This window comes from Actinomycetospora termitidis, from assembly GCF_030286555.1.
Taxonomy (GTDB): domain Bacteria; phylum Actinomycetota; class Actinomycetes; order Mycobacteriales; family Pseudonocardiaceae; genus Actinomycetospora; species Actinomycetospora termitidis.
This window is the reverse complement of the sequence record NZ_JASVWF010000005.1, coordinates 393,333-450,368: the sequence shown is the minus strand read 5'-3', so window position 1 is coordinate 450,368 and position 57,036 is coordinate 393,333. Positions and strand designations below refer to the sequence as shown.

Here is a 57,036-nt window from a genome sequence, read left to right as displayed (position 1 = left end):
AGGGCCGTCTGCAGCTCGCGCAGGTGCGCGACCACGGCCTCCCGGTGCTCGAGGAGCATCGCCAGGCGTCGGTCGGACGTGTGCGGACCCTCGAGGGCGAGCTCGACGTACCGGCCGACCGACGCGATCGGCATCCCGGAGAGGCGCAACCACGTCACGAACATGACGCGGCCGAGGGCGGCGCGGTCGTAGGCGCGCCGCCCGGCGGCGTCCCGGTCGACCGTGACGAGCCCGATCCGCTCGTAGTAGCGCAGCGTGTGGGCCGTGATGCCCGTCAGCTCGGCGACCTCGGCGATCCCGAGCGTCTCCGGGAGGTCGTCGGGCAGGGCCATCGCGCGGAGGAGCTCGCCGTCGAGCGGGGGCAGCGTGCCGTCGTCGGTCGCGGCGGACTCCATCACCGCTCGCAGACGCGCCGCCGGGTGGTGGTCCTCGAGGGTGCTCGTCATGCGTCGAACCTAGGACTTCGAGCGCACTCGAAGCCACCCCGACGGCGGGCGGGTCAGCGGCGCTCGATCACCAGCGTCGTGAACGCCCCGACGTGCACCCGGTCGCCCGCGCGCAGCGGGACCACGGTGTCCAGGGCGATCGGGTCGTCGGAGTAGTTGATCGTGGTGCCGTTGGTCGAGCCCGGGTCCAGGACCGACCAGCCGTCCCCGCCCCGGTCGTCGGCCACCGGGAGCAGCACCGCGTGCAGGTGCGACACGCCCGGGTCGAGCGGCGGGCCCGCCAGGTCGATCTGCGGCGGGGGCGTCGACCCGTTCACCCGGCGCCGCCCGATCCGCACCTCCGCGCCGAGCAGCGGGACCTCCGCCGACGGGTAGTAGTTCGGGAAGGTCACCGCGGCGATGTCCGGGCCCTCCCGGGCCACGACCGACTCGTAGTACCGGCGGTCGGCCTCCACGGTCACCAGCCAGGTCCCCTCCGGCTCCGGCCCGTTCCCGACGGCGGGTGGGGCGGCCGGTGGGGCGGGAGACGGCGCCGGTGCCGGGGTGGCCGCGCTCCCGCCCTGCAGGACGAAGTCGTGGCCGTCCTCCTCACAGAACCGTCCCGTCCTCGGGGTGCCGCACCGCGGGCACACCTCGGCCGTGCCCTCACCGACCGCTGCCGTCGCCGCTGGGGCGGGGGCCGGCGGGGCCGGAGTGGACGCCGGCACGGGCGCGCCGTCGGGGGTGATCGGGGCGCCGCACTCGTCGCAGAAGTCGTCGGTCTCCGAGGCGTGCCCGTTCCGGCACACCGCGGGGCTCACCGGGCGCCTCCGTCCGACCCGCCGTCGCGACCCGCCGTCACGAACCCTCCCGGACCCGCGCGGTGCGGGTGGAGCGCACGTCCAGGGTCATCTCGTCCGCGGCGGCCACCTCGCGACGCAGCCGGACGCGGCCCGTGGCCGGATCCTGGACCTCCACGACCTTCTCCAGCAGCGCCGACGTCTCCGCGTTACCGGACTCCGCGGCCAGCGCCACGGCGCGCCCGAGCCGGGCCGTCGCCGTGGGGAGGTCACCGGCGCGCCGCGCGTCGAGGCCCTCCTGGATGGCCTCGGCGAGCTCGGCCTGGCCGGTGTAGTGCGCCACCCGGCGGTTCAGCCGGGTCGCGAGGGCGGAGTCCCCGGTCCAGGTCACCGGCACGCGGGTCTCCGCGAGCGCCCCGCCCGCCTCGGCGAGCGACGGCGCCGCGACACCGATCCGGGCCGCGAGGATCTCCTCCCCGACGGCGAGCGGGTCCAGCGCGATCCGCACGTGGTACTCCCGGGTCTCGTCGCCCCACGAGCCGGTGGGGTAGAGGCCGATCAGCGGCTTCGCCGGGTCGGGGGTGCGGCGGTCGGTGAGGTCCTCGACGGTGGGGGACACCTGCTTGACCGAGCGCACCGTCGCCCCGCGCGGCGCCCACACCCGCAGGGCGACGTCCCCGACCCCGCGTCCCATCGCCCGCTCGACGATGCCCTCGAAGTCGGCGGCGAGGTGCTCGGGCTCGGCGACGATGTCGGCGGTGCCGAGGAGCGTCTGGGCGATGCCGCGGACCTCCTGGACCACCCAGTCGGTCCCGACGCCGCGGGCGTCGCAGGTGAACACGCCGTCGCAGGCCTGCAGGGCGGCCGCGAGGTCCTCCGGGGTCTCGTGCTCGTCCTTGCCGTCGGTCAGCATGATCGCGTGCCGGAGCCGGCGGGGGTGCGGCGCGAGCAGCCGCTGGGCGAGCCGCAGCCACGTCCCGATCGCGGTACCGCCCGAGGGCGTGAGGTGGTCGACCGCGGCGTGCGCCTGCCGGCGCGTCACGCGGTCCAGCACGACCATCCGCTCGGCCTGCGGGAACACCATGCGCGCGTCGTGGCGGCCCGCGACCACGGCGAGCAGCACCCCGTCGGGCAGCGCGTCGATGGCCGCCCGGGTCGCCCGGCGGGCCGCCGCGATCTTCGTCGCCGGGTCGCCCATCGAGCCGGAGCAGTCGATCATGACGACCTCGGCCGCCTCGGTGGTGGCCGTCCCCGCGGTCCCGGCGAGGCCGGACGCGGTCACCGAGACGATCGCGTCGACCTCCGAGCCGCCCTCGGGCAGGTAGCCGTTGTGGAACGCCTCGACGGTGAACTGCGGCGTGCTCACGACACGCCCTCGAGCGGCTCCCAGTACCCGACGTCGATCACGACGAGCGTGGTGTTGTCGGTCCCGCCGTCGTCGAGCGCGGCCTCGAGCATGGCGGTCGCCGTCTCCCGCGGGGTCCCGGCGACGAGCCGCGCCAGGTCGTCCGGCGCGGGCACGTGGTTCCAGAGCCCGTCGCTGCAGATCAGCACGAGGCCCGGGCGGTCGGCGGCGTGCGCCACCACGTGCGCGGGCCCCGGTGGGCCGTCCGCGGCGACCCACCGGGTGATCGCGTGGGCGCGCGGGTCGGCGTAGGCGGTCTCGGGATCGAGCAGCCCGATCGCCACGGCCTCCGCCGCCCACGAGTCGTCCGTGGTCAGGACCGCGGAGCCCGCGGGCTCGCCGGGGGAGAGCCAGTAGGCGCGGCTGTCACCGATCCAGGAGATGACCAGCACCTCGCCCGCCACCAGCGCGGAGACGTAGGTGCAGGCGGGGGAGTCCCGCCCGGCCAGGGCCGACACCGCGTCGACGGCGGAGTCGGCGCACTGGTGTGCGAGCTCGGTGAGGTCGATGCCGCCGGTCGGGGCCAGCTCGGGGTCGCCCTCGTCGGGGTGGGCGAGCGTGTCGCGGGCGGCGTCGAGCACCGCGGCGCACGCCGTCACCGACGCGCGCTCGCTGCCCGGGACGGACGCGACGCCGTCGCAGACCACCCCGACCACGAGATCCCCGGCGTCGCCGGCCAGCGTCAGCCGCGCCAGGCCGTAGGCGTCCTCGTTCGCGGCCCGGACCCGGCCGAGGTCGGTGATCGCCGCCGCGCCGTGGACGGCGTGCTCCGCGTGGTCGCGGGAATCGGGCGGGACGGTGCCCGGGCCGGTGTCCCCGTCGGCCGTGCCGTCCGCCGGCGGCCCGCAGTCGTCGCAGAAGCCGTCCTCGGCGATGGTCCCCTCCCCGCACGCCGCGCACGGCGATCCACGGTCGGCGGCGGCCGACCCGTCCTCCTCGGATACCCCGGCCCCGTCGTCCGCACCGGGTGCGGCCCGCCCGTCCCGCTCGGCCCGGGGGCCCAGCGCGACCCGCGCCGTCACCGGCCACGACCGCGGCTCCGGCGGCGGGCCGACCGTCTCGGGCAGTTCGGTGCCGCAGCCCTCGCAGAACCGGTCGCCCGCCTCGCCGAGCTCTCCGCACGTGGGGCAGGCGGCTCCCACCGCGGCCGTCATCGCGCGGTCCACGGCCGCGCGTCGTTGGCCGCGTCGACCAGCGCGAAGCGTTCCGCGAGGGTCGGGGCGAACCGCGCCCGCAGGCGGTACCGCTCCTCGAGGCCGAACCCGAGCCCGTCGTCGTCGAGCGAGCAGCCGAACAGCGCGCCGTCGGCGTGCTCGGCCGGGCCGGCGGTGCGGCGGTAGGCCTCGAGCACCTCGGTCTGCAGCTCGGCGGCGCGCAACGGGTCCACCTCGATCGCCTCGGTGCGTGCCCCGGCCTCCATGACCGCCGAGCGTGTCAGATCCGGCGCGCCGAGGAGCACCCGGACGGCCGCGACCCGGGCGTCGGCGGCGTGCACCGACGTCGGCGGGACCTCGTCGAGGACCTCGACGGCCCCCGCTCGGTCGTCCGCGGCCACCCGGAGCCGGGCCAGCGCGAACGCCGCGCCGGTCCACGTGCGGTCGGTCCGCCAGATCCGGGCGAACCGCTCCGCGGTGACGCCCCCGTCGTCCCCCGCCGTCCGGTGCTCGCCCAGGACGGCGAGGGCGAACTGCGGGGCGAGCTCGCCGGGCAGGGCGTCGGACACCTGGTCGACGAGTCGGGCGGCGAGTGCCTCGGCCCCGGTCGCGGCGGCGTGGCGGGCCCGCAGCCACGTCCACGTCCACTCGCCGAGCACGGCGTGCTCGTCCAGGGCGGCCCCGGCGGCGTCGGTGTCGCCGGCGTCGAGATGGGCGGCCACGGCCGAGAGACGGGCCTGGTCGGTGTCCAGCGCGCCCTCGGCGGACACCGCGGCCAGCACGGCCCGGGGGCCCTGCGCGGCGGCGGCGACGAGTTCCGGCGTCGAGGGGTCGTCCGGGTCGGGCAGGGGCGCGGGGAGCGCCGCCGCCAGCTCGCCCGGCGTGGCCGGGGCGTCGATCCCCACCGACGCGGGCGGGGCGGCGAACATCGTGGAGAGGCGCGGGGGCGGGGTGGTGTGCTCGGCGGTGAGCTGCCGGAGCACGCCGACGATCTGGTCGGCGAGCTCGTCGATCGAGCCGAACCGCTCCGTCGGCTCGAGCGCCGTGGCGCGGTCCAGCAGGCGGCGCAGCGGCTCGTGCTCCAGCGCGGGGGCGTCGTCCGGCAGCGGCAGCACGTCGCGCATCGAGCCGTGGAAGTCGAAGTTCGCCACCAGGACGGCGATCGTCCGGCCGACGGTGTAGACGTCGGAGGCGACCGACGGCCCCGCGCCCTCCGGGGAGATCTCCGGTGCCTGGTAGCCGACGGTGCCCCACACGTCCCCGCCCGGGTCGTCGATCCGGCGGACGGCCCCGAGATCGATCAGCGTCACCTCGGTGCCGGTCTGCACGACGTTGTCGGGCTTGAAGTCGCAGTAGAGCAGGCCCCGCTCGTGCATGTGCGACAGCGCCGGCAGCACCTCCAGGACGTAGGCGAGCGCCGGCTCGGGCGACATCGGCGTCCGCGGGTCGCGCATCGCCTTGAGCGACCGCCCGCCGATGTACTCCATGACGATGTAGGTGGCCGCGTCCTCGTCACCGGCCCCGGTGACGACGTTGTAGATCCGCACGATCCGCGGGTGGACCAGCTGTGCGAGGAAACCCTGCTCGGCGTCCGCCGCGGCCAGCGCCGCGGCGTCGCCGGTGTTCAGCAGGCCCTTGAGGACGACCCACCGGTCGCGCACCTTGCGGTCGCGGGCGAGGTAGATCCACCCCAGGCCGCCGTGCGCGAGGCACCCCAGGACCTCGTACTGGTCCGCGACGAGGTCCCCCGCGGCCAGTCCGGGGGTGAAGGAGAAGCGCGTCCCGCACTGCGGGCAGAACCCCTCGGTGCGTCCGGGCCGGCCGTCGCGCCCGCGGCCGACCGGCGCGTCGCACGCCCCGCAGTGGCGGCTCGACTCCGGGACCACGGGGTCGGCCAGCACCGCCTCGGCCGGATCGGCGGCGGGCTCCGGCTCGATCGGGACCAGGCCCGCGCCGATGCGCCGCCGGCTCGAGCCGGACCGGGTCCGCCCGGAACCGCCGCGTCCCGACCCGGTGCGCGTCGACCCGCTCCGTCCGGACGGCGTCGACCCCGACCCGGAGCCCGGACCCGGGGCCACCGCCCCGGCCGCCGTCGCGGGCCCGGTGCCGGACGTGCCCGTGGCTGCGGTGGCCGGTCCCGCTCCCGGTCCCTGTTTCGACGCAGCCGCCGCCGTCGACGGGCCGGGGTCCGGGGACGCGGACCCGGCAGCGGGCTGCGGGCGCCCGCAGGTGTCACAGAACCCGTCGTCGATGTCCCCGTCGCAGCCGGGGCGGGTGCACCGGGTCGGTGCCGTGCTCGTCACGAGCCCGCCCCGTCCTCGAGCGCGCGCTGGTAGGCGCGCACCGCCACGGTCGCCGCGGCGAGGTCGCAGGGCGCGCTCCACAGCAGGTCCTGCGCCCGGGAATGCAGCGCGTCGAGGTCGAGGTCCTCGCTGCGGCCGCGGGCGGACGCCTTGGCCCGCAGCGCGCCGAGCCGCCCCCGCAGCTCCGCCCGCCGGTCGAGCAGGCCCCCGAGCACGGCCCGGTCGGACTCCGCGGACGCGCGGGCCGCCGCCAGCCCGGAACCGGCGGCGGCGAACCCGGAGGAGGCGGCCTCCCACCGCCCGGCCCGGGCGTCGCCGTGCGCCTCGCGGACCGCCGCCCGCAGCTCCGGCGCCCGCCGCTCGGGCACCGGCAGGCCGGGCGGTGGGGCGATCACCCGCGCCACCTCCGCGGCGACGGCGGCCGCGTCGGCCTCCAGCGCCGCCAGCCCGTCGACCTCCGCGGTCAGGCCGGCGACGCGCTCGTCGAGACCCTCGCGCAGGCCCCGGGCCTCGGCGAGGGCCGCCCGGACCTCGTCCAGACCGGCGGTGACCTCCGCGAGCCCGGCCGCATCGACCGGCTGCGCCACCGTGGCGTGCGGCAGCGGGTCGCCGAGGACCGCCGCGCGCAGCGCGTCGGCCCGCTCGGCGAGGCGGTCGAGCCGGGCGGCGGCCGTCGGGTCGGACGCGGCCGCCACCTCCGCGCGGAGCCCGTCCAGCCCGCGCTCCACGGGACCGAGCTGGGCGGCCACGGCCTCCCACACGGCGGCGACCGCGGCGACCACCCCGGTCACGGCGTCGAACCCGGCCCGCATGCGGCCGAGCAGGGCGTCCGCGCTGGTGCGGGTGACCTCGGACGTCGGACCGAGCAGCCCGCGACGCTGCAGCGGCACCGCCTCCTCCGCGACCACCACCGACTCGCCGTGCAGCGCCTCGGCGACCGCCGTCAGCTCCTCCGGGGTCGGCCGGCTGCGGGTGCCGCGGGCCTCCCGGGCCGCCGCCACGGCGCGGCGGTACAGCGCGAGGTCCCGGTGCAGCTCGGCGACGGTCGCGAGGGTCTCCTCCCGCCGTCGCGCGGAGACCCCGGTGAACCCGCCGGGCGCCAGCAGGCCGTAGCCCGGGTGGGCCTCGAGGTCGACCAGGGCGGCCGACGCCCGGACCACGGCCTCCTCGGCGTCCGCGACGTCGGCGTCGATCCGGTGGCGGTCGGGCACGGCGAAGCTGTGGGCCATCGTCGTCACCCCGCGTACGAGCCGGCGGCCGGGACCGCGGCCGCATTGCCGACGGTCGAGGTGGCGATGCGCGCGAGCGTCCCGTCGGCCCGCAGCCGGTCCAGGACGCCGTTGACGAAGCGCAGCAGGTCGGTGTGCTGCGGCGCGACCGCGATGCCGTACGGCTCGGAGCCCAGCGGCGCACCCCGGACCACGAGCCGGGGGTCCTCCAGGGCGAACCCGGTGAGGATGGTGTCGTCGGTGGTGGCGGCGTCGACCTGACCCTGCTGGAGCAGCACGAGGCAGTCGCTGTTCTCGGGCACCCCGACCGCGACCGGGGCCCGTCCGTCCGCCCCCCGCGCGGTCTGCAACGTGGCCATGGACGTGGTGCCCAGCGGCGCGCACACCGGGCGTCCGCCCAGCTCGGCGACCCCGGTCACCGGCGAGGTCCCGGGCACGACGAGACGCTGCGTCGCCTCGTAGTACACCGACGACATCCCCACCTGCCGCTTGCGCTCGCACGTGATCGTCATGGCCTGCACGACCATGTCGACCGACCCGGCGAGCAGGTTCGGGATGCGTTGCGACGAGCTCTCGATCCGGAACCGGACCCGGTTCGGGTCGCCGAGGAGGTAGCGGGCCATCTCCCGGGCCACCGCCACGTCCAGGCCGGTCAGCTCGCCGGTGCGGCCGTCCCGGTAGCTCAGGGGGACCGTGGACTGGTCGATGCCGACGATGAGAGCGCCCCGCGCCACGATCGCGGCCATCGTCGAGCCCGCCGGCATCACCCCCGGGGCCGGAGGAGGCGTGGGGGTGAGGCTGACCCGCGGGTCGCCGCAGCTGGTGTCGCGACCGGCCGGGGGAGGCCCGGCGAGGACGGTGGTCCCGGCCGGGACCGGGCGCACCGGCTCCGCCGGAGCGGGCGGCGGGGTCGACGAGCAGCCCGCCAGCAGGGCCGCCAGCGCGACCAGGGCCGCGACGAGCGGCCCTACGCGCGCCCTCACCGGTACTCCTGCAACCGCGGCCACACCCCGGCGACCAGCCCGCCGAGCGCGACGAGCGTCAGCACCACCGTGCCGAGGGCGAGCAGCGTGGTGGCGGCCCGCGCGGCCGCGGCGTCGTCCGCGCCCGTCCCCGCCGTCGTGGTGATGGCCCGGTCCAGCGCGTCCTGCACCTGCTCGACCGAGCCCTGTCCCGCGTCCGGCCCGGTCCCGAGCGCCAGCGCGACCGCCAGGTCGTACTGCCCGGACAGATCCAGCGTGCGCACCAGGTTGTGCACGACGATGCCGTTGCGCCCGGCGGCCTGCGCGGCGGCCGCGTCCGCCGCCACCGGGCCCTCACCGGCCTCGTCGCGCGCCCGGTCCAGCTGCCCCTGCCACCCGTAGAGCGCGACGCTGCGCCGGACGTAGTCCTGCTCGTAGGCGCCTCCGGTGGAGCGCGCGACGAGGGTGAGCACCTCGTCGCTGCGCGACTGCAGCACCGCGAAGCGCGCGGCGACCAGCTCGCGGTTCGGCGCCGTCCCGTCGCCCCGGGCGCTCGCCGTCAGCACCGCGCACGAGCCGAGAGCGAGGGCGCCCCACACCCCGAGCAGGGCCAGCGCGGCGCCCGCGAGCGCGACCCCCGGGGTGAGCCGGCGCCGGGTGGTGTGCGCGATCCGCCGGTGCAGCCGCCACACGGCCACGAGCGCGACCACGAGGGCGAGCACCGCGAGCAGGGCCCAGACGGCACCGTCCGCCCCGTCCTGTGCGTCCGCGAGCTCCGCCGACTGGACGTCGTAGATCTGCTGCGCCGCGGGCAGCAGGTCGGCGCGCAGGAACGAGGACGCCTCGCGCAGGTAGGCCGACCCGTAGGTGAGGCCTTGACGGTCGGCCGAGCGCGCCGTCTCGACGAGGCCGGTGTACACCGGCACGCCCTGGGTGAGCGTCGTGACCGCGGCCGCGTCGGCACCCTCCCCGGCCGAGGCCGCGCCGACCACCGCGAGCGCGCGCCCCGCGGCCGCGAGGTCGGTCTGGTAGCGCAGCCGCAGCGACTCCGGCTCGCCCGCCCCGAGCAGGAACCCCTGCCCCGCGCTCGCGTCGGCGTCGGAGAGGGCCCGGTAGAGCTCCTGCGCGGAGGCGGTGAGCGGCCCGCTGCGGGTGACGACGTCGTCCGCGGCGGCCTGCGTGCGCAGGACGGCGACGAGCGTGAGGACGCCGGCGAGCAGGATCAGCAGCAGCGTGACCAGGGCCGCGCGCGCGAGCTGCCCGACGCGGGTGGTGCGGCCGAGCTCGACCAGCTCCGCCGCCCGGCCCCGCCATCCCGACGCGCCGGCGGGCTCCTCGTCGGGCCGCACGGGAGCGGACCGCTCCGCCGCGAGGCTCATGCGCTCCACCCCCCTCCCTCGTGGTGTCGATCACCCTAACCGAGGGAGCCGACACCGTGACCCGGGTCGCGGGGCGGTCCGGGCGTCAGTACGGCGCGTACGCCCAGCCCAGCGGGTGCTGGAAGTAGCCCACTGGGACGATGCCGACCCGGTGGTGGGCACTGGACGACACCACCCGGCCGTCACCGAGGGAGAGCGCGACGTGTCCGTCGGAGGAGGTGTCGTAGAAGACCATCGCGCCGCGCGGGGCGTGCTGCCAGTCGGAGTGCTGGTCCTGGGAGCGCCAGTCCTGGATCGCGCTCGCGTAGTGCCCCTGCGTACCGAACGCGTTCTCCACCGCGCGCTCGCACCAGTTCTCGTAGGCCGTCGACCCGATCCGCGACTCGAACCGCTCGATCGCCGCGTCGACCTTCTGCGCCTGCGCCGCCATCCCCGCGGCCTTCGTGAGCTCCGGGACCGCCGCGGCCGCCGACGTCGGGTCCGCGTCCACCGGCGCGACCGCCGGGGTCCCGACGGCGGGGCTGCTCCCGGCGGTCAGGTGCAGGTCGGCGGCCACCGTGGTCACCGTCGACGCCGCCACGTCGGGGGCGTGTGCCCCGGCCGAGCCGAGGGCGGCTGCACCGACGGCCCCGGCGGCGATCCCGAGCACGGCGGTCAGCGGGTGCAGCCCGGACAGCGGGGTGGACAGGGCAGCGGTCATGGTGCGGGGTCACCTCTTCTCCGGCGGCCGGTCGGTGGGAGCGGGGGAGCGTGACCGGGCCGTGATCCGACCGGGTCACGATAGCAACCGAATCGTCGCCCGCACGTCGGACCCGATTCCTTTCCGCGTGTCCTCCCGACATTTTGCGAATTCTTGGTCGATACGCTGCCGGGAACGACGTCCACGGGAGGATCGCCAGGTCGTGGGACATCTGAGTTGGCTCGAGGCTGCCGTGATCGGGGCCCTGCAGGGCGTCGCGGAATTGTTCCCGGTGTCCAGTCTGGGGCATTCCATCCTGCTGCCCGCCGTTCTCGGTGGGTCGTGGGCGCGCGATCTCGACGTGACCGCGCCCGATTCGCCCTACCTGGCGTTCGTGGTCGGCCTGCACGTCGCCACCGCGCTCGCGATGGTCGTGTACTTCCGGCGCGACTGGGTCCGGATCGTCGGAGGGCTGCTCACGAGCATCCGGGACCGCCGGGTGGCGACCGACGACCAGCGCCTCGCGTGGATGCTCGTGCTCGCGACGATCCCGGTCGGGCTCGCCGGCCTGCTGCTCGACCAGGTGTTCCGCACGCTGCTGGCGAAGCCGGTCCCGGCGGCGGCGTTCCTGGTGGCGAACGGGGTCCTGCTGATCGCGGTCGAGGAGCTCGCCCGGCGGCGGGGGTCGGTGAGCACCGTCGACGCGCCGACCGTGCGCCTGGACGCGCCGACCCGGGTGCTGCCCGGGACCGTCGGCGTGGCGGCGCCGCCCACGGCCGAGCAGCGGGCCGACGCCCGGCTGGCGCGCCTGCCCGTGCTCACCGCGGTGCTGGTCGGCGCCGCGCAGATCCTCGCCCTGCTGCCCGGCATCAGCCGGTCCGGCCCGGCCGATGGGCCTAGTGCCAGCCGTAGGACGAGCGCAGCTCGCCGGCGACCCGGTCGAAGCGGTCCTGCGGCATGATCGCGCCCTCCCGGCGGATGCCGTGCTCGGGCACCTCGAGGACGCGGTCGAGGCGGACGTAGGAGTCGCGGCCCTCGCGGTCCCACGGTCCCGATCCGATCGGCACCCAGTTCGCGTCGTCGGCGCGGTGGCCCTGCGAGGACAGCATCAGCCCCAGCAGCTCGCCCTCCTCGCTCGCGCGGGCGACGACGAGCACCGGGCGGTCCTTGCCCTGTGAGGCGTCCTCCTCGTAGGGCACCCAGGTCCACACGATCTCGCCGGGGTCGGCGGCCCCGTCGAGGTCCGGGGCGTAGCTGATCTGCCGCGCTCGCTCGGCCGACGGCACCGTCCGCACGCCCCCGGGCATCGGCGGGGGAGGACCCGCCGGCTCCCGACGACCGGAGTCGTTCTCCCCGCTCGAGGTCAGGATGTCCAGCCCGACCTGCACCGCCTTGCCCACGAAGTCCCCGAATCCCGGCATGGGGCACAGCATGCCGAACCCGCGCGCGAGGGGACCGTAGGGTCTGCCGGTGACCGTGCTCCTCGTCGTCGTCGGCGCGATGCTCGCCGCGGTGCTGCTGGCCGGGGCCGGCGACCGGCTGCGCCTGCCGTGGCCGGTGCTGCTCCTGCTCCTCGGCGCCGCGGCCGCGTTCGTCCCGGGCATCGAGGCCCCGGACATCGACCCCGAGCTGATCCTGCCGCTCTTCCTGCCGCCGCTGCTCTACGCCACCGCGCAGCGCACGTCGTGGGCCCTGTTCCGGCAGCGGTGGCGGGCGATCGCGTTCCTGGCGGTGGGACTCGTCGTCGCCACGGTCGCGGCCGTGGCGGGCACGCTGGTCGCCCTGACCGGGGTGACGGTCGCCGCGGCCCTCGCCCTCGGGGCCGCGGTGGCGCCGCCGGACCCGGTCGCGGTCGAGGCCGTCGCGGGCCCGCTGGGCGTCCCGCGCCGGCTGGTCTCGACGCTCCAGAGCGAGGGCCTGTTCAACGACGCCACCTCGCTGGTCGTCTTCACGACGGCGGTCGGGGCCGCCTCGGCCGGCGGCGAGCTCGGCGGGGTCGCCATCGTCGTGCAGTTCGTCTACGGGGCGGTGGTGGCCGTCGTCCTCGGCGTCGTCGCCGCGTGGCTCGCGCGGCGGCTGCTCGACCGGCTCACCGACGTCGTCGCCGGCAACGGGCTCACGCTCGTCCTGCCGTTCGCGGTCTACCTCGGCGCCGACGCGCTCGGGGCGTCCGGGGTGATCGCCGTCGTCGTCACCGCCCTGCAGATGCGCCAGCACTCCGACGCCGACGCCTCCGAGGCCCGGCTGGCGGCGGCCTCGTTCTGGAGCGTCGTCGAGCTGCTCGTGACGGGGGTCGCGTTCGCCCTGATCGGCCTCGAGCTCCGCACGGTCGTGGAGCAGGCCGACCGGTCGCTCGGCACGATCCTCGCGCACGCCGGGATCGTGTGCGTGGTCGTCATCGGGGTCCGGGCGCTCTGGATGACGGTGGCGTGGCTGACCAACGGACGCGCGGCATCGGCGCCGGAGCGGGCCCCGGCGACCGCGGCCGAGACGGTGGTGCTGACCTGGGCCGGGATGCGGGGGCTGGCGACCCTGGCCCTCGCGCTCGCCCTGCCGCTCACGCTCGACGACGGCTCCCCGTTCCCCGACCGCGCCGAGCTCGTCATCGTGGCCTGCAGCGTGCTCGTCGTGACCCTCGTCGGCCCCGGCCTGACGCTGCCGTGGCTGGTCCGCCGGCTCGGGCTCCGCGAGGACGACGGGGTCGCCGCGGAGGCCGAGCGGGCGCTGGCGGCGCGGGCCCGCCGGGCGGCCCTCGACGAGCTCGCCGCAGTCGACCGCCAGGCCCTCGGGGTGGACGACGACCAGGGCGAGCAGGTCCTCGACGAGATGCGCACCCGGTTCGCCCGGATCGGTCGCGCCCTCTCCGGGGACGACGTCGGCCGCCCGGGCGAGGACGACGACGGCGACGACGCCGACGACTACCGCGAGCGCCTGGCCCGGATGAGGCGTCGGCGCGAGCAGTGGCAGCGCCTGCAGGCGGTCGCGCTCGCCGCGGCCCGCCGCGAGGTCGTCGCCGCACGCGCCGAGCCCGGCACGGACCCGGAGGTCGCCGACCGGGTCCTGCGCCGCCTCGACGTCCGCACGCTCGGGACCTCAGGCCTCTGAGGCGAGCGCCGCGAGCCACACCGTGACGGCCTCCGCGCCCGCGTCGCGGTGCCCGTGGACCCGGTCGCCCAGGTAGGACGACCGCCCGCGCCGCGGGGCCATCGTCTCGGTCGCCGCCGCCCCCTCGCGGGCCGCCGAGAGCGCCTCGTCGACCGACCTGGACGCCGCGAGCGCGGATGCCGCCGGGAACAGCGCGTCGAGCATCGTCCGGTCGCCCGCCTTCGCTCCGCCCAGGTCGGAGACGCCGTCGGCACCCGCTTGCAGCGCCGTCGCCCACGAGCCGCCGTCGGCCAGGTGCTCGGCCGCGTGCAGCAGCCCGGTCGCGTACAGCGGGCCGGACGTGCCGCCGATCGCCCGCCGCAGCGTCGCCGCGATCCCGCGCAGCACGGCCACCGGGTCGTCCCAGCGGTAGGAGTCCAGCTCCTCGCCGACCGCGTCGGCCCCTCGCAGCAGCGAGGTCCCGAGGTCGCCGTCGCCGGTCGCGGTGTCCAGCTCGGTCAGCCGGGGCTCGGCGTCGCGCACGGCGGCGCACACCGCCTCGACCCTCGCCCGCAGGTCGGCCGGGGCCGGCACGCCCGACGACGGGGCGAGGTCGCCGGCCTCGTCGACGCCGGCGTCGGGCACCGTCGGGACCCCGCCCGCGACCGTGCCGGAGCCGGAGGGCCACGCGGCGGAGCGGGCGGGCGCGTCCAGCCGCGCCAACCGCTCGTCGTCCAGCCCGAGCACGGCCACCGAGAACCCGGCCATGTCGATCGAGGACAGGAACGTGCCCGCCCACGCCCGCTCGACGCCGATCCCACGGGACTCCAGGTTCTCCAGCGCGCGGCGCAGCAGGATCGACAGCTCCATCGGCGGGGTCGCCCCGGTGCCGTTCACCAGCACGGCGACCCGGTCACCCCGGGCGAACCCGCGGTCGGCGCACACCGTCTCCACGACCTCGTCCACCAGCTCGTCGGCCGGCCGCAGCGACTCCCGCCGCACGCCCTGCTCGCCGTGGATGCCCAGGCCGATCTCGATCTCGTCGTGCTCCAGGACGAAGCCCGGCTCGCCCGCCGAGGGCACGGTGGCGGCGGAGAGCGCCACCCCCATCGTGCCGACCGCCCCGGCGGTCTCCCGGGCCGCGCGCGCCACCTCGTCGAGCGGGACCCCGGCCGCGGCGGCCGCGCCCGCCACCTTCGTCACCAGCACGGTGCCCGCGAGCCCGCGGCGCCCGGCGGTCACGTCGTCGTCGGCGTCGAGGGCGACGTCGTCGGCGACCGTGACCATCTCGCACGCGATCCCCTCGGCCCGGGCGAGCTGGGCGGCGAGCCCGAAGTTCAGCCGGTCGCCGGTGTAGTTCATGACGACGAGCAGCACGCCCGGGTGGTCGCGGAAGGCCCGGATGCCGGAGAGCACGGCGTCGGCCGACGGCGACGCGAACACCTCCCCGCACACCGCTCCCGCGAGGTGGCCCGGCCCCACGTAGCCGGCGTGGGCGGGCTCGTGTCCCGATCCACCGCCGCAGAGCACCGCCACCTGGTCGGTCGGCAGGTCCGTCCGGACGAGCACGCTGGTGCCCTCGACCAGCGCGGCGCCAGGGGTGGACCGCACGACGCCCTCGAGCGCATGGGCGACGACGTCGCCCGGGGCATTGATCAGCTTCTTCACGACGACGGGTTACCCGCGGCGATCACCCGTTCAGCGTCCGCACTCACCCCGATGCGGCCGACCCGGAAGGTGTCGCCCGTGCGGAGACCGGCAACAGGACGTACCCGGACGAAGGAGGGTGATGGGCGACCACGGCGGCGGACCGGGCACGGGCGCCCACCGCGCGGTGCGGCGCGACCCCGCGCCGCTGCGTCTCGCGGCCGCGGGCCTCGTGCTGCTCGGGCTCGGCGTCGCGATCGGCCTCCTGGTGGCCCCCCGGTCCGGCGAGACGCCCGCGGCGCCGACCGCCGCCGTCGTCGCCACCCCCACGACGGCGGGCCCGACCTCGCCGGCCTCGCACCCGACCCTGCTGGGCGAGGTGGTGCGCGTCGACTCCGGGGACGAGGTCGTGGTGCGCACCGGCGACGGGACCGAGCACGTCGTCGCGATCCTCGGGATCACCGCGCCGCGCGTGGCCGGTCCGCAGCGGGCGACGGGGGAGTGCGGCGCGGCGGAGGCGCTGCGCTTCGCCGACCGCACGCTCGGCGGGCAGACCGTCACCCTGGTGCCGGACCCGTCCGTCCCCGAGACCGACGACGCCGGGCGCCGACTCGCCTACGTGGTCCTGGGCACCCAGCTGAACTTCACCGACGCCGCCCTGCTGACCGGGGTCGTCACCACGGACACCTCCCGCGCGCTGCGCTACGCCCCGGTGTTCGACCGCGAGCGGCAGGAGGCCGTCGACGGCGACCGCGGGATGTGGGGCGCGCCCTGCCGGGCCGTCCCGGGGAGGGCGTTGCCCGTCGGACGGTGATCCGCGGCCCAGGTCCTGCCCGGACGGGCCGTCGTCGTCGAGGATCGTCGGCATGCCCGAGATGCACGCACGCCTGCGCTGGCCGGACGGGACCACCGAGCGGGTGTACTCGCCGTCGCTGGTCCTCGCCGAGTACCTCGAGGAGGGCGGGCGCTACCCGCTCGAGGACTTCGCGCGGCGCAGCCGGGAGGCCCTGACCGAGGCGAGCGAGCGGGTGCGGGCGAAGTACGGATTCCCCTGCTCGCGGGCGGCGGCGTCCCTGGCCGGCATCGAGGCCGCGGTGGCCCGGCAGCGGGACGGCGAGGTGCTGGTGGAGGCGCTCGAGCGTTAGCGGCCGCCGCCGAGCACGCCGCCCAGCAACCCCCCCACGCCGTTGAGGACCTGACCGACCGCGCCCGGGCGCTGCGTGCGCGTCGGCTCGACCGCCGGCCGCTCGGCGGGCTGCTCGGCCCGCTCCGTCGGCTCCGGCTCCTCGACGGGCTCCGGTGTCGTGCGGGTCGGCGTCGTCGTGCGGGTCGTCTCCGGGAGCGCGACCGGACGCACCGGCTCCTCCGGGATCACCGTCCGCGGGTCGGGCGGGCGGGCGGTCGTGGTGTCGTCCTCCGGCTCGTCGGTCGGGGGAGCCGGCTCCGACGACGGCGGGACGACGATCGCGGGCGCCTGTGTGTCCGGCGCACCGACGGTGGCCCCGCCGGCCACGACCGCCGGGCGGTCGTCCGCGGAGACCTCGGCGACCGGTCCGGAGGTCGCGATGGCGACGGTGCCGGCGAGCACCGCGCTCGCGGCGAGACCGGCCAGGACGAGGACACCGCGCGTGCCGGTGGCGCGCGGGGCCCCACGACGGACGGGTCCGCCCCGGGCGAGGGCGCCCCCGACGACGGCCAGCGGCCCGACGCCGACCCGGGTGGCGGGGCCGCCCGTCGTGAGGCCGGGCGCGGCCACGACGGTCGTCGCGGCCGGCTCGGCGGCGACGAGGGCCCGGCGGAGCACGGCCGACACCGCGGCGGCGTCGGGGCGGTCGGCGGGGTCGGCCGCGGTCATCGCGGTGAGCAGGCCCGCGAGGTCGTCGTCGAGGCCCTCGGGCAGGACCGGGCCGCGGTCCAGGCGGGCCTGGGCCGCGCTCAGCGGGTCGCCGGGGAAGGCCCGCCGCCCGGTGAGGGACTCGATGAGCACCAGGGCGAGCGCGTACACATCGGCCGCCGGCCCGGCGGGCTCCCCCCGGACCTGCTCCGGGGCGAGGTAGGGCGCCGCGCCGACGGTGAGGCCGGTGTCGGTGATGCGGGGCGCGTCCGCGACCAGGGCCACGCCGAAGTCGGAGAGGTGGGCGCGCCCGTCGAGGTCGTAGAGCACGTTCGCGGGGCCGACCCCGCGGTGCGTCACCCCGGCGCGGTGCAGGTGCTCGAGGGCGCCCCCGACGGTGGCCGCGGTGCGGAGGGCGTCGGGGAGGCCCAGTCCGCCCCCCGCAGCGGCGATCCGGTCGGTGAGCGACCCGCCGTCGAGCAGGGCCATGACGACGAACGCCCGCCCGTCGTGCTCCTCGACGTCGTAGACCGGGACCAGGCCGGGGTGGTCGAACCGGGCGAGCAGGCTGAGCTCGCGCCCGGCCCGTGGGTCGGACTCCACGCGGAACGACTTGACCGCGGCGTCGCGCCCGAGCAGCGAGTCGTGCGCCCGGAACACCACCGAGCCCACACCGCGGCCGATCACCGGCCCGGCCCCGTAGCGTTCGGCCAGGCGGACGGGCAAGGGCGGGACACCCACCGTCGTCATCCGGGTCACCCTCCACCGCTCGCCGGTCTACCGGATCATCCCGGTCGGTTACCCCATCCGGCCCATCCTCACCGTCCCATTCCCTCGAAGATGTGACGCCACGCCGTTCCCGGTGATCCGGGTATCTGAATCGTTGACAGAACTTGCAGTCGCGAGTAGAAATTTCGCACGGGCCGCCCGGCGTCGGGCCGCGCGCGGCCTGCACGTCAGAGCAGTCCCGGGACTCCCGGGGGACGACCGCAAGGACGCGACGAACAGTGGGCGCCGAGGGCCTCGACGACGAGGACGTACCCGCCCTGACCACCGGTCAGGCCGCGGACGTCCTCGGAGTGCAACCGGCGTTCCTGCGCAGCCTGGACGCGGGTCGCATGCTGCGCCCGCAGAGATCGGCGGGCGGGCACCGGCGCTGGACGCGTCGGCAGCTGACCCTCGCCGCCAGGGTGCGCGCGCTCTTCGACGAGGGGCTGACCCTCACCGCGGCCTGGAAGGTCGTCACCCTGGAGGACCGGGTGGGCGAGGTCACGCGCGAGCGGGACGTCGCCCTGGCCGAGCTCGACCGCACACGCCGGGAACTGGCCCGTGTGCGGCGGGAGTCGGCCGAGGCAGTGAAGGCCCGTGCCGAGAGCACCGCTCGGACCGGGTCGTCCGGGACCGCCCACCGCGTGCCCGGGCTCCAGCGGATTCCCGGGCCGGTCCCGGGCACCGCACGATCGTCGACCACCCCTGCGACCACCACGGACATCACACAGCCATGAAGCTCATCGACCCCACCCGCACCCACCGCCCGACGGTCCTCCGCCGCCCGATGCCGCCGTCGCTGGCCCGCATCCCGCTCGTGGACCTGTGCACCTGCAAGCACCCCCGCGAGTCGCACGAGCACTACACCGTCGCCCAGGACTGCGCGCAGTGCGACTGCCGCGGCTTCGTCCGCTGGGAGCCCGCGGGCATCTGAGTCCGCCCCTCCGCCGGGCCCCCGTCGTCCGTGTCCGCACGGCGTGACGGGGGCCTGTCCGCGTCCGGGGAGGACGGAGACCCCGGTCGCTTCCGAGGGCGTGACGAGATCGTCCCGCCTACCCTGGGTGCGTGACCACCGTCGACGAACCGGCACGAACCGGACCGACGATCACACCACGTACCGGTCCGCGGGCCCTCGTCGTCGGCGCCGGGATCGCCGGCCTCGCCGCGGCGACGTCCCTGCACCGCGCCGGCTGGCGGGTGACCGTGTGCGAGCGTGCGCCGGCCCGGCGCACGGGCGGCTACTTCGTGCGGCTGGCCCCCGAGGGCGTGCAGGCCGCCGAGCGGCTGGGGGTCGACGAGGCGTTGCGGAGCCGGCTGCCCGCCGACGGGATCATCACCGGGGTCGACGGGCGCGGGCGCACCACCTCGCGGGTCGACGCGGCGATCGTCGAGGACGGGGTGAGCCTCGCCCTGGTGCGCGGTGACCTCGAGGCCGCGCTCTGGGACGGGCTGCCCGCCGAGGTGGAGGTCCGGTTCTCGACGGCCCCGCGCGCGGTGCGCGACGACGGGACGGTCGAGTTCGACCACGGGACCGACCGCTGGGACCTCGTCGTCGGGGCCGACGGCATCCGCTCGACGGTCCGGGAGATGGTGTTCGGGCCGGAGGCCGAGTTCCGTCACGACTTCGACCACGTCGTGATCTCCGCGGTCCTGCCACAGCTCCCCGGGAGCCTGGTCGAGGGCGACTACGTGGTGCTCGTCGAACCCGGACGCACCGCCCACCTGATGGCGATGTCCGGCCACGCGCCGGTGGTGTTCTTCACCTACCGCGCCGACCTCGCGCAGGCCGTCGGAACCGAACCGGTCCGGCGCCCGGAGGAGGCGCTCCGCGCGGTGTACGGGGACTTCGACGGGTTGATGCCCGAGATCCTCGACCTGGTCGCCGAGGCGGGGACCACCCACGCCGACACCGTCGGGCAGATCCACCTGGAGCGCTGGAGCCGGGGGCGGGTCGTGCTGCTGGGCGACTCGGCGTGGTGTCCGACGCTCTACTCCGGGCACGGGTCCGCCCTGGCCCTGTCCGGCGGCGAGGCCCTCGGCCGCCACCTGCGCGTGGCGCCGGACGGCACCGGGCCGGCCGACGTCGCCGCGGCGCTCGAGGCCTGGGAGGCCGAGCAGCGGCCCGGCACCCGGACCGCCCGCACGGCCGCCCGTCGGGCGCGGCACTTCTTCCTCCCGGGCAACCGGGTCGTCACCGCGGTGCGCGCGGTCGCGCTGTGGGTGGCGTCCTGGCCGCTCGTGTCCCGGGTGTTCGGCAGCGGGTCCCGGACCCGGGGTGCGGACGTTCACCGGACGGTCACCGCGTCGTCCGGGCCGGCCCGGGACGGTGCTCCGTAGACTGTCGACCGATCAGGGATCCACGGAACACGGCTACCCTCGACGGTTCGGCATCGTCACGCACCACGTTTCGATCCGTGTGCGGCCGGGGAACGCTGGGCGGCCGGTACTGCTCCGTCGGTGTGGCGTGCCGTGCGTCGACGTGTACTTGAGAGGACGAGTCCCACCCAACATGCTTCCGGACCGCACCATCGAGTCCCCCCGGCGTCGCCGCTCCCTCCTCGAGCGCGTGGCCGACCCGCTGGGCCTCGCCCGGGCCGCCGTCGACGCCCTGGACCCCTCGCGGCACCGCGGCCGGCGCGTGTGGCGGGGTGACGGTCGCATCCACCTCGGTGTGCCGGCCACCGCACGGGAGTCCGGTGCCGAGCTGCTGCGCGCGGTCGAGAAGGCGCTCACCGCGCACCCGGCCGTGGAGTGGGCCAGCGTCAACGCCCCGCTGGGCGTCGTCGTGGTCTCCCTGCTCGAGGACGCGGCCGGGGCCGACCCGGACGAGCACGACGCCGTCGTCGACGACCTCGTGGACCTCGTCGAGGTCCTCGAGGAGCAGGAGGCGGGCGACCTCGACGTCCACCCGGCCGGCGGGCACTCGAGCACCGCGACCTCCAAGGCGCTGACGACCTTCGCCGCCGACCTCGCCGGGCTGGGCATGGCCGGGATCGGCGCGGTCCTGCGCCGCACCCCGCTGCCGGTCGAGTACGCCTCGGCGGCCTCGTTCGTCGACCACCAGCCGCGGCTGCGCGCCGCCGTCGAGCGGGCCCTCGGACGCGGCCGGGCGGACTTCCTGCTCGCGCTGACCAACGCCGCCGGGCAGGGCCTCGGGCAGGGCTCCACCGGCCTGCTCGTCGACGCCGCCTACCGGGCCCTGCAGATCGCCGAGTCGCGCGCCGCCTCGGACGCCTTTGACCGCGCCGAGCCGCGGCTCATGGCCGCCCCGGAGCAGGTCGCGGCCGCTGCCGACGACTCGCTGACCGTCGACGCCCGGCCGGTGCCGTTCCCGACGGGGCCGATCGAGCGCCACGGCGACCAGGTCGGCCTGGCGGCCCTCGGTGGCTTCGGGACGACGCTCGCGCTCGGCGGCCCGCGCCGCGCGATCGGTGTCGCGCTCTCGACGCTGCCCAAGGCCGGCCGGATGGGCCGGGAGGGCTTCGCGACGACGTTCGGGCGGGTGCTGTCCCGCCGCGGCGCGGTCGTCGTCGAGCCCACCGTGCTGCGGCGCATGGACCGCATCGACACCGTCGTGCTGGACGCGTCCGCGCTCACCACCGGCGCCCTCATGCTGGGTGACCTGGCCCTGGTCGACGGCGAGGGCCTCACGGCCCCCGACGGGTCGCCGGTGTCGGTCGAGTCGCTCACGCCGCTGGTCCACGAGCTGTTCGACCCGTCCGACGCCGGACGCCCCGCGATGCACGAGGCCGGCTGGCTGCTGGCGCCGCTGGCCCCCGGTCGCGAGGACGAGCCCGTGGTCGCCGAGGCGGTCGACGCGCTGCGCACCGACGGCGCCACCGTCGTGCTGGGCCTGTCGTACGGCGACCCGGACGCGGACGACCCGTCGGCCGCGGAGCTGGTCGCCGTCGTCGGGGCCCTGCCCGAGCCGGCCGCGGCGGCGGAGGCCCTCGGGGCCGCGGCGCGCCGCGCCGGGCTGACGCTGGTCGTCGGCACCGACGAGCCGACCATCGTCTCCGCGGGCACCCCCGCCGCGGGCGAGGGCGCCTCCTCCGCGCCGCTCCCCGGCGCCGACGGCACCGTCCCGGCGACCCGCCGCACCGTCGACCGCCAGGTCACCGGCGGCGAGGGCCTGGCCGCCGCGGTCCGCATGCTGCAGGTCGAGGGCGCGGGCGTGCTCGTGGTCTCCCGTGACCGGCGGGCCCTGGCCGCGGCCGACCTCGGCATCGGCGTCGTCCGCGCGGACGGCACCCCGGCGTGGGGCGCGCACGTCCTCGTGGGCGACGACCTCACGACGGCGGCCCTGCTGATCGAGGGCGTCAAGGTCGCGAAGGCGACCTCCGGGCGCTCCGTGGCGCTCGCCCGCGCCGGCACGGTGCTGGGCGCCGCGATGGCCACCGCGGGCACCGCCCCGCGCGGGGCCTCGCTGGCCGGGCTCGCCGTCAACGGCGCCGCCGGGGTCGCGCTCGGCGCGGGGGCCTGGTCGGCCTCCGAGCTGGGCCGGAAGACGCTCGTGCCGGGCGTCGCGCGGACCCCGTGGCACGTGATGCCGGCCGAGACCGTCCTGGCCCGCCTGGACGCCTCCGAGCGCGGCCTGTCCGCCGCCGAGGTGGCCCGTCGCACCCGGGAGGACCCGGCCGCGGCCGAGGAGACCACGTCCCTCGGGCGGGCGTTCCTCGACGAGCTGAACAACCCGCTGACCCCGGTGCTGGCCGGCGGCGCGGTGCTCTCCGCCGCCATCGGCGCGATCGCGGACGCGTCCATCGTCGTGGGCGTCACCGCGTTCTCCGCACTCATCGGCGGGGTGCAGCGGGTCTGGACCGACCGTGCCGTCGCCGGGCTGCTGGAGCGGTCCTCCACCCGGGCCCGCGTGCTGCGCGACGGGGTGCCGACCACGGTCACCGCCGACGACGTCGTCGTGGGCGACGTCGTCGAGCTCGGCCCGGACGACGTCGTGCCGGCCGACTGCCGCGTGCTGAGCGCGGACGCCCTGGAGCTCGACGAGTCCTCGCTGACCGGGGAGTCGCTGCCGGTGCCGAAGACGTCGGTGCCGGTGATCGCCCGCTCGGTCGCCGACCGTCGCTCGATGCTGTACGAGGGCACGACGGTCGCCACCGGACGCGGCCGCGCGGTCGTCGTGGCCACGGGCTCCTCCACCGAGGTCGGCCGCTCCACCGCGGCCGCCCGGGCCAACGCCCCGGTCGCCGGCGTCGACCAGCGCCTCTCCGGCATCACGAAGATCACCACCCCACTGGCGATCGCCTCCGCGGCCGCCGTCGTCGGGGCCGGCGCGGTCCGCGGCCTGCCGATGAACCAGAACCTGCACTCCGGGGTGGGCCTCGCCGTGGCGTCGGTCCCCGAGGGGCTGCCGTTCATCGTCTCCGCCGCCCAGCTCTCCTCCGCGCGCCGCCTGAGTGCGGAAGGGGCCCTCGTCCGGAACCCGAAGACGATCGAGGCCGTCGGCCGCGTCGACGTCCTGTGCTTCGACAAGACCGGCACGCTGACCGAGGGCAAGCTCGCCCTCTCGGCCATCTCCGACGGCGTCAAGCTGCGGCCCACCGACCGGCTGCGCAAGCGCCAGCGGCGGGTCCTCGCGGCCGCACTGCGCGCCACGCCGCGTCCGAAGGCGGGGGAGCGGCTGGCCCACCTCACCGACCGCGCGGTCGTGTTCGGGGCGCAGTCCTTCGACGTCGATCCCGAGCACAAGCGTTCCGGGTGGTGGCCGCTCGCCTCGCTCGACTTCGACCCGAGCCGCGGCTACCACGCCACGCTCGGCGAGGCGCGCACCGAGAGCGGCGCCAAGGAGCAGGTGCTCTCGGTCAAGGGGGCGCCCGAGGTCGTCATCGCCCGCTGCGCCGACTGGGCCGGCACCGAGCTGGACGACGAGGCCCGCCAGCGCCTGGTCGAGCACACCGAGCTGCTCGCCGGGCAGGGCATGCGCGTGCTGGCCGTGGCCGAGCGCGCCGAGCCGTGGGGCACCGCGTCGGAGGACGAGCTCGAGGTCGTCGACGAGGACGTGGCCGACCTGAGCTTCGTCGGCTTCGTCGGGTTCACCGACCCGGTGCGCGCCGGCTCCCAGGCGACCGTGCACGACCTGCGCGAGGCCGGGGTCCAAGTCGTCATGATCACCGGCGACCACCCGAGCACCGCGGAGGCGGTCGCGGAGGAGCTCGACGTCCTCGGCGAGTCCGGTGGCGACGGCGAGCGCGGCACCGTCATCACCGGCCAGGAGATGGACGAGCTCGACGACGACGCCCTCGACGCCGTGCTGCCGACGGTGCGCGTCGTCGCCCGCGGCACCCCGGCGCACAAGGTGCGGGCGGTACAGGCGTTCCAGCGCCTCGGCCGCACGGTCGCGATGACGGGCGACGGCGCGAACGACGCCCCCGCCATCCGGCTGGCCGACGTCGGCATCGCGCTCGGTCGCCGTGGGACGCCCGCGGCCCGGGCCGCCGCGGACCTCGTCGTCACCGACGACCGCCTGGAGACGATCCTCGCGGCGCTCGTGGAGGGCCGCGCGATGTGGGCCTCGGTGCGCGAGGCGCTCGGCGTGCTCGTCGGCGGCAACCTCGGCGAGATCGCGTTCACCGTGCTCGGCGCCTCGACCACGGGCACGTCGCCGCTGACCGCGCGCCAGCTGCTGCTGGTCAACCTCCTCACCGACCTCGCGCCGTCGCTGGCCCTCGCGGTCCGCGCACCGGCCCCGGGCGACGCCCGGTCGCTGCTCGCCGAGGGGCCGGAGGCGTCGCTGGGCGACGCGCTGAACCGCGAGATCGGGCTGCGGGCCGCGGCGACGGCCGGCGGTGCGTCGCTGGCGTGGGCGCAGGCCCAGGCCACCCCGTACGGCGGCCCCGCCCGGGCCCGCACGGTGGCGCTCGCAGCCCTCGTCGGGACCCAGCTCGGGCAGACCGTGGCCGCCGGTGGGCACCGCAGCCCGCTCGTGGTCGGGGCGAGCGTCGTGTCCGCGGGCGCCCTGTTCGCGGTCGTGCAGACCCCCGGGGTCAGCCAGTTCTTCGGGTGCACCCCGCTCGGCCCGATCGCCTGGGGCCAGGCGGCGGGCTCGGCGACGGTGGCCACGGTCGCCTCCGTGGTCGGCCCGGAGCTGGTGCGCCGCTACGGCGACCGGATCGCCCCCGAGGGGTCCGTCGTCGCGAACCTCCTGGAGCGCCTCGGCGAGGTCCGCGACGAGGCGGGTGCGCGCTACCTCGAGCTGCAGGAGAAGGCGACCGCTGCACTGACCGGGTGAGTGGCCGTGGTCACTCCACGGTGTTTGTGCAGGTCGTGGCGGGGGAACACTGTGCGTAGCATTCGACCGATCCTGAAGGAGCAGTGAGACCCGTCATGGCCGACCGCGACGTGAAGCCGACCGACGACGGCTGGCAGGTGCTGAAGAAGGGTGCGCAGCGCGCGAGCGCGAAGGCGCCGACGCAGGCCGAGGCCGTCGCCCGCGCGACCGAGATCGTGTCCAAGGACGGCGGCGGCAAGGTCGTCGTCTACGGCACGGACGGCAAGGTCCGCGAGAGCCAGACCGTGAAGGCCGGTGCCGACGCCGCCGCCGAGGCCCCGAAGAACGCCGCCAGGGCCACCGCCGCCGGTGCCCGGGCGACCGGCAAGGCCGCCGCGGACAAGGCGTCTCAGACCGCGGGGACCGTCGCGGCCGACGCGAAGGCCACCGGCGAGAAGATCGCGGACCGGGCCGAGTCGTCGTCGAAGAAGGCGGCGGCCCAGGCCGAGGCGGGCGCCAAGGGAGTCGCCGACGAGGCGAAGGCGGCCACCAACGGCAAGGCGCCCGAGGCCGCGGCCAAGGACGCCGCGACGATCGCGAAGACCACCGGGGCGCAGGTGGCCGACACCACCGGGCGCGCCGGCGAGCGCATCGCGAAGGACACCGCGCGGGCCGGCAAGCGCGCCGGGCAGACCGTCGGTGCGGCCGCCGAGGAGGCGGGCGAGAAGGCCGTCGAGGGCGGCGACCGCGCGGCACGCGTCTCGCAGGGCGTCGACCGTGAGCTCAACACCGTCGGCGACGACCTCGCCGGCAACATCACGAGCGTCACCGAGGCCCAGGCCCGCAAGGTCGACGCCGCGGTGGACGAGGCCACGCGCGAGGTCAGCGCCGCGGCACCGTCGTACAACCCGGTCCGCATCGCGGGCCAGGTCGCCGGGTTCGCGGTCCGGACCGCGTTCAGCGTCACCGGCGCGGTGGTCTCCGCCGGCGGCAACCTCCTCTCGGGTGCCGCCCGGAAGGTGACCGGCCGCCGGTAGGCCCACCCCGGACTGAGCGAAGGGCCCCTTCGGTCGATCTACTCGACCGGAGGGGCCCTTCGCTCGTTCCCGGGCGTGCCGGCGAAGGGCGCCCACGGCCCATCTATCCGAGCGGAGGGGCCCTTCGCTCGACACCGGCCGGGGACGACGAACGGCCCGCCCCCGGAGTCCGGGGACGGGCCGTCGTGATCGAGCCGTCGGTGGCTCAGGCGCTCACGGGCAGCGAGCGGCCGGAGAGGCGCGCGCGACGCATGTCGCGGCGGTCCTCCTCGGACGTCCCGCCCCAGACGCCGGCCTCCTGGCCGGTGTCGAGCGCCCAGCGCAGGCACGCGGCCTGCAGCGGGCAGGTGCCGCAGATGAACTTCGCGGCGGTCAGCTGCTCGGCCGCGGGGCCCTCGGTGCCGACGGGGAAGAAGAGTTCGGGGTCGTGGTCGCGGCAGGCCGCGAGCTCCCAGTCCATGGGTCCTGCTGTCCTTTCCGGTCTCGGGTGGTGCATGTCGCCTGCGTGTGCAGGTGCCCCGTCCGGGCGCGCGCACACGCTCGTGCGCCCCGGCGCCGTTCGACGCCGTGACGGGGTCGGTCTCGGTGGTTGCTGTCAGCCGGGCCGTGTCGGCGCGGGTCCACGGCGTCGAACCCCTGGGGAGTCGTCACCGCGCACACGCCGGGCCGCCCGATCCGTTCCCGGCCGGTGATGGCCACCGACTGCGGAACGTTCTCGGACCGACAGCGCTCGCGGCGCCGTCCGGACTTTCTAAGGTAGCCGGACCTCGCTGCGGGCAAACGAGTGTCGTCCCGATCGGCGTCCGAGTGAACTGTGATTTGCACCACAGATCGATGTCGCCGACGGTGACGAACTCGCGATCACCACCGTACGTGCATCGCAGCGTCCCGCGCGGCACACTGACCGGTGATACCGATGACATCGATCGCGAACGGGGGCCGGCGATGAGGGCCATCGTGCTGGCGCTGCGTGACATCGTCGTCGGCGGGATCTGCGCCGGGGCCCTGGTCGCCTTCGTGCTCGGCTACCCGATCATCGGGCTGATCCTGGGCGTGCTCGGCCTGTGGCAGGTCATCCGCATCATGCGGGGCCGCGCGAGCATCATCGGCATCGACCAGCGCTGGGCCGACCAGGAGGGCAAGCCCAACGTGAAGGGATGAGCCTGCGCGCGCGGCGCGGCGACGGGCCAGGATGATCGTGTGCGCTGCGCCGTCATCGGGTCGACCGGCTACCTCGGGACCCGCCTCGTCCCGCGACTGCTCGCGCGCGGGGACGACGTCGCGGTGCTGGTCCGCTCACCGGACAAGCTGGCGCTCACCCGCTGGGCGGCCGAGGTCGACGTCGTCCCGGGCGCCCTGGAGGACCGCGCGGCGGTCGCGCGGCTCGTGGCGGACGCCGATGTCGTCGTCCACCTCGCGCACGCCCTGGACCGCCCCGACTTCCCGGAACGCGACCGCACGGCGGCCCACGTGGTCGCGGACGCCGCGACCGGGGCGGGCGTCGGGCGCATCGTCTACCTCGGGGGCCTGCGACCGAGCCTGGGCTCCGTCTCCCGGCACCTCGCCTCCCGCGCCGAGGTCGCCGACGTCTTCCTGGCCTCCCCGGTCCCGACGGCGGCCCTCGAGGCCGGGATCGTCGTCGGCTCCGGCTCGGCGAGCTTCGAGATGATCCGCTACCTCGCCGAGCGCGTGCCGGTGCTGCCCGCCATCCCGTGGCTCGCGCACCGCACCCAGCCGATCGCCGTGGACGACGTCCTGCACCTCCTCGCGGCGGCCACCCTCCTCCCGCCCGAGGTCGACCGCCGCCTCGACGTCGGCGGCCCCGACGTGCTCACCTACCTGGACCTGGTCCAGCGCTACGCGCGACTGGCCGGGCTCCCGCAGCGGGTGGCCGTGCCGGTGCCGCTGCCGGTCCCGCCCGGCGGGCCGACCGTGGCCGCGATGGCGATGGAGCTGCTGTCCCCGCTGCCGCGCCGCCTGGTCGAGCCGCTGATCGAGTCGTTGCGCCACGAGCTGGTGTGCGACCCGGACTCGCTCGCCGATGCCCGCCGGCTCCTCGGTGACCCGCCCGGCGGGCCGACCACCTACGGCGCCGCGGTCCGCGCGGCCTTGGGGTACCGCCGGGACGGGGTGGAGCCCACCGACCGCGACCCCGCGCCCGGGGACTCCCCGGCCGACCGCCCCGCGGCGCTCGCGCTCCCGTCCGACCCGGTCGGCTCCGGCGGCGCGACCTGGCGGTGGTCGACGACCGCGCGCGGTCCGGCCACGCCGCAGGCGGTCTGGGCGGCCGTGCAGCGCATCGGCGGCGACACCGGCTGGTACGCCCCGCCCGGCGTGTTCGCGGCCCTCGGGTGGGCCGACCAGCTCCTCGGTGGCGTCGGTGGCTACCGGGGCCGCCCGCACGGGCGCGACCTCGTCGTGGGCGACGTCGTCGACGGCTGGCGCGTCTCCGCCCTCGCGTCCGGGCAGTGGCTGCGCCTGCGGGCCGACCTCAAGGTGCCCGGCCGGCTGTGGCTGACGTTCACGGTCCTTCCCGACGACGGGTCCGGCTCGGCCCTGCGCCTCGACGTCGCGTTCGCGCCGTCCGGGCTGGCGGGGGTCGCCTACGGGGCCGGGCTGCGTGTGGGGGCGCCGCTGGTGTTCGGGCCGATGGCCCGCGGTGCCCTGCGCGCGGCCGCCCGCTAGGACGTCAACTGCGCCGCGCGCACCGCCGCGATCAGCCCGCCGTCGTCGAACGCCGCCCGCTGCACCGCGGATCCGGTCTCGCCGCGCAGCACGCGGTCGACGCCCGCGTGCACCGTCTTCCGGTCCTCGCCGAGGGCGTCGTCGACGTGGTCCAGCAGCGCCGCGACCGCCTCGCGGGCCGGGACCGGCCGCGCGGTCCCCGGGTGGATCAGGGTGCCCGTCTCGGCGTCCGCCCGGCCCACGCAGCCGGCCCGGGCCGCCCGCCAGTGCGCCAGGCGCAGGACCTCGATCGGGGTCGCCGGCGGCGGGTCGCCGGCCTCCCAGGCCGCGGCCGCGGTCGTCACCAGGGCCCGCGCGAGCAGCGCGACCACGACTGCGTCGTCCACGGTGAGCCCGACGTCGGCGACGCGGACCTCGACGGTCGGGAAGTTCGCCGCCAGGCGGGCGTCGAAGTAGGCCATCGCGTCGTCGACGACGGTGTCCGTCGCGACCATCGCGGCCACCACCTCGTCGTAGGCCGCCACCGAGCCGAACACCCGCGTCGGCCCGGCCGAGGGCCAGCGCGACCAGACGATCGAGCGGTAGCTCGCGTACCCGGTGTCCTCCCCGCGCCAATAGGGCGAGTTGGCCGAGAGCGCGCGCAGGACCGGCAGCCACGGGCCGATCCGGTCCAGCACGCCGACGCCCTCCTCGCGGGAGCTGATCTCGACGTGCACGTGCTGGCCGTTGGTCAGCTGTTCGGTGGCGACGGCACCGAAACGCTCGAGGATCCGCCCGTAGCGGCCCTCGAGCTCCGGCGCCGGCCCCTGCGGCAGGGGCGAGGTGGCGACCGCGGCGACCGCGGCCCCGCGCTCGCCCGCCGCCTCGACCGCCGCGCGGCGGCGCCGGTGGAGGTCATCGGCGAGGGCGTCCGCGTCGGCGTGCGGGGCGCTGCCCGTCTCCACCTGCTCGTAGCGCATCTCCGCGTCGAGCTCCTCCGAGCCTGCGAGCACGGCCGGGGCCAGGCCCAGCGCGGTGCCGTCGTCGGGGTCGACGAGGAGCAGCTCCTCCTCGACCCCCATCCGCCGTGTCGGTGCGTCCACGACGGGGGATGTTCCCACCGGGGGCGGCCCGACGAACGGAGACACGAGTGGCGCGCGGCACGAACGGGGACGGCTGGGTGGTCTGCGGGCAGGGGCACCGGCACTGGGGCCGGTTCGGCGCGGCCGGTCTGCTGCTCGAGTCCGACGGCCGGATCCTCCTCGCCCACCGCATCTTCTGGAGCCACCACGGCAACACCTGGGGCATCCCGGGCGGGGCCCGCGACGGGGACGAGACCGCCGTCGAGACCGCCCTGCGCGAGACCGCGGAGGAGACCGGGCTCGACCCGGCCCGGGTCGTCGTCGGGAACGTCTCGACCGACGACCACGGCGGGTGGAGCTACACGACGGTGCACGCCACCCTCGACGAGCCGGTGCCGCTCACGCCGCAGGACGGGGAGGCCTCGGAGCTGCGGTGGGTGACGGTGGAGGGCGTCGGTGACCTCGACCTCCATCCGGGGTTCGCCGCGTTCTGGGCGCAGCACTTAGCGTGGACCCATGGTTCCGGACCCGAGTGACTTCCTCGCCGTCGACGCCGAGCTGACCGCGGAGGAGCGCGACATCCGTGACGCCGTCCGCGACTACGCGGCCGCGGAGCTCGCCCCGCGGATCGCCGAGTGGTACGAGTCGAACACCCTGCCGCGCGACATCGCCAAGGGCCTGGGGTCGCTCGGACTGCTCGGGATGCACCTCGAGGGCTACGGGTGCGCCGGGACCAACGCCACCTCCTACGGCCTGGCGTGCCGCGAGCTGGAGGCGGTCGACTCCGGGTTGCGCTCGTTCGTCTCCGTGCAGGGCTCGCTCGCGATGTTCGCGATCCACCGGTGGGGCACCGAGGAGCACAAGCAGACCTGGCTGCCCCGCATGGCGACCGGCGAGGCGCTGGGCTGCTTCGGGCTGACCGAGGCCGACGCCGGGTCCGACCCCGGCTCGATGCGCACCCGGGCGCGGCGCGACGGCGACGACTGGGTCCTCGACGGCTCCAAGATGTGGATCACGAACGGGACGCTCGCCGACGTCGCCGTCGTGTGGGCCCAGACCGATCCCGACGCCGGGTCGTCGGGCATCCGCGGCTTCGTCGTCCCGACCGACTCCCCGGGCTTCACCGCGAACGAGGTCAAGCACAAGCTCTCGCTGCGGGCGTCGCTGACCGCGGAGCTCGTCCTGGAGGGCGTCCGCCTGCCCGCCGACGCGATGTTCCCCGAGGTCACCGGGCTCAAGGGCCCGCTGTCGTGCCTGAACGAGGCGCGCTACGGCATCCTGTGGGGCGCCGTCGGGGCGGCCCGGTCCTGCTACGAGGCGGCGCTGTCCTACGCGCTCGACCGCGAGCAGTTCGGGAAGCCGATCGCCGGGTTCCAGCTGACCCAGCGCAAGCTCGCGGAGATGGTCGTGGCGGTCAACCAGGCCTCGCTGACGGCGGCCCGGATCGGGCGGCTCAAGGACGCGCACGAGCTGCACCCGGCGCAGGTCAGCTTCGGCAAGATGGCGAACGTGCACGCGGCCCTCGACGTGGCCCGGACCGCGCGGACCGTCCTGGGCGGCAACGGGATCACCCTCGAGTACCCGGTGTTCCGGCACATGACGAACCTGGAGACGGTGCTGACCTACGAGGGCACCGAGGAGATGCACGCGCTGTCGATCGGGCAGGCGCTCACCGGGCTGGCGGCGTTCCGCTAGGGCCCGACCTCGGGGCGCGCCGGGTCCGCGGTGACGGTGCGGTCCCGGCCGGCCCGCTTCGCGCGGTAGAGCGCCGCGTCGGCGGCCGTCAGGAGCTCCTCGACGGTCGTGTCGGTCGGCCGGCAGGGCACGCAGCCGATCGACGCCGTCAGACCGCGCACCCGGGAGGTGACCCCGGCCATCCCCGGGACGGTGAGGTCGATCGCGCCGATGCGTGCCCGGAGCCGCTCGGCGGCGTGCGTGGCCGCGGGCGGATCGACGCCGGACAACAGCACGACGAACTCCTCGCCGCCGAACCGGCCGACGGCGTCGTAGGCCCGCACCTCGGCCGAGAGCGCCGCGGCGACCGCACGCAGGACCTCGTCGCCCACCAGGTGGCCGTGGGCGTCGTTGACGGCCTTGAACTCGTCGAGGTCGACCATGAGGACGGCCAGGCCGATGCCGTGCCGTCGGGCGCGGGCGATCTCCTTCCCCGCCACCTCGGCCCAGGCGGCCCCGTTCGCCAGCCCGGTCTTCGGGTCGGTCCGCGCGGCGTGCCGGAACTGGTCCAGCAGCACACCGCGGTGGAGCGTGATCACCGGGACCAGCAGGATCGGGACGAGCCAGGGGGACGCGGCGGCCAGGACGGCGAGCGCGGCCCCGAGGGCGAGCGCCCCCAGGCCGAGCAGCGTGTCGGCGGGGCTCGCGAGGTGGCGGCGCACCGACCGGTCGCGGGTGGTCAGCAGGAGGATGCCGACGACGAGGCCGTGGTTGACCGCCCAGCGCACGCAGGCCGCGGCGGCGATCAGCACCAGGCCGGTGGGGCCGGCGGCCCGCGCCAGCAGGGTGTCGATGTCGAACCCCTGCAACACGAGTCCGGCCGCCGCGGTCCCGAGCACCACCGTCGCCCACGAGAAGATCCACTTGTGCAGGGCGGAGTGGTGCTGCCCGTTCCGCAGCCACCAGTACGCGAAGGTCGCGCCGACCAGGACGAGCGCGGTGCCGGTGGGCACGAGCAGCAGACCCGCGAACGTCCACATCGACTTGAGGTCGATGAAGGGGCGGTCGACCCGGGAGACCCGGACGCGCTCGATGTGCCGGGCGGCCTCGGCATGGGTGACGGCGCCGAGGAAGAGCAGGCCGGCGACCACCCAGCCCCGGCCGTGCGGGCCGAGGACCAGCGTCAGCACCATGACCAGCACGGCCGCGGCCTCGACCCCCAGGACGTAGGCCAGGGCGCTGCGGGGGAGCGACCAGAGCGTCCACCGGCGCGGACTCCAGCGCCGACCACGGTCACGCACCGTCGCGCTCGCGACGTCCGGGCTGGGGAGCCGGGAGCGCGAGTCGGTCACTGTCCGTTGCCTCCGGAGGCAGGTGTCGAGGGTGCGGCGCGCCCCGGTGGTGGCGTCGGCGCGACTCGCACGGTACCGCGTCGCCCCGTCCGAGAACGCTTTGGATCACCCTTTCGTGGCATCTCACCTGGATGGTTGACGCCCGGTCGTCGGGTGGTCACCGACCGCCACGGCGGTCAGGATGAATCTCGTCCGTCGGTCGCGCTCCGTGGTCATCCGGGCTCACGGTCCTCGTGAGCCGACCACGATGCGTCACCGACTCGCGCGCCCGTCGATGCGCGACCGGGGCATCCGACGCCTGCGGGGACACGGCGTGCAACCGATCACACACCACCGAGGAGAACCCATGCGTCCCGACTCGCACTGGAACCGCGACTCGCACTGGAACCGCGACTCGCACTGGAACCGCGACTCGCACTGGAACGTGGCCGACTCCAACTGGCACCGCGGCGACGTGCACTGGGGCTGATCCCGCGCCCGGGCCGGCGCCCTCCGGGGCGCCGGCCGGCTCACGCGTCGGGCCGGGGCTCCCGCGCGGAGGCCCGGGACCACGCCCGCGCGGCCCACAGGGCCACGACGATGCCCACGGCCCCGCCGATCGCGACGGCGGTCGACGGCGACGACCGCTGCGCCAGCACCCCGGCGAGCAGGACCCCGACCCCCTGGGTGACCCGCAGCGCCGTGACGGCCAGTCCGAAGGCCTGTCCGCGCTGCGCGTCGTCGACGGTCACGACGAAGGTCGCGTTGGCGGGCACCTGGTAGGCGCACGCCATGCCCGAGACCACCCAGGCCACGACCAGGACCCACAGTGGCGGCCCGAGGGCGGACACCACGAGCGGGACGCACGACCCGACCGCGAGCGGTCCGATCCACCGCGACCGCCGGGGCGGTGGGACCAGGCGGGTCAGCAGCAGGATCCCGAGCACCTGCCCCAGCGGGTTCGCCGCCAGGAGGAGGCCCACCGCGGCCGTCCCCGCGCCGAGCTCCGCCGCGTAGGGCGCCGCGAGTCCCTCGACGGTGACCACGAACGCCGAGATGCACGCCAGCCCGATCAACGAGCGCAGGCGCGGGTCCGAGCCCACGATCCGTGCGCCCGCCGTCACGCGGGCGAATTCCCCGCGCAGTCCGACCCGCACCGACCCCCTATCGGCGTGCTCGGTTGCATTGTCGGGAGGCACGGGTTGCTCGGGGACGCCCCACCGCAGGACCGCGGCCGAGAGCGCGTACGTCGCCGCGTTGACCGCGAGGGCGGGGGAGACCCCGAGGAGCGCGACGAGTGGCCCGCCGAGGGCGAAGCCGAGGACCTGGGCGGACTGGTAGGTCGTGCTGATCACCGCGTTGCCGGCCACGTAGCGGTCGCCCGTGAGCAGGTGCGGCAGGATCGCCGACCGCGCGGCGAGGAACGGCGCGGCCAGCATCTGCACGGCGACGAGCAGCACGATCAGCGCGGGCAGCGGCATGCCCGGCACGGCCATGACGGCGACGAGCACGGCCCGGGCGAGGTCGGTGACCACCATGACCGCCCGGCGCGGGAAGCGGTCGGCCAGGCCGGAGAGCAGCGGCCCGGCGACGAGGTCGGGCAGGAAGGTCAGCGCGTAGGTGAGCGCGGTCAGGGCGGCCGACGCGGTCCGGTCGAACACGAGCACGGCGAGGGCCACCCGGGCCACCTGGTCGCCGACGATCGAGAGCAGCTGACCGAGCCAGAGCCGACGGAAGGCGGGGACCGCGAGGGCGTCCCGGAAGCGGGCCGGACGGTCGTCCTCCCGCCGATCGCCCCCCGTCATCGTCCGATCACGCTAGGCGAACCGGAGGGCCGCGGTCCACGGCAGTCCACGGTGGTCCACGCCGCGACACGCCGACGCGCCCGGGCCACTGGCGTACCAGGGGCATCACAGGGCACACTGCTGCACCGGTTGGTCATCGCGAGCCCGAGGACCGAGTTCGAGGACGTTGGGGAAGACGCTTCTCGTCTCGATCGGAGGTCAGCAGTGAGCACCCGTGGCGTGGTCTACGTCCACTCGTCGCCGCCTGCGGTCAATCCGCACGTCGAGTGGGCCATCTCGGGCGTCCTGGACGCCCGTGTTCAGCTGGACTGGACCGTGCAGGACGCGGCCCCGGGCCAGATGCGTGCCGAGTGCTCCTGGACGGGGCCCGTCGGCACCGCCGCACGTCTGGCGAGCGCGCTGCGGGCCTGGGGCATGCTCCGCTTCGAGGTGACCGAGGACCCGAGTCCCGGCACCGACGGCGAGCGCTTCTCCCACGTCCCCGGCCTCGGGCTCTGGCACGGCCGCACGAGCGCCAACGGCGACGTCGTGATCGGCGAGGACCAGCTGCGCTCGGCGATGGCCGCCGCCCGCCGCACCGGCCAGGACGCGCTGCACCACCGGCTCGACGAGCTGCTCGGCCGCCGCTGGGACGACGCGCTCGAGCCCTACCGCTTCGCCGGCGACGGGTCGGCCGTGGGGTGGCTGCACCAGGTCGGCTGAGCCGGGCTGGTTCGATGTCTCCATGCGACTCCTGCGCCCCGCGGTGACGGTGCCCATCGCGCTGGTGCTCGTGCTCGCCGCCCTCGGCGTGGTCGCGGCCCTGCTCGCCGACCGGGCCGCCGGGACCGCCCGCGACGCGCTCGGCGACACCGGGCCGGCGCTGGCCGGGGTCGCCCTCCCCGAGGACGGCACCGCCGGCCCACCGACCGTCGCCCTCTCGCCCTCGGCCGCCGCCTTCCCCCGCGCGGCCGAGATCCGCGACCTGGTGCAGCGTCAGGTCGACGCCCGCAACGCCGACAACTTCGTCGACTGGGTGTCCACCTCGTCGGCGACCTCCGTGGCGTCGGTGTCGGCCGCCCAGTTCGCCGACCGGAACCGCACCGTGAAGGTCGGGTCGGTGATCCTGCGGCGCATCGACCCGGTCGGGAACGGGGAGTTCGTCGTCCCCACCGGATGGGTCACCACCCAGGACCCGGCCGCCGCGCCCCCGGACGTCCCGGCCCCGCGCCTGTGCTGGCAGGTGTCGATGACCCTCGTGACCGAGCGCGGCGAGCTCAAGATCGTGGACCCGATGGCGGGCAGCTCGCTGCGGACTCCATGTGCCTGACGGCAGGTGAGTACTTGTTGTCGCCATAGCGACAACAAGTGCTCACCTGCTCCGCACATGGAACCGATCGTCGCCCGGCTCCCTCCAAGCTGGTGTGGACGAACTCGATGCATGGCAGCGGCTGCGACGGGACCAGGAGAACGTGGCCGGCTACCGGCAGCTCCTGGGCCAGGGCTTCACCCTCGCAGCAATCCGGGCGAACGTGGCAGCGGGGCGGTGGGTGCCGCTGTTCCGCGGCGTCTACGCCCTCGTGACCGGGCCGCCGACGCCGGCGATGTGGCGGTGGGCGGCGCTGTTGTTCATCCGCGGGCCGGCGATGCTCAGCCACGAGACGGCGGCCGGGGTCCTCGGCCTGCGCGGTGGCCGTGTCGACGGGCCGATCCACGTGACCGTGCCCTATGGATCGTCGGCGAGCGGGTGTGCCGGTATCGCGGTCCACCGGAGCAAGGCCTTCGCGCACATCGGCCTGGCCGGCTCCGTCCCGCCGGTGACGTCGAGGGTCACCACGGTCGTCGACCTGGCGGTGGAGGCGCCGAGTTCCCGAGAGGGGATGCGGGTCCTGACGGCGAGTGCGGCGGCCGCCCGCCTCGACGGCACGAAGATCACCGAGCACCTCGACCTCCGGCGGCCTCGTCGTTACGCGAAGGCGCTGCGCGCAGCTGCGCAGTTCCTCGTCGACGGGGTGCAATCGGTCCTGGAACTCGACTACGCGACCGACGTCGAGCTCGCCCACGGTCTGCCCGCCGGCCTCCGGCAGGTCCTGCACCGGGTCGGCGACACCAACCGCTTCGAGGATCTCGAGTACCGCATGCCGCTCGGCGTCCTCACCGTGCGGCTCGACGGGTTCATCGTCCACGCGAATCGGCGGACGGCCCGGAGCGACCGGGCCCGCGACAACGTGGCCGAGCTGGAAGGACGCGCCCGGCTGACGTTCGGCTACGACGAGGTCCACGACGAACCGTACGACCGCACGCCTCGTCTGGTTCCGGCTCCGCCAGCTGGGCTGGGACGGGGAGTTCATGAGATGTGCGCGATGCGCAGGTGAGCACTTGTTGTCGCCATAACGACAACAAGTGCTCACCTGAGCGAAGCTCACATCACGCACAAGGACACGTTGTGCCCGCCGAAGCCGAACGAGTCGTTGATCGCGGCGTCCAGCTGGACCTTCCGCGCCTCGCCCGAGACCACGTCGAGCTCGACGTCGCCGTCGAGGTCGGTGAGGTTCGCGGTCGGCGGGATCTGGCCCTCCTTGACCGCGAGGATCGTCGCGATCGCCTCCACGGCGCCCGCGGCGCCGAGCAGGTGTCCCAGGGACCCCTTCGGCGCGGTGAGCACCGGGTGGTCGCCGATCGCCTTGCGCACGGCCACGGTCTCGGCGACGTCGCCCACCGGGGTCGAGGTCGCATGGCAGTTCACGTGCCCGATGTCGGAGGGCTCGAGGCCCGCGGTGCGCAGCGCGGCCGCGATGGCGCGGGACTGGCCCGTGCCCTCGGGGTCGGGCGCGGTGATGTGGTACGCGTCGGCGCTGGTGCCGATACCGGCGATGCGCCCGTGGATCGTCGCGCCCCGCGCCTCGGCGAACTCGGCGCGCTCCAGCACGACCATGCCCGCGCCCTCGCCGAGCACGAAGCCGTTGCGCTTCGCGTCGAACGGACGGGAGGCCGCGGCCGGGTCGTCCCAGTCGTGCGCCATGGTCCGCGCCTGGCAGAACCCGGCGAGGGTGATCGGCGCGATGCACGCCTCGGCGCCGCCCGCCACGACCACGTCGACCTCGTTCGCCTGCAGCATCCGCCAGCCCCAGGCGATCGCCTCGGCGCCGGACGCGCACGCGGAGACGGGTGCGTGGATCCCGGCGGCGGCACCGAACTCGAGTCCGACGTGGGCCGCGGGTCCGTTCGGCATGAGCATGGGGATCGTCAGGACGGCGACCTTGCGCAGGCCCTGCTGCTCGAGCAGGTCGTCCTGGCCGAGCAGGGTGGTGGCCCCGCCGATGCCGGTCCCGATGATCACCGCGAGCCGCAGCCCGTCGACCTTCGGCGACCCGCCGTCGGTCGCCGGGTAGTCGCCGAGGTCGGCGTGCTCCCACGCCTGGCGGGCCGCGATGATCGCGACCTGCTCGGAGCGGTCGAGGCGCCGCAGCTCCACCCGCTTCAGGATCTCCGACGGCTCGACGGCGAGCTGCGAGGCGAAGTCGACCGGCAGCTCGAACCGCGCGGGCCAGTCGTCCTCGATCGGCCGCGCACCGCTGCGGCCGGCCAGGAGACCGTCCCAGGTGGACTGCACGTCTCCGCCGAGCGGGGTCGTCGCTCCCATCCCGGTGACGACGACCCCCTGGCCGGCGGCGCTCACGAGTGCGAGGAGATGTAGTCGACGGCGTCGGACACGGTGGTGAGCTTCGCGAGCTCGTCGTCCGGGATCTTGACCCCGAACTTGTCCTCGGCCTGCACGGCGATCTCCACCATCGACAGCGAGTCGATGTCCAGGTCGTCGACGAACGACTTCTCCGGGGTGACCTCGGAGGCGTCGACGCCGGCGACCTCCTCGACGATGCTCGCGAGGTCGGGGAGGATCTCTTCCTTGGAAGCCACGCAGGGCTCCTTTCCTTCGGTGGTGTGTCGGGCAGTGAGGCTAGGGGAGGACGACGACCTGGCCGCCGTAGGACAGGCCGGCTCCGAACCCGACCAGCAGGGCGACGTCCCCGGAGCGCACCCGCCCGGCGGCGCGCATGTGGTCGATCGCCATGGGGATCGAGGCGGAGCTGGTGTTGCCGGAGTGGACGATGTCGTCGGCGACGACGAGGTCGTCGCGCGCCCCCTCGGCCTTGAGCTTCTTCGCGATCGCCTCGACGATCCGCAGGTTCGCCTGGTGGGGGACCAGCACGTCGATGTCGGCGGGGGTCAGCCCGGCCCGCTCGACCGCCTTCAGCGCGGTCGGCGCGATCTTCGTCGTGGCCCAGCGGAACACCGCCTGGCCCTCCTGGCGCAGGAAGTTCTTCTCGTCGATGCCGATCGTCTTCACCAGGTCGCCGGCGGCTCCGAGCACGACCGGGCCGACCCCGACCTCCTCGGGCGTCTCGGCCGCGGTCAGCACCGCGGCGCCCGCGGCGTCGGCGAAGATGATGCAGACCGACCGGTCGTCCATGTCGAGCCAGTCGGTGAGCTTCTCCGACCCGACGACGAGCACGTTGCGCGCGCTGCCGGAGCGGATCATGTCCGAGCCCACGCCGACGCCGTAGCAGAAGCCGGCGCACGCGGCGTTGATGTCGAACGCCGCGATCCCGTTGACCCCGATGCGGTCGGACATCTGCGCGGCGGCGTTCGGGATCGGCGTCGGCATCGTGCAGGTCGCGACGATGACGGCGTCGAGGTCGGTGGGGGCGATCCCGGCGTCGGCGAGCGCCTTCGACCCGGCGTCCGCGCCCATGGACACGACGGAGTCGGTCTCGGCGGCGAACCGGCGCTCCGCGATCCCGACGCGGCTGCGGATCCACTCGTCGTTGGTCTCGACCCGCTGCGCCAGCTCGTCGTTGGTGACGACGCGGTCGGGCTGCGAGCTGCCGAGGCCGATGATGCGCGCGCCGGCGACGCCGTCGGCCCGGCTCAGGGAGATGCTCACGCCGCACCCCGCAGGACGTCGGCGGCGGCGGTGAGGTGGTCGGGCGTGGAGACGTTCACGGTGGCGGTGCCCTTGATCTGACGCTTGACCATCCCGGTCAGCGTCCCGGCGGGGGTGAGCTCGATCGCGGTGGCGATCCCGTGCTCGCGCAGGGTCTCCAGGCACGAGTCCCAGCGGACCGAGAGTGTCACCTGGGCGACCAGTCGGTCGAGCATGTCGTCCCCGGAGGTGACGACGGCACCGTCGGCGTCGGACAGCAGCGGCAGCACCGGGTCGGCGGGCGCCAGCTCGGCGCGGTGCTCGGCGACCCAGGAGCCCAGCGCCTTCTCGGCGGGCTCCATGAAGCGGGTGTGGAACGCGCCGGCGACGGCGAGCGGGCGGACCCGTGCGCCCTCGGGCGGCTCGGCGGCGAGCGCCTCGACGTCGCTCGTGCGGCCGGCCGCGACCACCTGTCCGGCGCCGTTGCGGTTGGCCGGCTCAAGGTCGTGGGAGGTGAGCACGCGCAGCACGTCGTCGGAGTCCCCGCCCAGGACCGCCGCCATGCCGGTCGGCTCCACCGCGCACGCGGCGGCCATCTCCCGGCCGCGGACCGCAGCCAGGGCGACGGCCCGCGCGGGGTCGAGCACGCCGGCGATCGCGGCCGCGGCGAGCTCGCCGACCGAGTGCCCGGCGACGAACGTGCCCTCGGGGGGTGCCCCGGCCTCCGCGCGCAGCGCCTCCCACGAGAGCAGGGCGCTCGTCACGAGCAGCGGCTGGGTCACGGCGGTGTCGGCGATCGCGTCCGCGTCGGCCTCGGTGCCCAGGTGCTCCAGGTCGAGCCCGGCCGCCTCGGAGAACTCGGCGAGCCGCTCGCGGAGCCCGGGGCGCTCCAGCCACGGCGCGAGCATCCCCGGCTTCTGGGCGCCCTGACCGGGCGCGAGGATCGCGATCACAGGCCGTACTCCATCACGCCCGGCACACGCGCTGCAGGCGCCGGGGTGACGAATAGTCGCCGGGGTTCGTTGTCGGGTTCCTACAAGAACCCTTCCCGACGGCGGGTCGCGCATGATCGATCAAGACGTCGCCGATGCTCCGGAGGAGTGCCGATCAGACGGATCACCGCAGGTCAGGGCGTCGGTTCCGCATCGTGTGTGGCGCCGCTCGCACGGAGGCGGTCGAGCGCGATGGCCATTCGCAACAACGTCGCGCCGCGGGCGTCACCTGGATGGGAGCCGGTGAGGTCGGCCACTCGGCGCAAGCGGTACCGGACCGTGTTGGGGTGCACGAACAGGGAGCGGGCGCACGCCTCGAGCACCCCCGCGTGGTCGAGGTAGCTCTCGACGGTCTCGGTGAGCGAGCCGCCGGCCTCCCGCAGCGGGCGCGCCACGTCGTCGACCAGGGTCGTCACGGCGGTGCGGTCGCCCGCGAGGACCCGCTCGGGCAGCAGGTCGTCCGCGGCGACGGGACGGGGTGCCCCGGGGCGGGCGGCGACCGCGCGATGGCCCGCGAGCGCGCGGGTGGCCGAGACGTGCGCCTCGACCAGCCCCGCGACCACCGGACCGGCGACGACGGGGCCCGGCCCGAAGGACTCGCTGAGCGTGGCCACCGCGGCCTCGTCGTCCCCGTCGGCGCTCGACATGATCATCAGCAGTCGACTGCCGTGGGCCCCCAGCAGCACGGCCGTGCCGGCCCGGGCGGCCGCGCGGCGGACGCCGTGGAGCGGGTCGGGGCCGGAGGGGCGGGCGGGGTCGGAGCCGTCGACGGGTGGCCCGCCGACGAGCACCCGGGCGCGGGCGGCCGGGTCCCAGCCGAGCGCGGCCGCGCGGGAGAGCACGGCGGCCGCGGAGTCCGCGGAGTCGCTGTCGCCCCGGACCACCGCGTCGACGACGAGGGCCTCGAGACGGGCGTCCCACGCGCCGCGGGCCTCGGCGGCCGAGGCGTACACCGTGGCCGCGGCGAAGGCGACCTCGCGACCGAAACGCAGCACGGCCGCGACCAGCGTGGCCCGCTCGGCGCGGTTGCCCCCGAGGGCGGGGATGCGCTCCTCGAAGACCTCGGTCGCGATCCGGACCAGCTCGACGGTCTGGCGCAGGCTCATCTGCCGGGCGAGGTCGGGCGGGGCGCTGCGGAACGCCTCCGCGGTCAGCCCTGGGGTGGCGTCCGGGTCGCGCAGCCACGTCACGAAGTTGCCGGCCCCGAGCTGGGTGACCAGCAGGACCCCGGCCCGCTGGTCGGCGGTGAGCCGGCCGAACCACGGCAACCGCGAGGACATCTCGGCCACCCCGGCGCCGGCGACGCCCCCGGTGGCCAGTTCCAGGCGGCGGAAGGTGTCCTCCGAGACCGGGGTGCGGGCCCGGGTCATCGTCGACCCCCTCCTCCTCGAGACCGGCGCGAACTCGAGACCGGCGCGAACGAGAACGGGGCCCCGGTCGGCACGAGTGCCGGCCGGAGCCCCGTTCGTCAGTGACGCGTGTGCGCGCTACTTACAGCGGCGTGACCTGAACGGCCTGCAGGCCCTTCTGGCCCTGCTCGACGTCGAACGAGACGCGCTGCCCCTCGTCCAGGGTCCGGAACCCACGAGACTGGATCGCCGAGTAGTGGACGAAGACGTCAGCGCCACCACCGTCGGGAGCGAGGAAGCCGAAGCCCTTCTCGCTGTTGAACCACTTGACGGTGCCTTCTGCCATTCCTGCTCCTCATACCGATGTCCCGGGGACTTCGGGCGTCCCCGGCCTTCAAGCCGCCGCCGGAGCGATGTACTCCAACCGCCGGACCCGCCGGTGGCCCCGTTGGCTACGAGGTGGACCGGGCGGTCGAGCGACAGCCTAGCGGCATCCCTGGGGGAGGAAACCAGCCCCGAGCCCCAGAAAGTCACCGCGAGGTCACGAGCTAGGCCACCCCGCTGTCGGACTCCTGCGGTCCGGCCGCCTGCGGGTCGTGGACCTGGTAGCGCGCCGCCGCGTCGCGCACCGTCGCGTGATCCACCTCCCCGCGCCGCGCCAGGGCCGCCAGCACGGCGACGACGACGTTCTCCGCGTCCACCCCGAAGTGCCGCCGGGTGGCCGGGCGGGTGTCGGAGAGGCCGAAGCCGTCGGTGCCCAGGGTGGTGTAGTCGCCGGGCACCCAGGGGCGGACGAGGTCCGGGACGGCACGCATCCAGTCCGAGACGGCGACGACGGGGCCGGCCGCCTCGGCGAGGGCGGTGGTGACGTACGGGGTGCGCGGCTCGGCCCCGGGGTGGGCCTGGTTGTGCTGCTCGCAGGCCACCCCGTCGCGGCGCAGCTCGCCGTAGGACGTGGCCGACCACAGGTCGGCCTGCACCCCCCACTCGGACGCGAGCATCTCCTGGGCCCGCTGCGCCCAGCTCATGGCCACCCCGGAGGCGAGGATCTGCGCCCGCGGTCCGGGACCGCCCGGGGCCTGCGCGTAGCGGTACAACCCGCGCAGCATGCCGTCCACGTCGACGCCGTCGGGCTCCGCGGGCTGGCGGTACGGCTCGTTGTAGACCGTCAGGTAGTACATGACGTTCGGGTCGCGGCGGTCCTCGGTCCCGGCCTCGCGCTCCGGGTCCGCGGGCGGCGACTCCTGCTCGTCCTGGCCGTACATCCGCTGCAGGCCGTCGCGCACGATGTGCCCGATCTCGAAGGCGAACGCGGGGTCGTAGGCGACGACGCCGGGGTTGGTCGCCGCCAGCAGCAGCGAGTGGCCGTCGTTGTGCTGCAGCCCCTCGCCGACCAGCGTGGTCCGACCCGCCGTCGCGCCGAGCAGGAAGCCGCGGGCCATCTGGTCCGCGGCGGCCCAGATGCCGTCGCCGGTGCGCTGGAACCCGAACATCGAGTAGAAGATGTAGATCGGGATCATCGGCTCGCCGTGGGTGGCGTACGACGTGCCCACGGCGGTGAACGAGGCGACCGAGCCGGCCTCGTTGATGCCCTCGTGGAGCAGCTGCCCGGTCTCGGACTCGCGGTAGGCGAGCAGCTGGTCGGCGTCCACCGAGGTGTACAGCTGGCCCAGCGGGTTGTAGATCTTCAGGTTCGAGAAGAACGAGTCCATCCCGAAGGTCCGGGCCTCGTCGGGGATGATCGGGACGACCCGCTTGCCGATGCCCTCGTCGCGGGTCAGCTCCTTGACCAGCCGGACGAACGCCATCGTCGTGGCGATCTCCTGCTTGCCCGAGCCGCGCTTGACGACGTCGTAGGCCTTGTCGCCCGGGAGCACCAGCGGCTGGTGGCGCAGCCGGCGCTCGGGGGAGGGGCCGCCCAGCTGGCGGCGGCGCTCGAGCATGTACTGGATCTCGGGCGCCTCCTTGCCGGGGTGGTAGTAGGGCGGCAGGTAGGGGTCGCGCTCGAGCTCGGCGTCCGAGATCGGGACCCGGACCTCGTCGCGGAAGGTCTTGAGGTCCTGCAGCGTCAGCTTCTTCATCTGGTGGGTCGCGTTGCGGCCCTCGAACGTCGGACCGAGCGTGTAGCCCTTGATCGACTTGGCGAGGATGACCGTCGGGCGGCCCTCGTGCTCCAGGGCGGCCTGGTAGGCGGCGTAGACCTTCCGGTAGTCGTGGGCGCCGCGCTTGAGGTTCCAGACGTCGTCGTCCGAGAGGTCCTTGACGAGCTCCTTGGTCCGCGGGTCGCGCCCGAAGAAGTGCTCGCGGACGTAGGCGCCGTCGTTGGCCTTGTAGGTCTGGAAGTCGCCGTCCGGCGTGGTGTTCATGAGGTTGATCAGCGCGCCGTCACGGTCGGCGTGCAGCAGCCGGTCCCACTCCCGGCCCCACACCACCTTGACGACGTTCCAGCCCGCGCCGCGGAAGAACGACTCCAGCTCCTGGATGACCTTGCCGTTGCCGTGCACCGGCCCGTCGAGGCGCTGCAGGTTGCAGTTCACGACGAAGGTCAGGTTGTCCAGGCCCTCGGCCGCCGCCACGTGGATCGCCCCGCGGGACTCCGGCTCGTCCATCTCGCCGTCGCCCAGGAACGCCCAGGTGTGCTGCTGGGAGGTGTCCTTCAGCCCGCGGTTGTGCAGATACTTGTCGAACCGCGCCTGGAAGATCGCGTTGATCGGCCCGAGGCCCATGGAGACCGTGGGGTGCTCCCAGAACCACGGCATGAGCCGCGGGTGCGGGTAGGACGGCAGGCCGCCGCCGGGGCCGGCGTGCGAGAGCTCCTGGCGGAACCCGTCGAGGTGCTCGGCGCCCAGGCGGCCCTCGAGGAAGGCGCGCGCGTAGATGCCGGGGGAGGCGTGGCCCTGGATGTAGACGTGGTCGCCACCGCCGGGGTGGTCCTTGCCGCGGAAGAACCAGTTGAAGCCGACCTCGTAGAGCGAGGCCGCCGAGGCGTAGGTGGAGATGTGCCCGCCGACCCCGACGCCGGGCCGCTGGGCGCGGTGCACCATCGCGGCGGCGTTCCACCGGATCCAGGCGCGGTAGCGGCGCTCGGTCTCTTCGTCGCCCGGGAACCACGGCTCCTGGTCGGTGGGGATGGTGTTGACGTAGTCGGTGGAGAACAGCGACGGCACCGCGACCCGGCGCTCCCGCGCGCGCTGGAGCAGCTGCAGGATCAGGAACCGGGCGCGCTGCTGGCCGGCCGAGTCGAGCACGCCGTCGAACGACTCGATCCACTCGGCGGTCTCGTCGGGGTCGATGTCCGGGAGGTGGGTGGAGAGCCCGTCACGGATGACGTGCACGCGGTTGTCGGGACGGGCGTCGTTCTGCGCTGACAACTGCTGCCACTCCTCGTTCTCGGGGTGCGCCGCCATCGGGGTGTGACGCCGACGATCGGAACCGATTCTGCCTGCGGGATGACCGCACGGCCCCTCCATGGTCACCCCGTGTCGCGACCGCGTCATCTCTACCGGCGGGTAGCCCCGATCCGTCGAGAACCTCGACGACTCGACGTCGTCGCCGGTCCGGCCGCGTGGCTGGTTGCGTCCGGCACCCGCGCCGTGTTCGCTGTGCGTCACGACGCCCCGGTGGGGGTCGGCGAGGCCGGACCCGGACGGGGCCCGGCCCGGGACACGGAGGAGGGACGGGACACGTGGTCGCGGCCGCGGGGGACTCCGACGGCAGCCGGAGCGATCTGGCCAGCAAGCTCGGGGTCGAGCCGGGGATGATCGTCCAGGAACTGGGTTGGGGCTCCGACGTCGACGACGACGTCCGGTCGGCGATCGAGGAACGCTGCGGTGAGGACCTCCTCGACGAGGACGCGCAGGAGGTCGTCGACGTGGTGCTGCTGTGGTGGCGCGACGACGACGGGGACCTCGTCGACGCCCTCATGGACGCCCGGTCGCCGCTCGCCGACAACGGCGCGGTCTGGGTGCTGACGCCCAAGACGGGCTACGACGGCCACGTCGAGCCCTCCGACATCGCCGAGGCGGCTCCCACGGCGGGGCTCTCCCAGACCTCCAACGTCAACATCTCCGACGGATGGGTCGGGACACGGCTGGTGGCGCCGAAGTCGGGGGGCAAGAACCGGCGGTGACCGACCCGACGCGGACGGTTCCCGACCGCCTCAGCGTCCAGCATCGGCGGACGTGAACCCGACACCGCCGCACAGCACCCGCCAGGTCCTCCTCGCCGCGCGCCCGGAGGGCGCGCTGACCCTCGACGCCTTCCGCACCGTCGAGGTCGACCTGCCCGCCCCCGGACCCGGGCAGGTCGTCGTCCGGAACTCGCACCTCTCGCTCGGCGCCGTGATGCGCGAGCAGATGGAGGCCGACGCGAACCTGCCCGACGCGCTGCCGATCTTCCGGGTCGGCGAGCCGCTGGAGGCGTTCGCGGTCGGCACCGTCGTCGCGGGCGCGGCCGACGACCTCCCGGTCGGGACCACCGTCGTGTACGGCAGCCCGTGGGCCGAGTACGCCGTCACCTCCGCGGCGGTCCCGCTCCCCGCCGACTCCCTGCCCGAGCCGCAGTACGCGTTCGCGACCGGCAACGTCGCCACGGCGCTGCTCGGGGTCCGCGACGGTGCGCGGGTGGGCGACGGGGACGTCGTGCTGGTCACCGGAGCGGCCGGCGGGGTCGGGTCGATGGCCGGACAGATCGCGCGGAAGCTCGGGGCGGCCCGGGTGGTCGGCACGGCCGGGTCGGCCGCGAAGTGCTCCTGGCTGGTCGACGAGCTGGGCTTCGACGCCGCCGTCGGTCACCGGTCGGACTCCTTCCTCGACGAGCTGCGCGCGGCGGCCCCCGAGGGCTTCTCCGTCGTCGTGGACCTCGTCGGTGGCGCGCAGTTCGAGACGGCGGTCGAGCTCGCGGCGCCGCACGCGCGGATCGCCGTGCTGGGTGCGCTGGCCGCCCAGTCGGGAGGCGGGTGGCCGCGCTTCGACACCCAGACCGCGATCATGAAGGGGCTGCACGTCTCGGGATTCGCCCTCGCCCATGCCCCGCACCTCATGGCGGAGGCGCCGGCCCTGTTCGGTCGGTGGCTCGGCGAGGGGATGGTGTACCCGAACACGGTCGTGGACGGCGGCCTCGACGCCGCGCCGCAGGCGCTGATCGACCTCCTCGCGGGCGCGTACACCGGCAGCGTCTCCGTCCGGCTGTGAGCCGGACGTCGCTAGGGTGGCGGACGCATCTGTCGCACACCCGTGAGGAGACGCACGCGCCATGACGGTCGAGGTGGGCTCGAAGGCCCCCGAGTTCACGCTGAAGAACCAGGACGGCCAGGAGGTCTCGCTCTCCGACTTCCGCGGCAAGCAGGCCGTGCTCCTGGTGTTCTACCCCTTCGCCTTCTCCGGGATCTGCACCGGCGAGCTCTGCTCGGCGCGTGACGACCTCTCGGCGTTCCAGAACGACGACGTCCAGATCCTCGGCATCTCGGTGGACACCACCTGGTCGCTGAAGGCCTGGGCCACGCAGGAGGGCTACCAGTTCCCGCTGCTCTCCGACTTCTGGCCGCACGGTGCGACCGCCGAGAGCTACGGCGTGTTCTCCGCCGACCTGGGCTTCGCGTTCCGCGGCACCTTCCTGATCGACAGCGAGGGCATCGTGCGCTTCGCCGAGCACAACGGGCCCGGCGACGCCCGCAACCAGCAGGGCTGGAAGGACGCCATCGAGGAGCTCAAGGCCAGCGCCTGAGCTAATTCCCCGTCGGAGACGACGGGTCCCGGGCTACCGTTCCCGGGACCCGTCCCCGGGCGCATAGCTCAGCGGTAGAGCGCCGGCCTTACAAGCCGTCGGTCGCAGGTTCGAATCCTGCTGCGCCCACGTTCGCCCGCGTTCGCCCGCGCCGAGTGCGACATGGCGCAGGTTCGCAGGCCTCCGGACCTGCCTGACGTCGCACTCGCGGCGATCGCCCGGCTCAGGCGCGCCGGTCCTCCGCGATCGCCGCGAGCGCGGCGGCGACCGCGTCGCGGTCGGCCGGCGGCACGCGGTCCAGCACGTGCTCGCGGGCCAGCCGCCGGTGCAGCGGCCGGGCCGCGGCGACCCGGGCGCCACCGTCGTCGGTGAGGACGACCAGGGCGGAGCGCCCGTCGCCGCCGTGCCGGACGCGGCGGCACCACCCGCGGGCGGCGAGCTTGTCGACGACGCGGCTGACGCGGCTGAGCGACAGGCCGATCTCGGCCGCGAGGTCGCTCATCCGCACGGTCGCCTCCGGCGATCCGCCCATCGCGTCGAGGACCGCGAACTCGCTCATCGTCAGCCCGGCGCCGCGGAGCATGGCGTCGTCGAGGAGCCGGGGAAGCCGCTGGGTGACCCGGCCGAGGTTGCGCCAGAGACGCTCCTCCTCCGCGTCGAGCGTCGGCGGCTCCGCGGGCTCGGGACTCACCGCCCGACGATATCGACGACGTCGAAGAACTGCGGGCGGAACCCCGCCACGCCCTCCCAGTACTCCGCGCCGCCGACGAAACCGGGACGGGCGAGGAGGTCGCCGAACTCGTCGAAACCGCTCCACAGCCCCAGGTTGATCACGCGTTCCCCGTCCAGGCTTCGGTGGAAGGTGATCGCGGCGAGTCCCGGGGTACCGATCGAGCCGGGCGCGTGCCGCCGGGCGCGCTCCAGCAGTTCCTCCTGCCGTTCCGGGGCCACGGTGAACACGCCGAAGTGGGCGCGCGGCGTGGCGGTGCGGGAGGCCCGGCTGACCGCTCCCGGCGCGGTGAAGTCCACGGCGAAGGTGCGGGCGTCGACCCGCGTCAGGTCCGCGAGCGCGGGCGCGAGCGACCAGGCGGCGGGCAGCTCGGCCGACGCGGAGTCGGCGACCGCCCACCGGCTGTAGAGCGCGACCTCGCCGGCCTGCCCGGCGAGCAGGAGCCCGCCGCCGAAGCCGGGGACCTGCCGCAGGGTCCCGCGCAGGTACGTGGCGGCACGGTGCACCTCCGGGCGGTCGGCGGTGGAGCGGGTGTGGGTCGGCTCGTGGAGCACGGTCGCGTCGTCCCCCTCGGAGCTCGCCGGGCCCGAGCCGGACGGGGTGAAACGCTCGATCGCGGTCAGGACGCCGGGGTCCGTGTCGATCTCGAGCGTCGTGGGGACGGCGGTGATCGTGGTGGGCATGGGGTCCTCCTCGGTATGTGCTTGCGCTAGCAAGTAAATCAGGACGACGGATTTCGCGCCAGGCCTTCCGTTCGCCCGCCCGCAACGGCCGGGTGGAACACCGCCGCGGCGGCGGGGCAGGCTGGCGACCATGTACCGCGTCGTCCTGCTCCGCCACGGCGAGACCCACGGCTACTCCGGGGACCTCGGGCTGACCGAGCTGGGGGAGTCCCAGGCCCACGAGCGGGGACGGCAGCTGGCGAAGGAGCTCGTGGCCGGCGCCCCCTCGGGCACACGGATCCGCTTCCCACACGCCCCGACCGCCCGGGGTACGGCGACGGCGGTGACGTTGCGGGCCGCCCTGGTCGAGGGGCTCGGCGACGCCCACGGGTTCGACCTCGGCGACCTCGAGCCGGACGCCCACTTCGACAGCCTGCAGTTCTTCCACGACGGCGTGGCCCGCGAGTCCTCGGCCGTCGCGGCAGACCGGATCGCGCTCGACCCGGGGTCGGGAGCCGACCCGGACTGGGCCCTCGAGTACGACCGCTTCGACGCGAACTACGGCGAGCTCTCGAAGACCGGCGGGCCGATCGACCGCTGGCTCACCTCGACCACGCTGCGCTTCGAGCCACCACAGGTCGCGGTCTACCGGCTCTGGGCCGGTGTCAGCGCACTCGCCGCCCCCCACGAGGTCGCTCTCGTGAGCACGCACTCCGGACCGATGCGCGCGTTCGTCGCTGCGGCGATCGGGCGCGACCCCGGCGAGCCGGAGAACCTCGAGCCGGTCGACGTCACGCTCGAGGGCCGGCTCGCGGAGGTCACCTTCCGCGAGCACCGCGTCGTCGTCGAGGTGCCCGACCGGCTGCCGCCGTGGATCGCGCCCGGCTACGTCGCGGGGGACCGCACGTAGTCCGCGAGGTGCTCCCCGGTCAGCGTGGACCGGGACGCGACGAGGTCGGCCGGGGTGCCGGTGAAGACGACCTGTCCGCCGTCGTGCCCGGCCCCGGGGCCGAGGTCGATGATCCAGTCGGCGTGGGCCATGACGGCCTGATGGTGCTCGATCACGATCACCGACGTGCCGGCGTCGACCAGCCGGTCGAGCAGACCGAGCAGCGCCTCGACGTCGGCGAGGTGCAGGCCCGTGGTCGGCTCGTCGAGGACGTAGACGCCGCCCTTCGCCCCGAGGTGGTCGGCGAGCTTCAGCCGCTGCCGCTCGCCCCCGGAGAGGGTGTTCAGCGGCTGACCGAGCCGGAGGTAGCCGAGCCCGACGTCGACCAGCCGCTCCAGGATCCTGTGGGCCGCCGGCAGCTTCGCATCACCGTCCCGGAAGAACTCCTCCGCCTGGGCCACCGACATCGCCAGCACCTCGCTGATGTCCTGCCCGCCGAACCGGTACTCCAGGACGTCGGCCGAGAACCGCTTGCCCTCGCACACCTCACAGGTGACGGCCACGGAGGCGATCGGCCCGAGGTCGGTGTCGATCACGCCGGCGCCGTTGCAGTTCGGGCAGGCGCCCTCGGAGTTCGCGCTGAAGAGGGCCGGCTTGACACCGTTGGCCTTGGCGAACGCCTTGCGGATCGGCTCCAACAGCCCGGTGTAGGTGGCGGGGTTGCTGCGCCGGGACCCGCGGATGGGCGCCTGGTCGACGACCTCCACCCTCTCCAGCCCGGCCACCGACCCGCTGATCAGCGAGCTCTTGCCCGATCCGGCGACCCCGGTCAGCGCCACCAGCACGCCGAGCGGGATGTCGACGTCGACGTCGCGGAGGTTGTGCGTGTCGGCCCCGCGCACCTGCAGCTGCCCGGTCGGCGTCCGGACCGAGTCCTTGAGGGCGGCGCGGTCGTCCAGGTGACGGCCGGTGACGGTGCCGCCGGCGCGGAGCTCGTCGACCGTGCCCTCGAACTGGATCGTCCCGCCGTCGGTGCCCGCACCGGGGCCGAGGTCGACGACGTGGTCCGCGATCGCGATCGTCTCGGGCTTGTGCTCGACGACCAGGACGGTGTTGCCCTTGTCGCGCAGGGCGAGCAGCAGGTCGTTCATCCGGGCGATGTCGTGCGGGTGCAGCCCGATCGTCGGCTCGTCGAAGACGTAGGTGACGTCGGTCAGCGCCGACCCGAGGTGGCGGATCATCTTCGTCCGCTGCGCCTCGCCGCCGGACAACGTGCCGGAGGGCCGCTCCAGCGACAGGTAGCCGAGCCCGATCCGCACGAACGAGTCCAGGGTGTGGCTCAGGGTCTCGACCAGCGGCTTCACCGACTCCTCGGACTCGAGGGCCCGCACCCACTCGGCGAGGTCGCTGATCTGCATCGCGCTCGCCTCGGCGATGTTCACCCCGCGGATGCGCGACGACCGGGCGGCCTCGGTCAGCCGGGTGCCGTCGCACTCCGGGCAGGTGGTGAACACGACGGCACGGTCGACGAAGGCCCGGATGTGCGGCTGCATCGCCTCCCGGTCCTTCGACAGCATGGACTTCTGGATCTTCGGGATGAGCCCCTCGTAGGTGAGGTTGATCCCCTCGACCACGATCTTGGTGGGCTCCTTGTACAGCAGGTCGTGCAGCTGCTTCTTCGTGAAGCGCTTGATCGGCTTCGCGGTGTCGAAGAACCCGCTGCCCCGGAAGATCCGCCCGAACCAGCCGTCCATCGAGTAGCCGGGGATGGTCAGCGCGCCCTCGTCGAGGGACTTCTCCTCGTCGTAGAGCGCGGTGAGGTCGAAGTCGGAGACCGCGCCGCGGCCCTCGCACCGCGGGCACATGCCGCCGGTGATCGAGAACTCGCGCCGCTCCTTGACCTCCTGGCCGTTCTTCGTGGTGGTCACCGCGCCCGCCCCGCTGATCGAGGCGACGTTGAACGAGAAGGCCTGTGCCGACCCGATGTGCGGCTCGCCGAGGCGGCTGAACAGGATGCGCAGCATCGCGCCGGCGTCGGTGGCCGTGCCGACTGTCGAGCGCGGGTCGGCGCCGAGCCGCTGCTGGTCGACGATGATCGCGGTGGTCAGCCCGTCGAGGACGTCGACGTCCGGCCGCGCGAGCGTGGGCATGAAGCCCTGCACGAACGTCGAGTACGTCTCGTTGATCAGCCGCTGCGACTCCGCGGCGATCGTGGCGAACACCAGCGAACTCTTGCCCGAGCCGGACACCCCGGTGAACACCGTGAGCCGCCGCTTGGGGAGGTCCACGTTCACGTCGCGCAGGTTGTTCTCCCGCGCGCCGAGGACACGGATGCGCTCGTGGGTGTCGGCGCTGTGCGCCACGTCGGTGCTCATCGGAGTCTCCATCGCTCGCGTCCGGTGTGGTGTGACGACCCGCCGGCCCGCCGGAACGTGACGAGAGGGTAGCGAGCACCCCCGACACTCACTCCTGTATCGGCAGCCAGGCTCCGTGCAGGCCCAGCGGCACCCGCGTGGGGACGTGCCCCCGCGCGATCGGCCCGGACGCCGGGTCGGCGGTCACGACGCGACCCGCGGCGCCTCGGGCGTCCCCGAGCGGACCTCGGCGGTCGCGTGGTCGGGGTACCACATCGTGAACTTGACGGCGGCGACCAGCAGGAGCGTCGGGACCACCCAGCCGAACACGTCGCTCGTGCGCGGCGTCGTGCTCACGATGAACGCGCTCACCGCCTGCAGGGCGAACGTCAGCGCCCAGACCCCGGTGATCATGACGTTGACGTGCCGGAAGAGCGGGCTCGTCCAGTACTCGCGCGGGGTGCTCTGCCGGGCGTAGTGCTCGGTGAACGGGCGTCGCACGAGCAGGGACCCGACCGCGATCAGCGTGATCGCGATCCCCGAGATCAGCGACGCGCGGTCCTCGAGCCATTGCAGCTGCCCGCGCTCGAGGACGAGCGCCAGCACGGTGAGCACACCGAAGAACGCCGCCCCGCCGGCGTCGAGCACACCGATCTCGCGGGTGCGGCGCAGGTCCGGCACCGCGAGCACCAGCGTGATGACGAACGCCGTCGGTGCCGCCCACTCCCACGTCGAGGGCCCGGACAGCACACTGAACGCGATCCACGGGACGAACCCGAGGATGATCGACATCTTCTGCACGGTGACCCTCTCGCTCTCCGACTACGCCGCTCGACTGACGAGCGGGGCACGACCTCGTCGATGCTGGCACGGAGAGTGACGACGTCGGGAGAGCGTGCGCCGGACCGTGACCGCGCCGCGATCTCCGATCGGCGTACCGTCACCGCCCGCACACCGCACGCCGTCGACGTACGCTCGGCGCCGTGACGTCCGACGTCCCCGGCGCGGGGACCGACTGAGCCGGTGCCCCGACCCCGCTCCGGAGCCGCCTTCGCCGCGGCCTCCGTCGTGTTCGTCGCCGTCTGTGCCGCGGCCGGGGTCCCCGCCCCGCTCTACGTCGTCTACGCGCAGTCCTACGGCGTCTCGACGGTCGCGCTCACCGGCGCCTTCGCGATCTACATCGTCCCGCTGCTGGTCGCCCTGCTCTGCTGCGGGAGCCTGTCCGACCACCTGGGGCGACGGCGGGTCGCGGTGCCGGCCGTGGTCGTCGGGGTCGTGGCCTGTCTGGTCCTCGCGACCGTCGACTCGGCGCTGCCGCTGATCGTGGGCCGCGCGGTCCAGGGCCTGTCGGTCGGGCTCGCGCTGAGCTCGCTCGGGGCGTTCGTGGTGGACCTGGTGCCGCCGGCGCGCCCGGGGCTCGCCGGCGCCGTGACCAGCGGGGCGCCCCCGGGCGGCATCGCCCTCGGTGCCCTGGCCTCCGGGGCCGCGGTCCAGGTGGCGCCGGCGTCCGCGCCCGTCGTCTCCTTCCTCGTGGTGGCCGGGTTGCTGGCGGCCGCGGCGGTCACGGTGGTGCTGCTGCCCGAGACCGTCGAGCGCCGGCCGGGCGCGCTCCGCTCGCTGCGCCCGGTCGTGCGGGTGCCCCCGACGGCGCGTCCGGTGTTCCCGGCGGTGTGCCTCCTGGTGGCGGCGACCTACGTGCTCGGCGGTTTCACCCAGGCCCTGGCCCCGTCGCTGGCGGTCTCCGTCCTGGGGCGCCACGACCTGTTCAGCGGCGCCCTCGCCGTGGCCGTCTACCACCTCGCCGGTCCCGCGGCCGGGCTCGCGGCGAGCCGCCTGCGGGCGACGCACGCGCTGGTGGGCGGGTCCGCCGTGCTGGCCGCGGGGACGGCCGGGTACGTCGGCGCGATCGCGGCCGGTAGCTTCGCGGCCTACCTGGGAGCGGCCGTCGTCGCGGGGGCCGGGTTCGGGATCGCGTTCGCCGGGGCGATGCGGGTCCTGCTCGACCGCAGCCCCGCGGGGACCCACGCCGGCACCCTCGCCGCGGTCTACCTGTTCTGCTACGTCGCGGCCGCCGTGGCGAGCCTGATCGCCGGGGTGGCCGTCGAGGAGTGGGGGCTCGCGCCGGTGGCCTCGGCCCTGTGCGGCGTCGTCGTGGTGATGGTCGCGGCGGGCGCCACCCGCTCCGCCCAGCGGATGCGCGCCTGACCCGATCGGGGGTCCACTCGACTCTGGACGGACCTGTCAGGCTGGGGCCCCGAACGAGCGGGCAGGGAGGCCGGCAGTGACGACCGACCGGATCAGCGAGCACTACGACCGGCTCGCCGCGTCCTACGACGAGCACTGGACCTACGACCCGGAGTACGTCCGGGCGTTCTCCCGGGCCATCACCGGCGCGCTGCGCCTGCACCCGGCCGACGCGATCGCCGACATCGGCTGCGGCACCGGCCTGTACACCCGCCAGCTCGCCGAGGACCTCCAGCCGCTGCGCCCGATCCTGTGCGTGGACCCCGTCCCGGCGATGCTCGACCGCGTCCCGGCCTCGCCCGCCCTGCGGCCGGTGCTCGCGAGCGCGGAGGACGTGGCGTCCGGGCACGTCTCGCTGCCCGACCCGGGACCGCTGGACGCCGTCGTCGTGAAGGAGTCCCTCCACCACGTGTCCGACCGGGCGGGCACGCTGCGCGGGCTGGCGGGGCTGCTCTCGGACCACGGGCGGCTGCTCGTGGTCATGCTGCCGCGGACCATCCCGCACCCGCTGTTCGCGGCCGCCCACGAGCGCTTCGAGCAGCTCCAGCCCGACCCGGACGACGTCCGCGACCTCGTCGCCGCCGCGGGCCTGCGGGCGTCGGTCAGCTACCGGACCTTCCACGTCGCGATCGACCGCGAGCGCTACGTCCGCATGCTGGAGTCGCGGTACATGTCCGTGCTCGACGAGTTCTCCGCGGACGAGCTGGCCGAGGGCATCGCCCAGTTCCGGCACGCGTACCGGGAGGAGCCCGTCCTGCGGTTCGACGACCACTTCGCCTTCGTGACGGGGTGGGTGCGCCCGGCGTCCTGACCCCCGCGACCGGAGGGCTGTCACCCTGCCGGTCGTGAGGTTAGCCTCACCTCATCTCGGGTCGTCTCAGATTGACACCGGAAGCCGGTTCCCGCCGGAGTTCCCTCTGTCACAGTCGAGCGATCCGGACGCGACGACGCGGGAGGGGAGACCGGCGATGACGACGGAGCTGTGCGAGCGCGAACGGTTGGCCCTGACCCGCGACTCCGGGCCGGCGTCCCGGCGGGTGCTCGCCTCGTGGAAGCGCAGCGCCGGCTACGGCATCGCGCTGGACAGCGTCGACCCCGCCTTCGCCGGCGCGGTCGACGACCAGTCGCTGTTCTACGAGGCCGGGCACGAGATCCTGGCGGAGCTGCACGCCTCGCTCGCCGACGAGCCCGTCAGCCTCATGCTCACCGACGTCGACGGCCTCGTCCTCAACCGCCTCTGCCGCGACCGCCGGCTGCTCACCGCCCTCGACGCGGTCTCCCTCGCCCCCGGCTTCGACTACTCCGAGCGCACCACCGGCACGACCGGGCTCGGTCTGGCCCTCGCGGACCGGGTCCCGACGCTCGTGCGCGGGGACCAGCACTACTGCACCCGCCTGTGGGGCTACACCTGTGCCGCGGTCCCGGTCACGGACCCCGTGACCGGTGACCTGGCCGGCAGCGTCAACCTCACGACGTGGTCGCAGCGGTCGCACACGCTGCTGCTGGCCCTGGCCCGCACCGCGGCAACCGCCACCGAGGCCCTCATGCTCGCGCGCGGTCGGGGCCGCTCGGGCCGCCCGAGTGCCCGGGGCCGCGTCGTGCGGGTGCCGATGACGCGGGACGAGGCCGGGGCGCGCCCGCGCGAGCAGCTCGGCGCGTCCTGGGAGGCCGCGGCGGCGCGCGCCGCGGCGGCCCTGCCACGCGGGGGAGTCGCGGTCGTCGGGGAGCCGGGGGCCGGCCGCAGTGCGCTGCTCGGTGAGGCCCATGCGCGGGGCGCCGCCGGACGTCGGGTGCTGCAGGTGCGCCCGCCGGACCCCGAGGACGTCGCGGACTGGCTCGCGCTGTGGTGCCCCGAGCTGCACAAGCCGGGGACGAGCGTGATCGTCGCGCGGGTGGACCACCTGCCCGCCTGGGCCGCCGACGAGCTGGTGGCCGAGCTCGGGGACGTCGACGAGCCCGCCCTCTCCGTGACGGCCCGCGACGCCGAGGCGGTCCCCGAGGGCCTCCGCCCGCTCGTGGGCACCGTCGTGGAGCTCCCGGCCCTGCGCCACCGGCCCGAGGACGTCCTGCCGCTCGCGGCGCGGTTCGCCCGCGAGCGGCGCGGCCGGCCGGTCCGGTTCACCGCCGACGCCGAGCAGGCCCTGGCCGCGTACCACTGGCCCGGCAACGTCGCGCAGCTGCGCGACGTGGTCCGGCGCGCGGTCACCGGCAGCGACGTCGTCGGGGAGCGCGACCTGCCGCCCGAGGTCTTCACCGGCGGCCGCCACCGGCTGACCCGCATGGAGGCCCTGGAGCGCGACGAGATCGTCCGCTGCCTCGCCGAGCCCGGCGCGACCCCGGCCCGGGCCGCCGCCGCGCTCGGGATGAGCCGCTCGACGGTGTACCGGCGCATCGCCCGGTACGGCATCCGGATCCCCACGGGGGCCGATCAGGAGTAGGGCGCGGGCGCGCCCCACGCGAGACCACCCGGTGTCGGCACCGACCGGCACCGGTCGAACGACGCTGCCCGGACAACGGACGAGGAGAGGTGCCATGGCGAGTTCCCTGGTGTCGGCACGGGATCGACAGACCCTGGTCAACGTGGTGTACGCGGCCTTCCCGCACAGCACGTTCCCGCGGGGACCGTACGAACGTGCCGCGGACGCGGTGATCGACCAGGCGGGCAAGGACCCGCGCTTCCTCGCACAGCTGCTGCAGGGGCT

At 75.2% G+C, this 57,036-nt stretch carries 52 protein-coding genes and 1 tRNA gene (2 of these 53 running past the window's edge); 26 read left to right on the top strand and 27 right to left on the bottom strand.

Translation table 11 applies throughout. The features are described 5' to 3' along the window. The 9 genes from QRT03_RS22890 to QRT03_RS22850 form a co-directional block, all read right to left on the bottom strand. Positions 1–446: the 5' portion of a MerR family transcriptional regulator gene (locus QRT03_RS22890; RefSeq protein WP_286055371.1), read on the bottom strand. 52 nt of this gene lie to the left of the window's left edge; the window shows 446 of its 498 coding nt (coding positions 1–446); its start codon is at positions 444–446; its stop codon lies off the left edge, out of view. A gap of 53 nt (positions 447–499) precedes the next feature. Further along, a complete protein-coding gene (locus QRT03_RS22885; protein ID WP_286055370.1) occupies positions 500–1,246 on the bottom strand; it encodes an FHA domain-containing protein in 747 nt (248 codons plus the stop codon). Between the two features lie 37 nt (positions 1,247–1,283). Then, complete coding sequence (locus QRT03_RS22880; RefSeq protein ID WP_286055369.1) at positions 1,284–2,591, bottom strand: vWA domain-containing protein; 1,308 nt, start codon at positions 2,589–2,591, stop codon at positions 1,284–1,286. Continuing rightward, positions 2,588–3,784: a protein phosphatase 2C domain-containing protein gene (locus QRT03_RS22875; protein WP_286055368.1), complete on the bottom strand. Its 1,197-nt coding sequence runs from the start codon at positions 3,782–3,784 to the stop codon at positions 2,588–2,590. Before QRT03_RS22875 ends, QRT03_RS22880 begins: the two co-directional genes overlap by 4 nt. Beyond that, positions 3,781–6,087, bottom strand: a complete 2,307-nt coding sequence (locus QRT03_RS22870; RefSeq protein ID WP_286055367.1) for a tetratricopeptide repeat protein — start codon at positions 6,085–6,087, stop codon at positions 3,781–3,783. The genes QRT03_RS22875 and QRT03_RS22870 overlap by 4 nt, the downstream gene beginning before the upstream one ends. Continuing rightward, positions 6,084–7,316 (bottom strand): hypothetical protein, encoded by a 1,233-nt coding sequence (locus QRT03_RS22865; protein ID WP_286055366.1) that lies wholly within the window; start codon positions 7,314–7,316, stop codon positions 6,084–6,086. The genes QRT03_RS22870 and QRT03_RS22865 overlap by 4 nt, the downstream gene beginning before the upstream one ends. A gap of 5 nt (positions 7,317–7,321) precedes the next feature. After that, complete coding sequence (locus tag QRT03_RS22860; RefSeq protein WP_286055365.1) at positions 7,322–8,299, bottom strand: glutamate ABC transporter substrate-binding protein; 978 nt, start codon at positions 8,297–8,299, stop codon at positions 7,322–7,324. Continuing rightward, complete coding sequence (locus tag QRT03_RS22855; protein WP_286055364.1) at positions 8,296–9,657, bottom strand: hypothetical protein; 1,362 nt, start codon at positions 9,655–9,657, stop codon at positions 8,296–8,298. The genes QRT03_RS22860 and QRT03_RS22855 overlap by 4 nt, the downstream gene beginning before the upstream one ends. Positions 9,658–9,742: 85 nt before the next feature. Further along, the gene (locus tag QRT03_RS22850) at positions 9,743–10,357 is read right to left on the bottom strand and encodes a C40 family peptidase (RefSeq protein WP_286055363.1); all 615 of its coding nucleotides are present in this window, start codon (positions 10,355–10,357) and stop codon (positions 9,743–9,745) included. 202 nt (positions 10,358–10,559) lie between these two features. On the opposite strand from QRT03_RS22850, the gene QRT03_RS22845 reads away from it, so the two are divergent. Continuing rightward, entirely contained in the window at positions 10,560–11,297 is a 738-nt protein-coding gene (locus tag QRT03_RS22845) for an undecaprenyl-diphosphate phosphatase (protein WP_425604882.1), read from the top strand. Here QRT03_RS22845 and QRT03_RS22840 read toward each other — a convergent pair. Next, the gene (locus tag QRT03_RS22840; RefSeq protein WP_286055362.1) at positions 11,233–11,757 is read right to left on the bottom strand and encodes a type II toxin-antitoxin system PemK/MazF family toxin; all 525 of its coding nucleotides are present in this window, start codon (positions 11,755–11,757) and stop codon (positions 11,233–11,235) included. The genes QRT03_RS22845 and QRT03_RS22840 overlap by 65 nt on opposite strands. Positions 11,758–11,806: 49 nt before the next feature. Between QRT03_RS22840 and QRT03_RS22835 the strand changes: the two genes are divergently transcribed. Further along, positions 11,807–13,441, top strand: coding sequence for a Na+/H+ antiporter (locus QRT03_RS22835; RefSeq protein WP_286055361.1), 1,635 nt, complete (start codon positions 11,807–11,809; stop codon positions 13,439–13,441). On the opposite strand, the gene QRT03_RS22830 is transcribed toward QRT03_RS22835, so the two are convergent. Further along, on the bottom strand, positions 13,430–15,088 hold the full coding sequence (locus tag QRT03_RS22830) for a dihydroxyacetone kinase family protein (protein ID WP_286055360.1): 1,659 nt from the start codon (positions 15,086–15,088) through the stop codon (positions 13,430–13,432). The genes QRT03_RS22835 and QRT03_RS22830 overlap by 12 nt on opposite strands. A 121-nt stretch (positions 15,089–15,209) precedes the next feature. Between QRT03_RS22830 and QRT03_RS22825 the strand changes: the two genes are divergently transcribed. Both QRT03_RS22825 and QRT03_RS22820 read left to right on the top strand, forming a co-directional pair. Continuing rightward, entirely contained in the window at positions 15,210–15,881 is a 672-nt protein-coding gene (locus tag QRT03_RS22825) for a thermonuclease family protein (protein ID WP_286055359.1), read from the top strand. Positions 15,882–15,933: 52 nt separating this feature from the next. Further along, entirely contained in the window at positions 15,934–16,212 is a 279-nt protein-coding gene (locus QRT03_RS22820) for an MSMEG_0570 family nitrogen starvation response protein (protein ID WP_286055358.1), read from the top strand. Here QRT03_RS22820 and QRT03_RS22815 read toward each other — a convergent pair. Then, a complete protein-coding gene (locus tag QRT03_RS22815; RefSeq protein ID WP_286055357.1) occupies positions 16,209–17,651 on the bottom strand; it encodes a serine/threonine-protein kinase in 1,443 nt (480 codons plus the stop codon). The genes QRT03_RS22820 and QRT03_RS22815 overlap by 4 nt on opposite strands. Positions 17,652–17,908: 257 nt before the next feature. On the opposite strand from QRT03_RS22815, the gene QRT03_RS22810 reads away from it, so the two are divergent. The 5 genes from QRT03_RS22810 (at position 17,909) to QRT03_RS22790 (ending at position 25,931) form a co-directional block, all read left to right on the top strand. After that, the gene (locus tag QRT03_RS22810) at positions 17,909–18,406 is read left to right on the top strand and encodes a MerR family transcriptional regulator (RefSeq protein ID WP_345783276.1); all 498 of its coding nucleotides are present in this window, start codon (positions 17,909–17,911) and stop codon (positions 18,404–18,406) included. Continuing rightward, the gene (locus QRT03_RS22805; protein ID WP_286055356.1) at positions 18,403–18,603 is read left to right on the top strand and encodes a hypothetical protein; all 201 of its coding nucleotides are present in this window, start codon (positions 18,403–18,405) and stop codon (positions 18,601–18,603) included. The genes QRT03_RS22810 and QRT03_RS22805 overlap by 4 nt, the downstream gene beginning before the upstream one ends. 131 nt (positions 18,604–18,734) lie before the next feature. Then, positions 18,735–20,006, top strand: coding sequence for an FAD-dependent monooxygenase (locus tag QRT03_RS22800; RefSeq protein ID WP_286055355.1), 1,272 nt, complete (start codon positions 18,735–18,737; stop codon positions 20,004–20,006). Positions 20,007–20,235: 229 nt separating this feature from the next. Next, positions 20,236–24,915 (top strand): cation-translocating P-type ATPase, encoded by a 4,680-nt coding sequence (locus tag QRT03_RS22795; RefSeq protein WP_286055354.1) that lies wholly within the window; start codon positions 20,236–20,238, stop codon positions 24,913–24,915. A gap of 95 nt (positions 24,916–25,010) precedes the next feature. Beyond that, a complete protein-coding gene (locus QRT03_RS22790; protein ID WP_286055353.1) occupies positions 25,011–25,931 on the top strand; it encodes a DUF2188 domain-containing protein in 921 nt (306 codons plus the stop codon). Positions 25,932–26,136: 205 nt separating this feature from the next. On the opposite strand, the gene QRT03_RS22785 is transcribed toward QRT03_RS22790, so the two are convergent. Beyond that, the gene (locus QRT03_RS22785) at positions 26,137–26,391 is read right to left on the bottom strand and encodes a WhiB family transcriptional regulator (protein ID WP_286055351.1); all 255 of its coding nucleotides are present in this window, start codon (positions 26,389–26,391) and stop codon (positions 26,137–26,139) included. A gap of 374 nt (positions 26,392–26,765) precedes the next feature. Between QRT03_RS22785 and QRT03_RS22780 the strand changes: the two genes are divergently transcribed. After that, positions 26,766–27,092: a hypothetical protein gene (locus QRT03_RS22780; RefSeq protein ID WP_286055350.1), complete on the top strand. Its 327-nt coding sequence runs from the start codon at positions 26,766–26,768 to the stop codon at positions 27,090–27,092. Between the two features lie 39 nt (positions 27,093–27,131). Next, positions 27,132–28,616 (top strand): DUF2867 domain-containing protein, encoded by a 1,485-nt coding sequence (locus QRT03_RS22775; protein ID WP_286055349.1) that lies wholly within the window; start codon positions 27,132–27,134, stop codon positions 28,614–28,616. Here QRT03_RS22775 and QRT03_RS22770 read toward each other — a convergent pair. Further along, positions 28,613–29,698, bottom strand: coding sequence for a carboxylate-amine ligase (locus QRT03_RS22770; RefSeq protein WP_286055348.1), 1,086 nt, complete (start codon positions 29,696–29,698; stop codon positions 28,613–28,615). The two genes, QRT03_RS22775 and QRT03_RS22770, sit on opposite strands and share 4 nt — an antisense overlap. A 47-nt stretch (positions 29,699–29,745) precedes the next feature. Here QRT03_RS22770 and QRT03_RS22765 point away from each other — a divergent pair, with 47 nt between their 5' ends. Further along, the gene (locus tag QRT03_RS22765; protein ID WP_286055347.1) at positions 29,746–30,213 is read left to right on the top strand and encodes an NUDIX hydrolase; all 468 of its coding nucleotides are present in this window, start codon (positions 29,746–29,748) and stop codon (positions 30,211–30,213) included. After that, on the top strand, positions 30,194–31,372 hold the full coding sequence (locus tag QRT03_RS22760; RefSeq protein WP_286055346.1) for an acyl-CoA dehydrogenase family protein: 1,179 nt from the start codon (positions 30,194–30,196) through the stop codon (positions 31,370–31,372). Before QRT03_RS22765 ends, QRT03_RS22760 begins: the two co-directional genes overlap by 20 nt. On the opposite strand, the gene QRT03_RS22755 is transcribed toward QRT03_RS22760, so the two are convergent. Then, positions 31,369–32,703 carry a sensor domain-containing diguanylate cyclase gene (locus tag QRT03_RS22755; RefSeq protein ID WP_286055345.1) on the bottom strand — a complete coding sequence of 445 codons (1,335 nt, stop codon included), beginning with the start codon at positions 32,701–32,703 and terminating at the stop codon, positions 31,369–31,371. The two genes, QRT03_RS22760 and QRT03_RS22755, sit on opposite strands and share 4 nt — an antisense overlap. Before the next feature lie 346 nt (positions 32,704–33,049). Here QRT03_RS22755 and QRT03_RS22750 point away from each other — a divergent pair, with 346 nt between their 5' ends. Further along, positions 33,050–33,172, top strand: coding sequence for a hypothetical protein (locus tag QRT03_RS22750; protein WP_286055344.1), 123 nt, complete (start codon positions 33,050–33,052; stop codon positions 33,170–33,172). A gap of 40 nt (positions 33,173–33,212) precedes the next feature. Here QRT03_RS22750 and QRT03_RS22745 read toward each other — a convergent pair whose 3' ends face one another. Next, positions 33,213–34,487, bottom strand: coding sequence for an MFS transporter (locus tag QRT03_RS22745; RefSeq protein WP_286055343.1), 1,275 nt, complete (start codon positions 34,485–34,487; stop codon positions 33,213–33,215). A 204-nt stretch (positions 34,488–34,691) separates the two neighbouring features. Between QRT03_RS22745 and QRT03_RS22740 the strand changes: the two genes are divergently transcribed. The 3 genes from QRT03_RS22740 (at position 34,692) to QRT03_RS22730 (ending at position 36,841) form a co-directional block, all read left to right on the top strand. Further along, entirely contained in the window at positions 34,692–35,189 is a 498-nt protein-coding gene (locus QRT03_RS22740; protein ID WP_286055342.1) for a DUF3145 domain-containing protein, read from the top strand. 22 nt (positions 35,190–35,211) lie between these two features. Further along, positions 35,212–35,796 (top strand): hypothetical protein, encoded by a 585-nt coding sequence (locus QRT03_RS22735; RefSeq protein WP_286055341.1) that lies wholly within the window; start codon positions 35,212–35,214, stop codon positions 35,794–35,796. A 94-nt stretch (positions 35,797–35,890) separates the two neighbouring features. Next, positions 35,891–36,841, top strand: coding sequence for a hypothetical protein (locus tag QRT03_RS22730; protein WP_286055340.1), 951 nt, complete (start codon positions 35,891–35,893; stop codon positions 36,839–36,841). Between the two features lie 47 nt (positions 36,842–36,888). On the opposite strand, the gene QRT03_RS22725 is transcribed toward QRT03_RS22730, so the two are convergent. The 7 genes from QRT03_RS22725 to aceE all read right to left on the bottom strand — a co-directional run bounded on the left by QRT03_RS22725 (position 36,889) and on the right by aceE (position 45,138). Continuing rightward, a complete protein-coding gene (locus QRT03_RS22725) occupies positions 36,889–38,145 on the bottom strand; it encodes a beta-ketoacyl-[acyl-carrier-protein] synthase family protein (protein WP_286055339.1) in 1,257 nt (418 codons plus the stop codon). Then, positions 38,142–38,384, bottom strand: coding sequence for an acyl carrier protein (locus QRT03_RS22720; protein ID WP_018331414.1), 243 nt, complete (start codon positions 38,382–38,384; stop codon positions 38,142–38,144). The genes QRT03_RS22725 and QRT03_RS22720 overlap by 4 nt, the downstream gene beginning before the upstream one ends. Positions 38,385–38,424: 40 nt before the next feature. Then, positions 38,425–39,411: a beta-ketoacyl-ACP synthase III gene (locus tag QRT03_RS22715; protein ID WP_286055338.1), complete on the bottom strand. Its 987-nt coding sequence runs from the start codon at positions 39,409–39,411 to the stop codon at positions 38,425–38,427. Next, complete coding sequence (locus QRT03_RS22710; protein ID WP_286055337.1) at positions 39,408–40,343, bottom strand: ACP S-malonyltransferase; 936 nt, start codon at positions 40,341–40,343, stop codon at positions 39,408–39,410. The genes QRT03_RS22715 and QRT03_RS22710 overlap by 4 nt, the downstream gene beginning before the upstream one ends. Before the next feature lie 173 nt (positions 40,344–40,516). Further along, positions 40,517–41,752, bottom strand: a complete 1,236-nt coding sequence (locus QRT03_RS22705) for a PucR family transcriptional regulator (protein WP_286055336.1) — start codon at positions 41,750–41,752, stop codon at positions 40,517–40,519. 121 nt (positions 41,753–41,873) lie between these two features. Continuing rightward, a complete protein-coding gene (locus QRT03_RS22700; RefSeq protein WP_018331418.1) occupies positions 41,874–42,077 on the bottom strand; it encodes a cold-shock protein in 204 nt (67 codons plus the stop codon). A 202-nt stretch (positions 42,078–42,279) separates the two neighbouring features. Next, a complete protein-coding gene (aceE, locus tag QRT03_RS22695; protein ID WP_286055335.1) occupies positions 42,280–45,138 on the bottom strand; it encodes a pyruvate dehydrogenase (acetyl-transferring), homodimeric type in 2,859 nt (952 codons plus the stop codon). A 278-nt stretch (positions 45,139–45,416) separates the two neighbouring features. Here aceE and QRT03_RS22690 point away from each other — a divergent pair, with 278 nt between their 5' ends. The 4 genes from QRT03_RS22690 (at position 45,417) to QRT03_RS22675 (ending at position 47,584) form a co-directional block, all read left to right on the top strand. Further along, the gene (locus QRT03_RS22690; RefSeq protein ID WP_286055334.1) at positions 45,417–45,860 is read left to right on the top strand and encodes a DUF3052 domain-containing protein; all 444 of its coding nucleotides are present in this window, start codon (positions 45,417–45,419) and stop codon (positions 45,858–45,860) included. A 52-nt stretch (positions 45,861–45,912) separates the two neighbouring features. Next, positions 45,913–46,923, top strand: a complete 1,011-nt coding sequence (locus QRT03_RS22685; RefSeq protein ID WP_286055333.1) for an MDR family NADP-dependent oxidoreductase — start codon at positions 45,913–45,915, stop codon at positions 46,921–46,923. 61 nt (positions 46,924–46,984) lie between these two features. Then, positions 46,985–47,455 (top strand): peroxiredoxin, encoded by a 471-nt coding sequence (locus tag QRT03_RS22680; RefSeq protein ID WP_286055332.1) that lies wholly within the window; start codon positions 46,985–46,987, stop codon positions 47,453–47,455. A gap of 57 nt (positions 47,456–47,512) precedes the next feature. After that, positions 47,513–47,584, top strand: a tRNA-Val gene (locus QRT03_RS22675). A 94-nt stretch (positions 47,585–47,678) separates the two neighbouring features. Here the strand turns inward: QRT03_RS22675 and QRT03_RS22670 are convergent. Then, positions 47,679–48,146 carry a MarR family winged helix-turn-helix transcriptional regulator gene (locus QRT03_RS22670; protein WP_286055331.1) on the bottom strand — a complete coding sequence of 156 codons (468 nt, stop codon included), beginning with the start codon at positions 48,144–48,146 and terminating at the stop codon, positions 47,679–47,681. Next, the gene (locus tag QRT03_RS22665) at positions 48,143–48,868 is read right to left on the bottom strand and encodes a hypothetical protein (RefSeq protein WP_286055330.1); all 726 of its coding nucleotides are present in this window, start codon (positions 48,866–48,868) and stop codon (positions 48,143–48,145) included. Before QRT03_RS22665 ends, QRT03_RS22670 begins: the two co-directional genes overlap by 4 nt. A 130-nt stretch (positions 48,869–48,998) precedes the next feature. Between QRT03_RS22665 and QRT03_RS22660 the strand changes: the two genes are divergently transcribed. Then, the gene (locus QRT03_RS22660; protein WP_286055329.1) at positions 48,999–49,757 is read left to right on the top strand and encodes a histidine phosphatase family protein; all 759 of its coding nucleotides are present in this window, start codon (positions 48,999–49,001) and stop codon (positions 49,755–49,757) included. Here the strand turns inward: QRT03_RS22660 and QRT03_RS22655 are convergent. Continuing rightward, complete coding sequence (locus QRT03_RS22655) at positions 49,733–52,111, bottom strand: ATP-binding cassette domain-containing protein (protein ID WP_286055328.1); 2,379 nt, start codon at positions 52,109–52,111, stop codon at positions 49,733–49,735. The genes QRT03_RS22660 and QRT03_RS22655 overlap by 25 nt on opposite strands. Positions 52,112–52,294: 183 nt before the next feature. Beyond that, a complete protein-coding gene (locus QRT03_RS22650) occupies positions 52,295–52,882 on the bottom strand; it encodes a DUF3159 domain-containing protein (RefSeq protein WP_286055327.1) in 588 nt (195 codons plus the stop codon). 231 nt (positions 52,883–53,113) lie between these two features. Between QRT03_RS22650 and QRT03_RS22645 the strand changes: the two genes are divergently transcribed. From QRT03_RS22645 to QRT03_RS22630, 4 genes are all read left to right on the top strand, one after another. Next, positions 53,114–54,295, top strand: coding sequence for an MFS transporter (locus QRT03_RS22645; protein ID WP_286055326.1), 1,182 nt, complete (start codon positions 53,114–53,116; stop codon positions 54,293–54,295). A 76-nt stretch (positions 54,296–54,371) separates the two neighbouring features. Then, positions 54,372–55,145 carry a class I SAM-dependent methyltransferase gene (locus tag QRT03_RS22640; protein ID WP_286055325.1) on the top strand — a complete coding sequence of 258 codons (774 nt, stop codon included), beginning with the start codon at positions 54,372–54,374 and terminating at the stop codon, positions 55,143–55,145. 157 nt (positions 55,146–55,302) lie between these two features. Next, positions 55,303–56,772 (top strand): AAA-type ATPase lid domain-containing protein, encoded by a 1,470-nt coding sequence (locus QRT03_RS22635; RefSeq protein WP_286055324.1) that lies wholly within the window; start codon positions 55,303–55,305, stop codon positions 56,770–56,772. Between the two features lie 94 nt (positions 56,773–56,866). Next, positions 56,867–57,036 carry the 5' end (the start) of a hypothetical protein gene (locus tag QRT03_RS22630; RefSeq protein WP_286055323.1) on the top strand. The gene runs 271 nt beyond the window's last position, so the window shows 170 of its 441 coding nt (coding positions 1–170); the start codon lies at positions 56,867–56,869; its stop codon lies off the right edge, out of view.

Coding starts and splice junctions, on each gene's coding strand:
- QRT03_RS22705 (WP_286055336.1), bottom strand. CDS start 41,752: ATGACCCGGGCCCGCACCCCGGTCTCGGAGGACACCTTCCGCCGCCTG.
- QRT03_RS22855 (WP_286055364.1), bottom strand. CDS start 9,657: ATGAGCCTCGCGGCGGAGCGGTCCGCTCCCGTGCGGCCCGACGAGGAG.
- QRT03_RS22635 (WP_286055324.1), top strand. CDS start 55,303: ATGACGACGGAGCTGTGCGAGCGCGAACGGTTGGCCCTGACCCGCGAC.
- QRT03_RS22660 (WP_286055329.1), top strand. CDS start 48,999: ATGTACCGCGTCGTCCTGCTCCGCCACGGCGAGACCCACGGCTACTCC.
- QRT03_RS22875 (WP_286055368.1), bottom strand. CDS start 3,784: ATGACGGCCGCGGTGGGAGCCGCCTGCCCCACGTGCGGAGAGCTCGGC.
- QRT03_RS22665 (WP_286055330.1), bottom strand. CDS start 48,868: ATGCCCACCACGATCACCGCCGTCCCCACGACGCTCGAGATCGACACG.
- QRT03_RS22760 (WP_286055346.1), top strand. CDS start 30,194: ATGGTTCCGGACCCGAGTGACTTCCTCGCCGTCGACGCCGAGCTGACC.
- QRT03_RS22780 (WP_286055350.1), top strand. CDS start 26,766: ATGTCGCCGACGGTGACGAACTCGCGATCACCACCGTACGTGCATCGC.
- aceE (WP_286055335.1), bottom strand. CDS start 45,138: ATGGCGGCGCACCCCGAGAACGAGGAGTGGCAGCAGTTGTCAGCGCAG.
- QRT03_RS22735 (WP_286055341.1), top strand. CDS start 35,212: ATGCGACTCCTGCGCCCCGCGGTGACGGTGCCCATCGCGCTGGTGCTC.
- QRT03_RS22700 (WP_018331418.1), bottom strand. CDS start 42,077: ATGGCAGAAGGCACCGTCAAGTGGTTCAACAGCGAGAAGGGCTTCGGC.
- QRT03_RS22825 (WP_286055359.1), top strand. CDS start 15,210: ATGGGCGACCACGGCGGCGGACCGGGCACGGGCGCCCACCGCGCGGTG.
- QRT03_RS22745 (WP_286055343.1), bottom strand. CDS start 34,487: ATGACGGGGGGCGATCGGCGGGAGGACGACCGTCCGGCCCGCTTCCGG.
- QRT03_RS22820 (WP_286055358.1), top strand. CDS start 15,934: ATGCCCGAGATGCACGCACGCCTGCGCTGGCCGGACGGGACCACCGAG.
- QRT03_RS22790 (WP_286055353.1), top strand. CDS start 25,011: ATGGCCGACCGCGACGTGAAGCCGACCGACGACGGCTGGCAGGTGCTG.
- QRT03_RS22655 (WP_286055328.1), bottom strand. CDS start 52,111: ATGAGCACCGACGTGGCGCACAGCGCCGACACCCACGAGCGCATCCGT.
- QRT03_RS22865 (WP_286055366.1), bottom strand. CDS start 7,316: ATGGCCCACAGCTTCGCCGTGCCCGACCGCCACCGGATCGACGCCGAC.
- QRT03_RS22850 (WP_286055363.1), bottom strand. CDS start 10,357: ATGACCGCTGCCCTGTCCACCCCGCTGTCCGGGCTGCACCCGCTGACC.
- QRT03_RS22815 (WP_286055357.1), bottom strand. CDS start 17,651: ATGACGACGGTGGGTGTCCCGCCCTTGCCCGTCCGCCTGGCCGAACGC.
- QRT03_RS22680 (WP_286055332.1), top strand. CDS start 46,985: ATGACGGTCGAGGTGGGCTCGAAGGCCCCCGAGTTCACGCTGAAGAAC.
- QRT03_RS22785 (WP_286055351.1), bottom strand. CDS start 26,391: ATGGACTGGGAGCTCGCGGCCTGCCGCGACCACGACCCCGAACTCTTC.
- QRT03_RS22840 (WP_286055362.1), bottom strand. CDS start 11,757: ATGCCGGGATTCGGGGACTTCGTGGGCAAGGCGGTGCAGGTCGGGCTG.
- QRT03_RS22805 (WP_286055356.1), top strand. CDS start 18,403: ATGAAGCTCATCGACCCCACCCGCACCCACCGCCCGACGGTCCTCCGC.
- QRT03_RS22650 (WP_286055327.1), bottom strand. CDS start 52,882: ATGTCGATCATCCTCGGGTTCGTCCCGTGGATCGCGTTCAGTGTGCTG.
- QRT03_RS22750 (WP_286055344.1), top strand. CDS start 33,050: ATGCGTCCCGACTCGCACTGGAACCGCGACTCGCACTGGAACCGCGAC.